The sequence below is a fragment of the Microlunatus endophyticus genome, from assembly GCF_014646195.1.
Taxonomy (GTDB): Bacteria; Actinomycetota; Actinomycetes; order Propionibacteriales; family Propionibacteriaceae; genus Microlunatus; species Microlunatus endophyticus.
In genome coordinates this window covers 1-56952 of record NZ_BMMZ01000007.1, presented here as the reverse complement: position 1 = coordinate 56952, position 56952 = coordinate 1, and the positions used below count along the sequence as shown (strand labels likewise).

Below are 56952 nucleotides of genomic sequence, written 5' to 3'. Positions count from 1 at the left end.
GTGGGCAGGGTCGTGTCGGTCGACGGCCGGCGTGTGCGAGTCGCGGTCGACAAGCTCAAGAACGGCTCGCACCTCCTGTACCGCGGAGGCCTTGTGCGGAACGTCGCCGTCGCGAGCTACGTCAAGATCGTCAAGGGCTTCGTTGAGCTGATCGCCAAGGTTGATGGGGAGGTTGTCGAAGAGGATCGCGGGGCGAGCTCCGGGTACCGCCGCGGCGTGGACCCCTTGTCCCGACAGCTCGACGTCAGCCTTGTCGGTTACATCGAGGGCGGACGCTTCGAGCGCGGAGTGCGTGAGATGCCGCTCCTCGACAACGAGTGCTTCATCCTCACGGAGGATGAATTCGGACTCATCCACACGTTCGTCTCGGCGGACGATGAGCCGCTCGAGATCGGCGCGCTGGCGATGGAGCCAACTCAGCCGGTATCGGTTGGTGTTAATGCAATCTTCGCGAGCCACGTAGGGATCTTCGGCAACACGGGCAGCGGGAAGTCGTACACGCTCGCCAAGCTGTATCACGAACTGTTCAAGAGGTACGGGGCGATCGAGACGTTCCGCCAACGATCTCAGTTCGTGTTGATCGACTTCAACGGCGAGTACGTCAACCGTGCGGACGGATCGGAGGAGTACGCGACCGCAGTCATTGCCGGGGACGATGTGAAGCAGGTTTACGACCTGTCGACACACGACGACGGTGGAGATCGGCTGCCACTTCCAAGGTCCGCCGTTCATGATCCAGTCTTTTGGACCGTTCTGCTCGACGCGACTGAAAAGACGCAGGCTCCCTTCATTTCTCGCGTGCTCAAGAGCGACTACTGGGACGCCCTACTTCCAGACTCCGCAGCACTCCTCGATGTCATCGGAGACCTCGTCGCGCGCGCGACGAAGAGCAATGACGCGACGATCGACAGGCAGCTCCCAATCAACTTCCTCGAAGAGATCGAAGAGTGCCTCGGCGATGATGTGGATCGCCAGGGGCTGCTGTCGTTGATTCAGGAGATGCGGGACAAACTCCAGTACTTCAGCCGTGACCATAACTTCTATTGGGGTCCACGCTGGAGTGCGGAAGAGAAATGGGCAACCGCGGACGATTGGAGCGACTTCATCAAGGGCAAGGTTACGGCCGTTCAGCAGGACTTCTCCTCAGTCGGCGACGTAGATCTGGTTCGCTTCAAGCTCGTCCTCCAGTACTACCGGGACGTGATCAGTGGCTTCGCGAACCGCGAGTACCTCGGCCCAATGATGAAACGAATGGTCGAGCGCGTGCCCAGTATCAAGCGCCTCGTTCGAGTGTCGGACGATGCGTTTACCAAGGTGCCGCTAACGGTGGTTTCCCTACGGAACGTCAACCTTGCGATGCGCAAGGTCATCCCCATGATCGTCTGCAAGCATTTGTATGACGACAAGAAGCGGTCAGACCCGCACGGCCAGAGGTACCTGAACCTCATCATCGACGAAGCACACAACATCTTGTCGTCGGAGTCTGCGCGGGAAAGCGAGGCATGGCGCGACTATCGCCTGGAGACGTTCGAGGAGATCGTCAAGGAGGGCCGAAAGTTTGGGGTGTTCCTGACGATCGCGAGCCAACGTCCCCATGACATCTCCGAAACCATCGTCTCGCAGCTACACAACTACTTTCTCCACCGGCTTGTGAACAACCTGGACGTTCACGCCATCGAGAAGGCGGTCGCCTACCTCGATCGCGTGTCGTTCGAGTCCCTGCCGATTCTGCCCACGGGCACTTGCATCTTGTCCGGTGTCTCGGCTCAGGTGCCCGTCGTCGTGCGGATCGGACAGCTGCCGCCGGAGTCCGCGCCGAACAGCCGAACCATGTCGGTGACAACGGAGTGGCTGACCCCGCTCATAGAGGACTCTGATGGCGACGAGCCGCCCGACGAGCCGGACCTGAGCGATGCGGACTGGCCGTCCGGCCCACAGTTCTAATCACATGCGGCAGACAACCCAAGAGGCGGGTTCCTTGCCATGGCTTGCAGGCTTGAGAAAGCCAGCGATTGGACTCGTCCCTCCGGATCGTGATCGGCAACGGCGCACTTAACTGCGCTGCGCTCCAGTTCATCTTCGAGCGAGAAGGTCGGTCCCGATCTCTTCGAGGCTTGGTTCCGTGTCGCCCAGACGGAAGACAAACCTGACTGCGCGTACAGCCCCGGATGGGTCTTGTGGAGCGGCATGCTGCCGCAGTAAGGGGTACGTGTCACTCGGTATCGCCATTGGATATCGGTAGTTGCAATCTGAGCCGGTTCAGCGGGGACGTTAGACCGCCGGCCAGGCCGCTCTCCAGGTCAGGGTCCGCTCGTTGATAGCCGAGGTGATCCGGTCCAAGACCGAAACTGACTCCGGATGTGCGTCTCGTTGGTTCCACTTTCGCTGCAGCGCGAACGCAACGAGGTCGGCCAGTTGCACACCGGGGCTCGCATGCGAACTGACGAAGTGCATCGAGTCGATGACGGTCTTGAGTTTGGCACCCGGCACCTGCCCGCCACGCCACTCCTGCATGTCGGCGACCATCTTCACCGCGCGCAACTGATGCTCCTTTTGCTCATCCGCAATGAGGATCTTGTTCGACTGTGGATAGTAGCTGTCAAGCTTCTCCAACAGGAACTGGAGCGCGAGTAAGTAGGCATTGCCGTCTGCCCAGCCATTATATCGATCGTGCAGGCGCTGCTTGTGGATGGTGGCATGCGAGACGTCGACGTTGAAGGTTCCCAAAGCGGCGATTGCATCCTCGTAAACGGCAATGAGCTCACCAGGAGACTTGGTGGACCACTGGTTGGACCCGCCCCAAATCTCGTTACCGTGCAGTTCAAAGTCGTTCGGCAAGTGACCTAGGTGCCGTCTAGCAAGATTGCGGAACTCCTCGGCAAGAGGTTGGACTTGGCCCTCTTCGACGATCACGGCCACGAGCGTCAGCAGGGGCTGCATGCTCGCGCCCTTCCCAACTGAACCTGTTTCATCGATATAGACCAGCTGCGCCACGTGGCAATTAAACCGCAGACGGACACTCTATGTGGGTGAACCACAAAGTTAGCTCGAAGATGGAGTGATCATCCCGATGGTGTCCGGAGGAGCGGATATATCCGGCGATCGACGCAGCCCAGACAGCGACCCCTACCAGTAGGCCTCGAGACCTGGGTCATCATGTGACGTCTCCGCCTGATCCTCTTCCACCGTGAACGCGTCGCCGTTGCGGGACACGAAGTAGACAATAAGCCCGAGACGCTGACGCGCCAGCTCCGGCAGCCGCCGTACGAGCCCGCGGTATTGCCGATGGTCAGGAAGAGCCAGTCCGTACGTCGCCCCGGATCACCCATGCGTTGGAGCAGTTCTCCGAGCGCCCCAAGGAAGTAGTTGACCTGCTGGGGCCGGCGGTAGAGACCTGTACTTTGGCCTCAATCACGAGCCGGTGATCGCCGCGTCGGGGCCTCGATGTCAATCCCACGCGCGCGTCCCCACGCGACCTCGACGTGATAGTCGCGTGCTTCGAGGTGGGCGACCATCGCGCTCTTGACCTCGTCTTCCTTGATCGCGTCGCACGCCGCTGAAGGCGTCGGATCCGCGCGTTCGCTCGGGTGTCTGTCGGAAGTGAACTATCGATCACGGCGTTGACGATCTTGCCGTCCCGCCCGGCGTACCTTCGCGGCTTGACCTGGGAACAACCCGGAGGCGGGTCAGCACGTCGTCATCAAGAGGTCCGAACAACTCCAAGGCTCTAAGGATCTCGTCCGCGATTGTCGCCACAACGCTGAGGCTAGGACCTCACTGAGCGGCCGGCATAGCCTTGGCCAGCCAGTCGTAGATCCGACCGACCGCGTACCGCTGGGCACCGGACTGGCAGTGTGCTTCGCCGCCGTCCTCCGCGGTGAAGGCCAGCAACTCCTTCGGGCAGGTCAGTGCGGCGTACAGCTTCTCCGGCTGGCCGGCGAAGAAACCGTCCTCCTGGCCCGCGCACACCAGCGTGGGGCAGGTGATCAGCTCAGCGACACCGTCGCGCAGGTTGTAGTCGAGGTAGGCGGCAGCGAAGGCCCGCGGGGTCGGGGCGCCGAGCGCGTACATGCCGTGTTCCATCGACCAGCGGATCATCGGCGAACTGGCCATCGCGGCCGCAAGGCCCGCGTCGAGCTCCGGGTCATCGGGAGACCGCAGCCGGCGTTCAGCCTCCTCGCGAGGCATCGGCAGCGGTGACGTACTGATGTCGCCGAGGTCGTACACCCCGTCGAGCGCGATCAGGGCCGCGATCCGGTGGTCGTAGGCAGCGGCTCGCGGCGCCAGGTAGCCGCCCATGCTGACGCCGAGCAACGCGATTCGATCATGGTCGATCTCCGGAATCTCCACGGCGTAGTCAATCACTGGCGTGACCACCTTCTCCCAGTCCGGCCGGAACGTCAGTCCCTGCTTGTGCAGCGTTCCGGGCTGGCCCGGGCCGTCGAAGACGAGCACGGTGTAGCCGCGCTCCGCGGCGGCGGCCGCGCCGAAGAAGTGCATCTCCTCGGCCGTACCGTCGAATCCGTTGTGCATGACGATCGTCGGCCGCGGGACACCATCGGTGGCCGGCCGGTAGAGGTAGCCGGGCAGGGTCGTGCCCTCGTACGGGATCTCGATCGGCTCGATCGCCGGCGTGGACAGCGCCGCGAACTCCCGGAAGCACTGGACGGACAGCTCGTACGCGTGCTGGATCCGCGGGTCACCGGCGCTGCTGTGCAGGAAGAACTCGGCCGACCGGTAGTAGTTGGAGGCCCGCAGGTACGCGTCCCGGGCGCTGACCCCGGACGTCGTCCGCGCGTAGCCCGCGACCCGGTCGGCGGTGGCGAGCCATTCGTCGTGCCAGCTGTCGTAGTCGCCGGCGGTGATGCGCTGGCTGGTGTACGCGACCTCCCCGAAGTCGCCACCGCCATAGGTGATGTGCCCGAGCGTGCGCAGGGTCTCGTACCAGAACTGGGAATCGTCGGGAAAGAACATCGGCTTCATGTCTGCTCCTAATGCAGTTGTGAGCGGCTTTAAGAAGACCATAGAGCAGGCCTGACCAAAACGCAACTGACAACTGCGTTAAGGTGAGGACATGAGCACAGAGGAGCCGAAGCGACGCCCGGGCGGGCGCAGCTCACGCGTCCAGGCCGCCGTCTTCCAGGCCGTCCGGCAACTCACGGCCGAACGCGGCTACGGCGCATTCACCGTCGGGGAGGTCGCCGAGCGGGCCGGCGTTGCCGACACCACCATCTACCGGCGCTGGGGCACGCTCGAGGCGCTGCTGATGGAGGCGGTGGTCAACCAACTGACAGTCGACTCGCCCCTGCCGTCGACCGGCAGTCTCGAGACCGACCTGCGTACGTACGCCGCCAAGGTGGCCGCCGACATCCACGGCCCGGACGGGCTTGCGGTCCTGCGTACGGTCACGGCCGCGCTGTCAGCCGGCCCGGACGGCGAGACGGCCCGCGATCAATATCTGGCCGTCCGCGCCGACCAGATCGACCAGATGCTGGCCCCGGCCCGGGACCGTGGCGAGAAGACGCCTACGACACTCGACGTGCTGGATGTCCTGCTGGCGCCGATGTACATCCGAGTCCTCTTCGGTGCGGGACCCCTCACTCCGGACTACGTCAACAGCCTGGTCGACCGACTGCTGTCCCTGTAGCGCTGCCGCTCAGGGTTGCGGACGAGCCGGCACTGCCCGGATCGGGGGCGTCGCACGAGTGTCGAACTGCGTACTGGCGAGGGACCGCTCGGACAGCGTCACGAGATCGAGAACCTCGCGGGCGATGTAGGCCTTCGCCCCTCGCTCGATCGACCTCGTGACGAGGACCCCGGCCTGCTTCAGCTCGTCAAGCGCAGAGCTGGCAGCCGGATACGAGACGCCGAGGATCCTGGCGAGCGTTGTTGCTGTGACCACAGGCGCTTCGGGAAGCAGGTGCAACAGCCTGGCCGTAGCGGAATCCGTACGAGGTACCGGCCGCAGACCAGCCGCAGTTCGGTGGGCAGTGACACGTTCTGCCCATGTGTCGCGCAGTTCCTCGATGCTGCTGCCAAGGTTTCCAGACTGCTCCGCCGCGATCGCTGCGGCATCCACGAAGGTCCGAAGCCAATCGTTGATTGCCGCATTCGCCTCCGCACTGCCGGATGCCGCCGCGTGGCGGAACGCCGTCAGACCTGTGACGTACCGGTCCCGCAGTGTGGCGAGGACAAGGCTGATCGGGAGTACCGCATTGTCCATGATGCCCCGGCGCGCCAGGACCGTATGGATGAGGGCGCGGCCGACCCGGCCGTTCCCGTCCGTGAAGGGGTGAATGGTCTCGAACTGGGCGTGGATCACGGCCGCCTGGATGAGCGGAGCGTGCGCGGCGCCATTGAGATAGTCGACAAGGTCTGTCATCAGCGTCGGGACTCGCTCCGGGGCCGGCGGAACGAACGCCGCCCCGATGGGCGACCAGCTCGAGGAGCCGATCCAGTTCTGCACGGTCCGTAAGCCGTGATGCTGTGGCTCGTCCGGAAGCAGCGATCGCTGGAGCTCAACGATGTGATCGACCGTCAACGAGTCAGCCGCAACCAGGTCGGTAGTTGCGCGTCGCACGATCGTCATGTTGTTGGCGACAAGTTGCGCCTGCTCACTGATGCCCCGGACGGTCTCGGACTGCCCGAGCTCAGCCAGCGCCACCTGCTGCGCCGATGGGGCGATTCCCTCGATACGAGAGCTTGCGATCGCCTCGGAGCGCAACAGGAATCTCGCGATCCCGGCGAGGCCCTCGGCTCCTGACCCGTTGAGCGCCCGGATGCGCCTCTCGACCTGGTTGGCCCGCCTGGACACTTCGCCATCGACGGCCAGCCCGAGGCCGTCAATCGAATCGGGAACGTACCGATGATAGGTACCGGAGCGTCGGTCGACCTTCGGGACACCGGAGTCGAGGCTGGACTGCCAGTGAGCTTCCTCCCACGTAGCCATCAGTAGTTACCTTTCATCGAACGCATCCCGATGAAAGGATAAGCCCATAACCTTTAATTGCCGACCGATCAACTCAAGGATACGAACCTGCCCCCTTCTGGTCCCGCATGGCCCTTGACGGTCCTGGCTAATCCAATTAGCTTTTAGCTAACAACAATAGCCAGGAGGTTTTGAGATGACTGAGTTCCTGAAGGTCGAGGGCGGCACGATCGCCTACGAGGTAGCCGGTTCCGGGCCGCTGATGGTGCTGGTCCACGGGATCGGCCAGAGCCGTGACGCGTACCGGTTCGTGGCGCCGGAGCTGGTTGCGGCCGGCTACCGGGTCGCGACGGTCGACCTGCGCGGCAGCGGCGAGTCGAGCGCGACCTGGCCGTCATACACCCGCACGGACATCGCTAGCGACCTGATCGCCCTGATCGAGCACCTGGGCGGCCCGGCGGTGCTGGTCGGCCATTCGATCTCGGGCGGTGCCGCGACGATCGTGGCGGCCACCGCGCCCTCGCTGGTGACCGCCGTTGTCGAGCTGGCGCCGTTCACCCGCAAGGTGCAGTACTCGCTGCGTGATCTTGGTGTGTCCCGTTACCGCAAGGGCGGGTTGGCCATCGCCGGCGTCGCGATGTTCGGCAGCCACAAGCAGTGGCGGAAGTATCTGGAGGTCGCCACGCCCGAGCCGCGGCCGGCCGACTGGGCGGCGAGCCTCGAACGCACCGATGCGATGCTGCGCGAGCCTGGCCGGATGAAGGCACTGCAGAAGCAGATGAACAGCGCCGCCGACGCGGGAGCCCAACTTCCCAATGTGCACTGCCCGACGTTGGTGATCATGGGCACGCTCGACCCCGACTGGGGTGACCCGAAGGCCGAGGGCGAGGCCATCGTGGCCGCGATGCCGACCGGTGTCGGACGACTCGAGATGATCACCGGGGCGGGTCACTACCCGCAGGTGCAGTTCCCGGACAAGGTGGTCGGTCTCATCCAATCGTTCGTGGAGTCCGTCAATGCCTAGGGCCGGGCTCGGCCTGACCGCGGTCATCGCCGCTGGGGCGGACCTCGCTGACGAGGTCGGCCTGCAGGGCGTCACCATGGGCGTGCTGGCCGAGCGGCTGGGCGTACGCACCCCCTCGCTCTACAAGCACGTCGAGTCGCTGGACGCGGTCCAGCGCGGCATCGGCCTGCAAGCCACTCGCGATCTTGGAGTGGCACTGGCCCGGGCGGCCGTCGGACGGTCCGGTGTGGATGCGGTCCGCGCGATCGCGGACGCGTATCGGAAGTGGGTCCTCGCCCATCCCGGCCGGTACGCCGCCACCGTCCGGGCGCCCGGTGCCGACGACGAGGACTACGTGGCCGTGGGCGACGAAGCCGTGGCGATCTTGTACGACGCCGTCGCCGGATTCGAGTTGAGCGGTGAGCGGGCGGTCGATGCGGTCCGTGCGCTGCGCAGCATCGTCCACGGCTTCGTCAGTCTGGAGATCGGCGGCGCCTTCCAGTTGGAGCGCGATGCCGGCGATAGCTACCGATTCCTTGTCGACACACTGATCGCAGGCCTGCAGGCCGAGGCCGCCGACGCATCCAAGATCACGTCGCCGCGGTCCTCCCGGGCGAAGAAGAGATCATGACCCAGGCGACCTACTCACCGAACCGGTCTGGCTGTTGCGCCAGGGGCGCACAGCTCAGACCATAATCAACGGACCCAGTTAATTATGGGTAAGTACCCGCTCTGAGCCTCGTCATAACTAACCACGAGCGGGCTCACGATCCGCACCCACGCTCCTGGATGCTCATCAACGCTCGTCGACCGCCGGTGAAGTCGCCACCCACCGGTAGTAGAAGCCGCGGCCACGGCCGGTCGGGTTCGAGGGCACAAGCACACCGTCGTTGGACAGTGCCTTGAGAATTGAACCGACATTGGTGCCCGTCGCGCCGACCAGGGATCCGAGCTCCGTGCTGCTAATACGGCCGCGCGCCTCAGCATAGGATCGAGCGATCGCCGAGCGACTCGGCAGCTCACGATGGTGACCGGCTACCCGGTCCTTGGCGAGGAGATCGTCGAGCGCCCCCGGACCGAGGCGCCATGCACTCGGCGTTCCCGCGGGAACGCCGTCGACCTGCTGAAGAAGCGGTGAGCCGTTCACCCGGGCGTGCGTGAGCTTCAGAATCGCGCCCCGCGTCTCCTCGACCGGGAGCTGGATGATCGGGACTGCAGCCTCCTCGTCGACCCACCCGGTCGTGACCAGATGACGCAGCAGCAACAGCGACGACACGTCCGACGAATCCTCCGCAGGCACAATGCCGCTGAGCCAGGCCATCCAACCTTCGTCCAGCGCATCCCCCACCAACGACGTCCGCACAAACGGACCGCTGATCTCGCGGATCGCGGGAGGCTGGTGTCCCACCCGGATCATCTCCCGGACCATGCGGTCCACGCCAATGCCTTCACGTTCGGCGACCCTCAGGTCAGCGAGCAACTGAGTGAGCGCGGGGTTTCTCGACTGCGACGGATGGGTGATGATGTTGGATTCATTGACACCCCCGTAGAAGCCACCCGGGCTCGTGACGCGGAGCGTACGACCAACGTGCTCGACGACTGTCGGCGACGGAAGTCCCCACTCGCGATGAGCCACCCCATTGACGACCGCCTCGCGAGCCGCAAGAACGGGAATGTCGCGAACCTGGCGCACGATCAGACCCGATTGCACGTGTCGGATCGTGTTGTGGGCATCCATAGTCAGGAAGACCTCGGACAGCTCCTCAAGTAGCGAGCGGTCGGGGCGCCGTACCCGTGCCGTGCTGTCCCCTCCCGCGTACTCCCTGTGGATGTAGTCCAAGCTCGGCGTATCGCGCCCGACAAACGCCAGCGCACCACCGTGGGTGAGGAATCCGGCTTCGGTGACGACGTTGAGCCGTCGCAGGAGCTGGGAGTCGCTTGCTTGGGCGAGGTCTTCCGCGCCTGCGTCGCCGCTGGCAAGTAGAAAGTCCCGCGCGACAGCCAGGGCTTGAGGACGTACGGCAGAGCTCGGGATGCTCGATGCGTCACCGGACCAGTCGTACTTGAGTGTCTGCATCCGTCGTGCATGCCAGGTCGCACCATCGACCTCAACGCAGCCGTCATTGACGCGCCAGGTGATCCGATTGTTGATGCGTACAGGCTCGACGGCATAGGGAGAGATGACGACAAGAAGCCGCGTTCCACACACGTCGACTTCCGAGACGTCGACTGTAAGAAGCCGCTGCGTGACCTGATAGATCCGTTGCCGAAGCCACTCGGCATCGAGGTCTGCGCCGATCAGGGTCCCGTCGTCGCCAACACCCACGATCAACGCACCTCCCCCGGGGGTGTTGGCCATGCACGCTGCCTCTGCGGCGAGCTTTTGAGCAGCTTGCTCGTTCTCAGGGTCTCCTGCCTTGATTGCCCCATCTCGCCCGCGTCGCCCTGCCTCTTCCTTGAGGTCGACGCTCTTGCGCTCCTGCATGCTGTCAATGACCTCGCCGGCGCGCATACGCTCGATAAGCGCGTTGACCTCAGCCCGTACGGGATCGAGCCCGAAAGTTATGGTCACACGTCCAGCATGACACATTGTCATAATTAACTGGTGCCGTTAATTATGATCGCTCGTGTTCGGCGGATCGGGAAGACCAACCGCGCGACTACATGTCTCCTGATGTCGCCTGGCGGGCGACGCCCAGGGGTCGCAGCGCCCGCTCCTGCGTGATCTCCACACCGCGTCGACGGATGCCACGACGGCAGCCGTCGGTCACTGTCGCCGTCGCGGAACGTCTGGAACCGAGAGTGCATGAGTGCCTCCGCGGACTCTGGGCACATCTCCATCAGCAGTTCGCCACTCACCCAACTATCGGCGGTCGCCAGTCCAGAGAGTTGGCGATCCGCACCGCGACCGCAGCAACAACCGGATCGTCGAGTCGCCGCGAGAACGCCGGATCCGGCGGGAAACTCGTCGCGGCCGGCGCAAACAGGACCATCATGGGCTGCCCTGTCACTGTCGAACGCACGTAGAGACCGTCCAGGTCGGTGGGCCAGGTGTCGGCGACAGCCCGCGCCCAGGCCCGGCAGGTCGGCTTCACAGCTGAGTCCAACGATGCCGAAGCGCCATTGCGCGACGACCACGACGTGTCTGCCGGTGCAACGGGAGGCGTCAGATCGAGCAGCCGGAGCGGACGGGCCCGGCACCCATGCAACCAGTCCCTGGTGTCGCGACAGGACGATGCGGCGCCGGCTGTGGAACACCTCCGCGAACGCCGTCAGCACATCGGCCGCGGCGTAGGAGCCCGAACGATGAGGCGCTGCGCCGGGAGTTTGGGAGCTGCCATGGTGGGGATCCCAGCGCATCTGCGACAACGGGCCTGCCGTACGCAGCTGGCTGTAGTCGGCGTTGCTGTGCAGGCCGTCGAGACTGCTCTGCGGGATCCCATGATCATCGGCGATCAATGCCGCCTGGATCTCCTGCAGGTGTGACGGCTGCTCGATCAACCCGGTCGGATTCGTCGGCGCCGTCGGCGCTGTGACACCGGAGAGCGGATCGTCGTCGCGCGGGGTGGTCAGGGTCAGCGCTGCACCGACATCCGGCGCCGCAGCATCGCGCTTGGTGAGCGGATCCAGACCGAACCGCCGTTCCAGCGTCGCCAGCACCGACGTGTGATCGAGCGGCGTCGACCCCTCCGGCACCCGGAAACACTTCCGGCCGGGATCAGCGGGCTGACCAAGATCGTCGGCACCCGCGGCCCGAAGCGGGTGAAGTCGAAGCCGTACTCACCTGCCGTGGCATCGGGCGGCGTCGCACCCCACTGTGCTGGAACATGATCAAAACAGCCGCCGTGCTCGTCGTAGGTGATGATCAACAACGTGCTGTCCCAGTAGGGTCCGTCGTGCAGCGCACGGTAGGTGTCCAGCAGCATCTGCTCGCCCAGAGTCACGTTGTAGTTGGGAGTTTCCGTCGGAGGACCACGACGGCTCCAGGAAGGTGTACGACGCCAGCTTGCCCGCCTTGGCATCGGCCTGGAAGTCGTCGAAGTGTCCGAAGTTCGCATCGGGCGCACTGCTGGTGTCCGGGAAGTCCGACTTGGTCAACGGAGCGGCGTTGTAGCCGTAGATCTTCCACGACACGTTTGCCTTGGTCATCGAGCCGAAGATCGACGGGCAGGTGAATTTCTTGGTCTTGTCGTCCATGTGGCCCTGGCTGGTGCCGGCACAGAGGAACGCCCGGTTCGGCATCGTCATGGTCGGCGCGGAGCCGAACCAGTGATCACACACCGCGTAGCCCTTGGCGAGCGCAGACAGCACCGGCAGCGTTTCCGGTGTGTAGCAGCCCATCATCCAGCTCTCGTCGGTGCCGTCGAAGACGTACCAACCCTTCGACTTGTTGTCCTTGATCGCCTGCGCGTAGTCGGTCACGAATCCCGACATCGGCGGCACGATGCCGTTGGCCGGAGCGTCGCTCGAACCCCAGAGTTGGTTGTTCGTCGCCGCCCAGCCCTCGCCCGGATCGGCGCCCGGATAGAAGTACAGATCTTTCGTCTGGGGCGTCAGCCGGAACACCTGCACCGGCTTCCCGTCGCTGCCCTGGGCCGTCTCCGTCCCGGACAATCCCTCGTACGCATCCCCGTTCGGCGACTTGTTGCCCGCGTCGGTGTACAGGAAGCCGAGCATGTGGTCGAAGGAGCGGTTCTCCATCATCAACACCACGACGTGCTCGACCGAATCCAGCCCTGCCATTGCGACCCACCCGTCTGCCGGCGTCAGTTCAGTGATCGATACGACCCTGACCTAGCCGCGTGAACGGCACGTGTCCCGCGGCTGAGGAACCGCTCAACCCCGGCCGGCTGTCAGACCATCCGTCGTCCTGCGTGAACTGGCCTCCCGATCCGCCATCCTTGTGCTTGATCATCACGCGAGAAAGCGCGAGTGGCGGCCGAAGAGAAAGCGCAGACATGATGCTCATGGTGGAGTGGAGCCGATGACCAGCCAGCACCGCAGATGGCTCCAGCTTGCGTCGAACCGACTCTTCTGGAAGGTAGGAGAGCCCTATCTCTACCCCTTTTATGTCGATGTCAGCGTCGAACCCGCACCAGCCGAGGTGGCCATCGGTGAAGGCGTTACGTTCAGCGCGGTGGGGACGACCACCAGCGTCGCAGAAGCGCTCAGCGACAAGTGGGTCGAACATTTCGACCATGCCGAGGCCGGCTGGCTGCGCCCGTACCTGCAGCGGATCCTCGACGGCGGGACCGTCACGGAAGATGAATTGATAGCTCACTTCGTCCGCCTGCACGGGCGCGAACCGGAGGTCGCGGTGGACCGCCAGGCCTGAACACCCGCGAAGACGTCCGCACCAGCAGCGCCCGCACTGCCACGCGGTGCGCGAGTGCTCGATCATGAGGTTGACCAGCTCGGAGCGATACCGGATCGTCCCCGTGCTCGGTCGGCGTCCCGTCCAGGGTCGCCGCGCGCCGGATCTCCCGCTGCAGCTTTCGTCATCCAGGCCGCTCCCAGTCCGCGATCGGACCGGGCACGACCTCGAAGATCGGATGCGCTTCGGGTGCTGCTTCCCGCCAGCGTATCCAGACGTCCGGGCTGCGCTGCTCGAGCTTGGCGATCAGGTGCCCCCACTCGTACGCGACCTGTCCGTCGGTCACCTGAAGGATCGGCTCGGCGGTCCCCGGCGTGATGATCCGCGTCCGGTCGAAGTGGTAGCCGCGATGATCGGCCTCGTCAGCCAGGCCGGTCAGGTAGGCGCCGACCGCCGAGCCGGGACTCGGCAGGGTGCGGAACCGGGTGAGCTGCGGATGCGCCGTGTAGCCCTTCGTCCGGCCGGCGAGCACCGCCTGGGCCAGCAGGGTTTCGCGCCAGCAGGCGATCAGCGCCTGGCGGTCGAGGTGCTGCGGGTGGATCGACCAGATCCTCATCGCCCGATCCGGGTTAGGCAGCCGCCGGCAACGTCGTCGGGTGCGAGACAAACCATCGCGCCATCGTAGGGCGCGGCATCTGCCTGACAGGGGCATACTGCCGGTATGGCCAACGTCGCATCGCAGGGCCCGCGCGCCGAACGCACCGGCCCCCGTGTCACCCCGCGGCAAGTGATCGCGGGCGTCCTCATCGTGCTGGCCGTGATCTTCATCATCGAGAACCGCGAACGGGTGGAGATCCGGCTCATCGTCCCGTTGGTCTCGATGCCGCTCTGGGCGGTCATGACGGTCCTGTTCGTCATGGGTGGTGTGGCCGGTTGGCTGTTGGCCCGCCGGAGCGCAGCACGTCGCGATCGGCGCTGAATCCGGCAGAATCGTCACCGACCAATACAGGAAGCCTGCAAGGGAAACGGCTCACAGCAGGTGCGCCACCAGCTCGAGGACGACGGCGAAGGCACCGATCGCCATCAACGTCGCCACCAGAGCTGCTCGTTGCCACAGCGGCAGGGGCACCCGGCGCAGGGCGATCAGAGCAATCACCCCGAGGGTGACCATGATCACGATCTGGGAGATCGTCAACGCCCGGGCCAGCCGGATCACGCCGAGACCCGAGAGCCCGATCAAGATCATCGGCACGACCACGGACAGCAGCGCCCCACCGGCAACCCGGATCATCTGCCCGACCTCCCGCCGATCGGGAACGGCCGCATGGGCGACGGTGTAGGCGATCAGATCCGCTCCCAGCCCGGCGAGCAGGATGCCCAGCACCGTGATGAAGAGCGTCAGAGCGGCCATTCCGGGGGCGGTCTGCTCGGCGTGGATCGACAACGCGAGCAGCACAGCGAGGACTGTGAACCCCACGTACACACGCTCACGCAGCCGCTCGCTGAAACGCTCGGATTCCTCGTGATCGATGGCGTCAGGTACCGACATTGCTCGTCACACCTCTCGCAGGTAGTACCAACGGCCGCCCTCGCGGACGAACTCCGATCGCTCCTGCATGATCTCGACCCCGCCGCGGTCGACGAGATACGTCGCACGGAATTCGACGATCCCCCGATCATCGTCCGGACCACCGGCCACGGTGTCGAGGATCTGCAGCCCGCGCCACCGCGGATTGTCGCTGAGGTCGAGCGTCCTCGGTCGCGTCGACCGGTGCCAGGACGCCAGCAGCCACGCTGCGTCGCCGTCTCGGAACGCCTCGAACCGGCTCCGCATCAGCACTTCGGCGGTCTGAGGCCAAGGGCGTTCGTCCGGACTCGTCACGCCACCAGTGTGCCGTGAGCCTCGATCGGCGATACTCACGGCATGGCTTCGCTCTGGCACCGGACGCTGCGTACCGTCGGCAAGGCATTCGGCCGCAAGCCGACCCCGATCCCGGCTGTCGATCGCGGCGTTGATCACACCGCCGGTCCGACTGTCGACCACACGGTCGGGTACGACGCCGAACGACTCGGCCTGCCGCCGCTGCGGTATGCACCCCATCCGGATGATCTTCCCGATCCCGGCGAAGTGGTGTGGACCTGGGTGCCCTACGAGGACGATCCGCAGCAGGGTAAGGACCGGCCGGTGCTGGTGCTGGCCCGGATCGGCGACTCCGCGGTGGTCATCCAGATGACCTCCAAGGATCATGATCGCGACGCGGCGCAGGAGGCGCATTGGGGCCGGCACTGGATGGACATCGGCTCGGGTGACTGGGATTCCCGACACCGGGCCTCGGAGGTCCGCCTCGATCGTCTGCTCCAGGTGCCGCTGAAGGCCGTACGACGAACCGGCGGCGCTCTCGACGAGGAGCGCTACAACTCGGTGATCGCCGAGCTCAGGAGATACCACGCCTGACGGCGGCACCGCCCACAGCGTCGCAGCTGTCGATCGGGAGAGACCCGCCGTCGACTGCCGCCATGACGTCCACGAGAATGATCTTGTGAGTAACAACGAGGTAGCTCCGACCGACACGATCTGGCCGGATCCCGTACCGCCAAAAGATGATCAAGCCGAATTGGCGCGGGTCGACGAGGTGATCGCCGCCGGCCCGTTCGCCGCGACCTGGGAGTCGCTGGCCGACTATCAGGTCCCCGACTGGTTCCGCGACGCCAAATTCGGCGTCTTCCTGCACTGGGGCGCATACACCGTTCCCGCCTTCGGCAATGAGTGGTATCCGCGGAACATGTATCTGGAAGGCTCGCCGGAATTCGCCCACCACCGCGAAACCTACGGCGATCATGCCGAATTCGGCTACAAGGACTTCCTGCCGAGCTTCACCGCCGAACGCTGGGACCCGCAGGCCTGGGTGAGCCTGTTCAAGAAGGCCGGGGCGCAGTTCGTCGTGCCGGTCGCCGAGCACCACGACGGCCTCGCCATGTATGCCACCGAACGCTCCCGCTGGAACACCACCACGATCGGCCCGCATCGCGACATCGTCGGTGATCTTGGTCAGGCCGTCCGCGATCAGTGGCTGGTGCTGGGCGTCTCCTCGCACCGGGCCGAGCACTGGTTCTTCCTGAACGGCGGTAGCCGCTTCGACTCCGACGTGCGCGATCCGGCCTTCGCCGACTTCTACGGCCCGGCCCAGCGCGAGGAGCTGGCTCCCAACGACGCCTACGTGATCGACTGGTTCCTGCGAACCATCGAGTTGATCGACAAGTACCAGCCGCAGGTGCTCTGGTTCGACTGGTGGATCGAGCAGCCGGCCTTCGAGCCGTGGCTGCGCAAGCTGGCGGCGTACTACTACAACGTCGCGGCCGGATGGGGCCGGGGCGTGGTGATCCAGTACAAGTGGAAGGCCTTCGCGCCGGGCACCGCGGTGCTGGACCTGGAGCGCGGCGCGATGGCCTCGGTCTACCCCGACGTCTGGCAGAACGACACCTCCGTCGGCCGGACGTCCTGGAGCTGGATCCCCGACCAGCAGTACAAGACACTGCCTGAGCTGATCGCCGAACTGGTCGACGTGGTCGCCAAGAACGGCGTGCTGCTGCTCAACATCGGCCCGAAGTCCGACGGCACGATCGCCGAGGAGGAACAGGGCCTGCTGACCGGGATCGGCGACTGGTTGCAGGTCAACGGCCAGGCGATCTACGGCTCCCGGCCCTGGGTGATCGCCGCCGAGGGACCCACCGGCCAGGCCGACGGCTCCTTCATCGACAGTGCCGAACGCCGCTTCACCAGCGCCGACATCCGCTTCACCGTCCAGGAGCGCTACGGCAACCAGCGGCTGTACGCGACCCTGCTCGACTGGCCGACCGACGGCATCGCCCGGATCGAGGCGCTCGGCACGGCGTCCGGACACCTGGATGCCGGCATCGCGTCGGTGGAGCTGCTCGGCCACGACGGTGATCTTGAGTGGACGCGGACCGACGACGCCCTGGTCGTGACTCTTCCTGATCACCGTCCGAGCGTCGTCGGAGCCGTGCTGAGGGTGACGCCGGAGCCGGCCGATCCCGGTGCCCGGATGCCCTTCGGCCACCAGCTCTGAGGTCACTGTGAGGTCAGCTGAGCCTGACGGTTGCAGACTGTGACAGCCCGCCCGCGGCCACCGTCACGGTGACCGAACCACGGCGGACGGCGATCAGCTCACCGGCCTAGACCACGCCGGCCGGGAAGCAGCGCCGAATGGATGTCGGCCATCAATTCGGCCGTGATTCGGACCACAGCGGGCGGCGTGATCTGAATCATGATGGCCGGCGTGATAGCTCTTGAGGTGAATATTGCGGGGGATTTGGGTACGTGGACGTCGGCGGAGACGACGTTCTCTACCCAAGCGACGAACGGATTAGTTAGCCGACCTCTGCATCCACGTGCTAGCTTCCGAGGTCGTCCAGCGGCCGGCTAACAAGGAGGAACTGCCGTGGAGATCGGCTTTCCGGCATTGGAAGGCAGCGTCCTGCGGATCAACGCGGCGCCGATCGACTACGTGCTGGTCGCGATCTATTTCGCGATCATCATCGGGATCGGGCTGATATCCAGACGCGGTGTTTCCAGCAGTCTGGACTTCCTGCTCGCCGGCCGCCGGCTGCCGGCCTGGGTCACCGGGCTGGCCTTCATGTCGGCCAACCTGGGCGCGACCGAGCTGCTCGGCCAGGCAGCCAACGGCGCGCAGTACGGCGAGCAGGCGTTCCACTACTACTGGGTCGGTGCCATCCCGGCGATGGTGTTCCTCGGCTTGGTGATGATGCCGTTCTACTACGGCTCCAAAGTGCGCAGTGTGCCGGAATTCCTGCATCGTCGATTCAACCGGACCACCCAGCGGATCCAGGCCGTGCTCTTCGCCGTGGCGTCGATCCTGCTGGCCGGCGTGAATCTGTACGCGATGGCGATTGTGGTCAACGCGCTCCTTGGCTGGCCGACCTGGGTCGCGATCCTGGTCGCCGCCGTCTTCGTGTTGGCGTACACCTTCCTCGGCGGTCTGTCCGCGGCGATCTACAACGAGGTCCTGCAGTTCTTCGTGATCGTCGCCGCGATGATCCCGGTCACCATCGTCGGCCTGCACCGGGTCGGCGGCTGGAACGGACTGGTCAGCAAGATCTCGGCCCAGCCCGGCGGCCACCAACTGCTGACTCCCTTCCCTGGCTCCCAGCTGACGGGCATTACCAGCAGCGTCGGCTCGATCATCGGCGTCGTCGCCGGCCTGGGCTTCGTGACCTCGTTCGGCTACTGGACCACCAACTTCACCGAGGTGCAGCGGGCCTTCTCCGCCGGTGATGCCGGCGCCGCCCAGCGGACGCCGTTGATCGCTGCCATCCCGAAGGCGCTGGTCGCCCTGGTGATCATCATCCCGGGCATGATCGCGACCGTGCTGATCCCGGCCATCGCCGGACTCAAGAAGGGCGCTGCGGCCGGCGGGGTGACGTACAACGACGTGGTGCCGCTGATGCTGCGCGAACTGCTGCCCAACGGCTTTCTCGGCGTCGCGCTGACCGGCCTGCTGGCCAGCTTCATGGCGGGCATGGCGGCCAATGTGAGCTCGTTCAACACCGTCTTCACCTACGACATCTGGCAGGACTGGATCAAGCCCAACATGCCGGATGCGCACTACCTCAACGTCGGCCGGATCGTCACGGTGCTGGCGACCGCGGCGGCCGTCGGCACGGCCTTCATCGCGGCTGGGTTCAACAACATCATGGATTACATCCAGACGTTGTTCTCCTTCTTCAACGTGCCGTTGTTCGCGGTCTTCATCCTCGGCCTGTTCTGGAAACGGATGACGGGGACGGCCGGCTGGTCGAGTCTGATCACCGGCACCGCAGGTGCCGTGGTGGTCTTCATCCTCAACCAGGTCGGCGTTCTCAATCTGCCCGGCCAGGGCTCCAGCTTCCTCGGCGGCGCGGTCGCCTGTGTGCTGGTGGTGATCGTCGCGGTGATCGTTTCGGCGCGGACCAAGCCCAAGTCCGACGAGGAATTGGTCGGTCTGGTCCGCAGCGTGACGCCTAAGGAAGACATCACGATCGCGGTCAAGGTCTGGTACCAGTCGCCGATCCTGCTCGCCGCGGTGTCGCTGGGCCTGGTCATCGTCTTCTACATCTTCTTCAGCCTGCGTTGATCTCGGAGGAAAGCATGAGTGACATCCAGCAGGGCGCCAGTGACCAGAGCGAGAAGCGCGAACGTCGGCTCGCCGAGCTCTTCGACATCCGCACGGTGATCGGTGCGCTCTTCGCGATCTACGGCATCGTCTGCCTGATCACCGGGATCGCCGATTTCAGCACTGCGGACCAGGCGAAGTCGGGCGGAATCAACATCAATCTGTGGGCAGGCATCGGCATGGTGATCGTCGCGGCACTGTTCATCGTCTGGTCCGTCCTCAAGCCCTTTCGGCCACCTGAAACCCACGACTGAACGTTCGGCGGCGCGAGGACTAGTGTCGAGGCGTGTTCAAAGTCTTCCTCGCCCTGCACATCCTCGCCGCCGTCGGCGCGATCGGCCCGCTGATCCACGCCGCGACCACGGCCGCCCGTGGTCTGCGCCGGTCGAACGCGACCGCAACTGCAGAGGCGTCCCGGGTGCTCCGGGTCTACTCGATCGCCTCGATCGTCGTGGTCATCCTCGGCTTCGGACTGATGTCGATGACCTCGCCCTACACCCACCGGGTGGTGGCCAAATTCACCGACACCTGGATCTGGTTGTCGTTGCTGCTATGGCTGATCGGCGTCGGCATTGCCTGGGGTCTGCTGTCGCGAACCCTCGACCGTGCGACGACCATGATCAACAATGAGGAGTCGATCGTGGCATTGCGCGGCCGGGTGGCCGCATTCGGCGGAATCGTGGCGCTGATCTTCGCGGCGATCATCGTGTTGATGGTCTTCCAGCCCTGACCTCTGCGGCGTATCGTCGCCGCCGTAGGGGGCTGGACCGTTCGTCGTCGAGCAGCAGGCCTACTCCATGGCCGACGGCGATTGCGAGTCCGGACGGATCACCTGGATGCGGGTGCTCTGCTCCGGGTTCCGCGGGCCCCCGGTTGATCAACCGCACTGAAGAGCCATTCGTTAGGGTCGGTGGGTGACCACCGCGACCGTGCCTGTCGTCCTGGACTGCGACACCGGCATCGACGACACCCTCGCCCTGCTCTACCTTCTGCAGCATCCGGCGGCCGAGGTCGTTGCCGTGCTGTCGACCGCCGGCAACGTTCCGGTCGACGTGGTGGCGGCCAACAACCTCGGCTGGCTCGACTACTGCGGGCACGCCGAGATCGAGGTCTTTCCTGGCGCCGAGGGTCCGCTGGTCGCCGACCTGATGACCTGCGAGGACACCCATGGCCCGCACGGCATCGGCTATGCCGAGCTTCCGGCCGCGAACCGGCAGGTCTCGGAGCGTACGGCGTCCGATGCCTGGATCGAACTGACCCGGGACCGTCCGGGCGAACTGGTCGGGCTGGTGATCGGGCCGCTGACCAATCTGGCACTGGCGATCCGCAAGGATCCGGACCTTCCCCAGCGGCTGCACCGGCTGGTGATCATGGGAGGCACCTTCAACTACCCCGGCAACACGACACCGACCTCGGAGTGGAACATCGCGGTCGATCCGGAGGCGGCGCACGAGGTCTTCACCGCATTCGGCATCGACGGGGCCCCGCAGCCGATCATCTGCTCGCTGCCGCTCACCGAACAGGTCGCCTTCACGCCCGACCATCTCGTACGGCTGGCCGAGGCGGCCGGAAGCGTACCGGTCGAACGACCATCGGCGGCGGATGATCATGGTCTGCGATCTGCGACCAGCAACAGCACCGTCAGGTTGTTGACGGATGCATTGCGCTTCTACTTCGAATTCCACCATGATCACGACGAGGGCTATCTGGCCCACGTGCACGACCCGTTCGCGGCCGCCGTCGCGCTCGATCCCGGGATCGTACGGACCCAGCCTGCGGTCGTCGACGTCGAACTTGCCGGAAGCCTGACCCGCGGCACGACCGTCGCCGACACCCGCGGCTTCTGGGGACGTCAGCCCAACGCGTTGATCGCCACCGAGACCGACGTGCCCGCCTTCTTCGACGACCTGCTCAGCCGGCTCGCCGAGCTGGCTCGGCGGATCGGGTAGGCCATCTCCGCTACCCGCGGGCCTCAAGTCGTGACGGCTCGACTTTGGATCCCGGTTCTCGTTCCGAGCCCCGAAACTCGCGTTGTCACGAGTTCGACGCCCGGACGGCGGAGGCTCGGGGTCAGACGTCGACGTTGGCGCCGAGCATCACGACCTGATCGCGCGGCAGCCCGAAGTGATCGCTGGCATCGGCGGTGATGTGGGACGTCGCCAGGAACAGCTGCTTGCGCCAGGCCGCCATCGTCTTGTCCTTGCCGGCGTGCAATTCGATCTTGGACAGGAAGTAGATAGCGTTCTCGAGATCGAGCCGGCCCTCGGTCTGGCTCGGCTTCAACGTCGCCATCGCGGCCGGCACGTCCGGGGTCTCGTCGTAGCCGAATCGCAGACTCACGTGGATGATGCCGTCGTTGCCGTGCGACAGCCGGTCGACCACGGCTCGCTTGCTGAGATCGGTCAGCCGCGGGACCGGGAGCACGTTGACCGAGGCGATCACCACATGACGATGCCGGATGTGGTTGCGCTCGACATTCGCCCGCAGCGCCAGTGGCGTGGTGTTCTTGCCGGGATTGAGGAAGATCGCCGTGCCCTCGACGATCTGGCACTCCGCATTCGGGCCGCTCAACTTCTTCACGAACGGCGCCAACTCCCCCTCCAGCTGTTCCCTCTGGGCCGTGACGAGTCCGCGACCTTTCTGCCAGGTGATCATGATCGTGAAGGAGACCAGTGCGATCGCCAGCGGGAGCCAGGCGCCGTGCAGCAGCTTGGTCATATTGGCCGCGACGAAGGACAGGTCGACCAGGATCAAGATCACGCCGCCACCGACCAGCACCCATCGGGGCGCACGCCACGTGTGATAGGCGATGTAGAAGAACAGGATCGTCGTGACCGTGATCGTGCCGGCGGCCGTCATGCCGTAGGCGAATGCCAGCGAAGCCGAGCTGCGGAATGCCAGCACCAGGGTGAGCACCGCCACCATCAACAGCCAGTTCATGAAGGGCACATAGATCTGCCCGCGGGTCTCGGCCGAGGTGTGCACGATCCGGAGCCTGGGCAGATAGCCGAGCTGGACGGCCTGGGAAGTCACCGAATAGGCACCAGTGATCACCGCCTCGGAGGCGATCACCGTTGCCGCGGTCGCCAGTACGACGGTCGGGATCCGCGCCCACACCGGCACCAGCTGGAAGAACAGCAGCGACGTGTTGTGAGGGTCGTTCAGCAACAGACCACCCTGGCCCATATAGGTCAGCGCCAGGGCCGGAAAGACCAGCACCAGCCAGCCGGCGGCGATCGGGCGGCGGCCGAAGTGGCCCATGTCGGCGTACAACGCCTCCGCACCGGTGATCGCGAGGATGACCGCAGCAAGTGCGAAGAAGGCCGCCGGCGGATGCTCGGCGACGAATTCGACCGCGTACGTCGGCGAGATGGCCCGCAGGATCGACGGGCTCCGGACGATCCCCGAGATCCCGCCGACGCCGACGACGGTGAACCAGAGGATCATCACCGGACCGAAGAACTTGCCCATCGTCCCGGTCCCGAACCGCTGCACCAGGAACAGCACGGCGATGATCACGACCGTCACCGGGATGACGAGTTCCTTGAAGGACGGTCGGACGATCTCCATGCCTTCCACCGCCGAGAGCACCGAGATCGCCGGCGTGATCATCCCATCGCCCAGGAACAGCGATGCGCCGAGGATTCCCAACCCGGCAAGGAAGACCGTGACCTTGGTCCGGTTCTTACGGGCCCGCTGCCGCATCAGGCCGAGCAGTGCCATGATGCCGCCCTCGCCGTCGTTGCTGATCCGCAGCGCGAGCATCACATAGGAGACGGTGACGATCAGCGTGACCGACCAGAGGATCAGCGAGACCACCCCCAGGACGTTGAATTCGCTGGCGGCGATCGGGTGCGGATCGTCGGGGCTGAAGAGCGTCTGCAGGGTGTAGATCGGGCTGGTGCCGATGTCACCGAACACCACGCCCAGCGCGCCGACGACCGCGGCCAACCGCAGCCGGTCTGTGCCGTTGTGCCCGGCCGACACCTGGCTCCGCACTTCCTGACTCATGGCAGGACTCTAGGGGCATCCGGTGCCGATTCCGTACGTCCCCCATACCGGGCCAGCGCGTCGGTTCAGCGCGTCGGCTGCTCCGCACGGGTCAGGATCTCGCCCAACTGGGTGGCCATCAGCACCGCCGCCTGCCGCTGCTCCCTGGTCGGCCGGCTCCACCGGCTGGCCGCCGTGACCGCCAGGTAACCGTACGCGTGACCGCCGCCGGCCACCGGGATCGCGATGATCCGGTCGGTCGGCAGTCCGCTCCGGCCGATATCGGTCCGGTGGCCCGCAACCTGCAGCGAGCCGTCAGCGGCCAGCACTGCCCCGGTCTGTCCGCCCGGGATCGGCCCGGTCCGGTAGCGACAGCCGTCCACGCCGAGGATGTCGACGATCCGCTGCTCGACCAGCCGTACCTGCGCCAACGGATCGGCCCCGGGATCGAAGGTCGCCACCACGTCGACCGCGCCCGCGACATAACTGCGGCTGCGGACGAACTGCTGCCGGGCGTGCTGGCCCAGCCAGGCCAGCTCGCTGACCGCCGCACCGACGATGACCAGCAGGACGGCGGTCTGGATCAGGTCGGGATTGTCGATGCTGAAGGTGTAGTACGGCGAGGTCCACAGGTAGTCGAAGGCGAGGCCGGCCATCACCGCAGCGGCCAGCCCCGGCAGCCGCCGTCCCAGCGCCGCAACCGCGACCACCACGACCACCAGGATCAGCGCGACGTTGGTGGCGTCGACCCTGCCGCGCAGCGGCACCAGCGCCAGGGCGACCAGCGACGGCCCGAGAATGGCAGCCGGCCAGGCGATCCGGTCCAGCAACACCGGCCGGTCTTCGGTGTCCATGACTCAAGTCAATCCCCGATCGGCCTGGTGCGGTCCGCAGCGGGCAATCCTTGACGGATCCTTGACGGATCGTTGACGCCTCCCGCCAAGAGATCGTCAGGGACGGGCCGCGCCGCGTATGGAACGCGTTAAGGCCCGCCTCAGCCGGTTCGATCCGACGTTTGATCTTCCTCGGTGCCGTTCGCGGTGCCCGGATCCGTCGTGGATCCGCCGTGGCAGTCAAGTCATGAAGCTGAGGAGTCTGTTGTGCTCGATGTCGTGTACGTGCTGGGCACGATCGCCCTGTTCGTGCTGATCGGGGCCGTCGGCAAGGCGGTGGAGAAGCTGTGATCGTCTTCTCGGTCCTGGCCGGCCTGCTGGCGTTGGCGTCGCTGGTCTACCTCGTGTACGCCCTCGTGAAACCGGAGCGGTTCTGATGAGGGGCGGGTTCTGATGGAGTGGTTCTCCGCGGTCGCCAGTCTGGTCGCGCTCGGCGTGATCCTGGCCTTCTGCTACCGGTATCTCGGCGACTACATGGCCTGGACGTACGTGTCCGAGAAGGACTGGCGGGCCGAGCGCGGCTTCTACCGGCTGATCGGCGTCGACTCCAAGGCCGAGCAGACCTGGCAGAGCTACCTGCGAGCGATGCTGATCTTCTCCGTCGTCGGTCTGCTGATCGTCTATCTGCTACAGCGGGTCCAGCACTGGCTGCCGTATTCGCTCGGCATGGCCGGAGTGCCGCAGGCGCTGGCCTTCAACACGGCAGCGTCCTTCACCACCAACACCAACTGGCAGTCCTACTCGCCCGAGCAGACCCTCGGCTACTCCGTGCAGCTGGGTGGGCTGGCGATCCAGAACTTCATGTCGGCAGCCGTCGGCATGGCCGTCGCGATCGCGTTGGTCCGCGCCTTCGCTGGTCGCAAGCAGGCCACCATCGGCAACTTCTGGGTGGACGTCACCCGCAGCACGACCCGCATCCTGCTGCCGATCGCGATCATCGCGGCCGTCGTCCTGATGGCCGGTGGCGTGATCCAGAATTTCCACGCCTTCTCCCACCTCACCACGCTGGCCGGCAACGCCCAGCAGATTCCCGGCGGTCCGGTCGCCTCGCAGGAGGCGATCAAGGAACTCGGCACCAATGGCGGCGGCTTCTTCAACGCCAACTCCGCCCACCCGTACGAGAATCCGTCCGCTTGGACCAGCTTCTTCCAGATCGTGCTGATGTTGTGCATCCCCTTCGCGCTGCCCCGCACCTTCGGCAGGATGGTCGGCGACAACCGGCAGGGGTACGCGATCCTGACCGCGATGGCGATCATCTTCGCCGCCTCGTATCTGACCCTGACCGCGCTGCAACTGGGCGGCCATGGAACCGCGCCGCAGTTGGCAGGCGGAGCGATGGAGGGCATCGAGCAGCGCTTCGGCATCGTCAACTCCAGCCTCTTCACCACCACCAGTACGACCACCTCCACCGGCGCGGTGAATGCGATGCACGACTCCTACACCCCACTCGGCGGCATGATGCCGATGCTCAACATGATGTTGGGCGAGGTCACTCCGGGCGGTGTCGGCACCGGCCTCTACGGCATGCTCGTCGACGCAGTGATCGCGGTCTTCGTCGCCGGTCTGCTGGTCGGCCGTACCCCGGAATACCTGGGCAAGAAGATCGGCCCACGAGAGATCAAGCTGGCCAGCCTCTACATCCTGGTCACTCCGACGCTGGTGCTGGCCGGCACCGCCCTGAGCTTCTCGATCCCCGGTGTCAGAACCAATGTCGCCGACACCTCGATCCTCAATCCGGGTGTGCACGGCATGTCGGAGGTGCTGTACGCCTTCACCTCCGGCGCCAACAACAACGGATCGGCCTTCGGCGGCCTGACCGCCAACACTTACTGGATGAACACCGCGCTCGGCGTGGTGATGATCTTGGGCCGGTTCGTGCCGATCGTGTTGGTGCTGGCCCTGGCCGGCTCGCTGGCCGCGCAGAACAAGGTCCCCGCAACCGCCGGCACGCTGCCCACCCACCGGCCGATGTTCATCGGCCTGCTGATCGGCGTCGTCCTGATCGTCACCGCCCTGACCTACTTCCCTGTCCTCACCCTCGGTCCGCTAGCAGAAGGACTGTGATCGCTGATGTCCACCGCCGTTCAAGATCAATACAGCCAAGATCATCCGACAGCCTCCGAGCCGACCCGCCCGACCCGTACGCCGGCCGGGGCGCTGAGCGGTCAGCAGATCCGGCAGGCGCTGCCGGGCATGTTCCGTAAGCTCGATCCGCGCCAGGAGTGGCACAACCCGGTGATGTTCATCGTCTGGCTCGGCGCGGCGCTGATCACCATCCTGGCGATCGCCGAGCCCTTCCTGGGCGGGCCCGCTGCCTCCGGCGGCTCGCCGGTGCCGGGATCGTTCACCGGGATCATCGCCGGCTGGCTGTGGCTCACCGTGCTCTTCGCCAATCTGGCCGAGTCGGTCGCCGAGGGCCGCGGCAAGGCGCAGGCCGACACCCTGCGCAAGACCCGTACCAGCACGATCGCCCATCGCGTCACCGGATACGACCTGAAGTCCGATCCTGCCGCGGAACGGAACCCCACCGAGGACATCCCGTCCTCGCAGTTGCGTCTGGACGACATCGTCGTGATCGAGGCCGGCGATCTGATCCCCGGTGACGGCGACATCATCGCCGGCATCGCCTCGGTCGACGAGTCCGCGATCACCGGCGAATCGGCGCCGGTGATCCGCGAGTCCGGCGGTGATCGCAGCGCCGTCACCGGCGGCACCCGGGTGCTGTCGGACCGGATCGTTGTCAAGATCACCTCCAAGCCCGGGGAGACCTTCGTCGACCGGATGATCGCGCTGGTCGAGGGAGCCGCCCGGCAGCGTACGCCCAACGAGATCGCGCTGAGCATCCTGCTGGCGTCGCTGACGATCATCTTCGTGGTGGTCGCGCTGACCCTGAATCCGATCGCCTCGTTCGCCGCCAAGCCGGTCAGCATCACCGTCCTGGTCGCCCTGCTGGTCTGCCTGATCCCGACCACCATCGGCGCCTTGCTCTCGGCGATCGGCATCGCCGGCATGGACCGGCTGGTGCAGCGCAACGTGCTGGCGATGTCCGGCCGTGCCGTCGAGGCCGCCGGTGACGTCACCACCCTGCTGCTGGACAAGACCGGGACGATCACCTACGGCAACCGCCGGGCCACCGAGTTCGTACGCCTCACCGACGTCACCCGGGACGAGCTCGTCGAGGCCGCAGCCCTGTCATCGCTGGCCGACCCCACCCCTGAGGGAACCTCGGTGGTCGAGCTGGCCGCCACCCAAGGCTTCTCCGCCGACGGCAGGACGACCGGCGAGATCGTCGAATTCACCGCCCAGACCCGGATGTCCGGGCTCGACCTGCCCGACGGCAGCCGGATCCGCAAGGGCGCCGGCTCGGCGGTGATCGACTGGCTCGAGTCCGAGGGCTCACCGCTGCCCAGCACGACGATCGCGGAGGTCGAGGAGCACGCCAACCGGATCGGGCGCTCCGGCGGCACCCCGCTGGTCGTCGCGACCCTGTCGGCAGCCGGACAAGGGCGGGTGCTGGGCGTCATCCACCTCAAGGACGTGGTCAAGGACGGCCTGCCGGAGCGATTCGGCGAGCTGCGGTCGATGGGCATCCGTACGGTCATGATCACCGGCGACAACCCGCTGACCGCAGCGGCGATCGCCGCCGAGGCCGGAGTCGACGACTTCCTGGCCGAGGCGACCCCGGAGGACAAGCTGGCGTTGATCAAGCGCGAGCAAGAGGGCGGCAACCTGGTCGCGATGACGGGTGACGGGACCAATGACGCGCCGGCGCTCGCCCAGGCCGACGTCGGGGTCGCCATGAACTCCGGCACCTCGGCAGCCAAGGAGGCCGGCAACATGGTCGACCTCGACTCCGACCCGACGAAGCTGATCGACGTGGTGCGGATCGGCAAGCAGTTGTTGATCACCCGCGGCGCGCTGACGACCTTCTCGATCGCCAACGACATCGCGAAATACTTCGCGATCATCCCGGCCATGTTCACCGGCGTCTTCGCCAACCTACAGGCGCTGAACATCATGCGGTTGCACTCACCTGCCTCGGCGGTGCTGTCCGCGGTGATCTTCAACGCGATCATCATCGTGATCCTGATCCCACTGTCGCTGCGTGGCGTCCGCTACCGCCCGGCCAGCGCCTCCACCATCCTGGGCCGAAACCTGCTGATCTACGGCGTCGGCGGGATCATCGCCCCGTTCATCGGGATCAAGATCATCGATCTTCTGGTCTCGCTCCTGCCTGGCTTCTGAGTGCATCGAAGGAATTCTCATGACTACGAATACCCGCAGCATCGGACGGACCGTCGGCGTCGCCGTCCGGTCCATGGTGATCATCACCCTGGTGCTGGGACCGCTCTACTGCCTGGTGATCACCGGTGTGGGGCAGTTGATCTTCCACGGCAACGCCAACGGCTCGATGGTGGAGAACAACCACGGCGCCGTGGTCGGGTCGACCCTGATCGGTCAGTCCTTCTCCGACAGCAAGGGAAATCCGCTGGCGCAATACTTCCAGCCGCGGCCGTCCGCGGCCGGTGACGGGTACGACGGTGCTGGCTCCTCCGGCTCCAACCTAGGCCCGGAAAATCCGGAGCTGATCAAGTCGATCGCCCAACGCCGGCAGCAGGTCGCAACCTTCAACCGCGTCAGCCGGGCGCAGGTGCCACCGGATGCCGTGACTGCGTCCGGCTCCGGCCTCGACCCCGATATCAGCCCGGCCTACGCCAAGATCCAGGAGGACCGGGTGGCCCGAGCTCGGCAGCTCCCGATCAGCACTGTGCAACAGCTGGTTCAGGAGCACACCAGCGGACGCGTGCTCGGCTTCCTGGGCGAGCCGACGGTCAACGTCCTGGAGCTCAACCTGGCATTGGACAAGCTCGACTGAACCGCGCCACCCGATCAGATCGGCGTACCCAGCGGAAGCGAGGGCAGCTTCGCTTTCGCTGTGTATGCAGCCTTCTCCAGGGCATCCCAGCGATGTTTGACCGCTTTGCGCCCCGGATCCCGGTCGCCGAGGGCTTCGAAGGTGACGACCCGGGTGGCGTGGTGCAGTGCATCGGATTCGAGGGTCTGCTCGTAGCGGCGCAGGATCGCCCAGCCGATCGCGTCGCCGGCCTCGGTGCGCTCGGCGTCCAGCAGGTCCAGGGCGTAGCCGACGGTCGAGGTCAACACCGCTCCAAGATCAACACCCGCTCCGCTGCGATTCTGCTCCGCAAGCCGGTTGAGCCGTTCGGGCGCGAGCAGCAACTCGGCGATCAGGTCGGCGCCGGCGGTGATCGCCGCAGTCCCGTCGAAGGCCTCGGCGGTCTGCCGGCCGAACTGGCCCTCCCGCCGACCGGCCCCACCCGACGGCGGGACCAGCAGCGGCCGGATGTGGTCGGGGATCGCCAGGAACTCCGGGCTCAGGAAGGCGATCAGGCCGGCCAATGCGTCGCCCTGGTCCTGCTGCGGCACGGCCGACCAGGAGCCGGTGAATTGATCATGGTCGGTGGTCGCGTACCGGCGGGTGATACCGCCGATCAGCTTGGCCGCCGCGATCGCCTGGTAGCGGTGCAGCAGGTAGACCAGCACGAAGCGACGTTCGATCTCGTTGCTGTCACTGCCCGGCGGGACGACCGCGGGAGAGAAATTCGCCAGCGCGGTGGCCCGGACCGCGGCGACCTCGGCCAGTGCCGGCAGCACCGGACGCGGCATGATCCAGGTAGCCGACGATCCGTCCGCCGCCTCGTCGACGCGGGAGTCGGCGTCGGTGATGAAGATCAACTCATCACCCTCGCCGGTGACCAGCACACCGTCATCGGCGGTGGCGGTGTAGAGCGCCTTGACCTGCCGGAAGTCCCACGGCCCGAGACCGGTCGCGTACGGCTCCGGTGCCCTGACCTGGCCGTCGACCACGTCGTAGACCGGTCCCGGGTAGTCCATCACCGACGGCACCCGGTGGGTCTGGGTGGCGAAGTTGTGGGCGAATCCGATCGCGTGACCGATCTCGTGCGCAGCCAGCTGGCGCAGCCGCGCGGCGACGATCCGGTCGACAAGATCACGGCGGGACTCCGCGCCGTACGGCGCCAGCACCGCCTCCGCCATCGCCCTGACCTGCTCCACCCGCTGCGAGCCGAGGACGACGTTGCCGCGGAGGATCTCGCCGGTCCGCGGATCGCTCTGGCTCATCCCGTAGGACCAGCCGCGATCGGCGCGGTGGGTCCAGTAGACGATGTTGAGCCGTGGATCCTGCAGCTCACGATCGTCGGGCAGCATCTCGACCCGGTAACCGCCGGGGAAACCGGCCGCCTCGAAGGCCTCGGCCCACCAGTTGCCACCCGCCAGCACAGCGTCCTTGATCACCTGTGGCATCGCGGGATCGAGATAGAAGACGATCGGCCGTTCGGCGATCCGGTGCCGGCGCAGATAACGGACCTGGGCGTCGTGCTCGGCGATCTTGTCGAATTCGTGGACGGCTCCGCCCGGCATCGCGCCGATGGTCGGATCGAATCGCACCGGGTCGAAGCCGGTCGGCAGCCGCCTGAGCGTGACCTGCTGGCGGATGCTGACCGTGTCGGCCGGAGCGGGATAGACCAGCGGCTCCCCGAAGCCGACCCGCGGCGAGTGCCCGGTCGCCTCTTTCGGCGTCGGCTGGGCCTTCTCCGGGCGGAAGGTCAGCACCGCCTCCAGCGCCAGGATGTCATCTGGATGATCTTGCGGGTGATCCTGCTTGTAGGTCGTCACGCGCTCGACCCGGCTGAGGTCCCGGTCGAGCACGAAGGTCCGGTCCTTGGCATCGGAGAGCAGCTGCGCGACGCCGCCGAAGTCCACCAGCGCCAGGGCGCTGACGTCGACCAGGTCACCGTCGCGGATCCCGGCCGCGAGTACGGACTCGGCGAAGGACTTCCGGGCCGCGTCCCGTTCGGCGTCGGTGCATCCGGAATAGCCGTACGCGGTGTTGGCCGCAGTGATCAACACCCGCCCGTCGCGGCCGTCACCGGCGTCGGCCCGGCAGACCAGCGATGGCCCGACACTGCCTCGGTCCGCGCCGATCGCGGACATCCCGATGCCGCTGATGATCAAGGAGTGCACCAGGAATTCCGGGTCCCGGACGACATTCCAGACCGGCCCCGGTTGATCCGCTCGCGGTTGATCATGTTGTGGTTGATCTTGGTTGTCCGGCACCTGATCGCTCCTCGGTCGTGTGATCTGCGGCCAACCCTAGAGCGAGCGCCCGGGCCTCAGGCGATCAGCCCCATCGCAACAGCGAGGCGTACCACATCGGCGTGCACCGGGTCATGATCATCGAGCCAGTCGGCGGCCGGCAACGGATCCAGGACAACCACCTCGAGCACCTGCTCGCCATCCGGCGGATTCTCCGGCGGCCCGATCAGCTCGGCGGTCGTGGTGGCGAAGGCCCAGCAGCTCTTGGGATGCGGCTGGTGCGACCGGTAAGGGGCCGGATTCAGGCTGGTCGCGAACTGCGCGCCGAAGATCGTCAACGGCCCCGTGACCTTCGCCCCGGCCTCCTCGAGGAGTTCGCGCGCGGCGGTCTGCTCCAGGGACTCGCCGGGCTCCCGGGTGCCGCCCGGCAAGAAGCGCCAGTCCTCGGTGCGGCAGACGATCACCCGCCCGTCGGGATCTGTGGCAACGCAATGCAGCCGGGTGACCAGCGGCTCGACGACGCCGTCGGTGGCAAAGATCACGTCGGTGTTGGCGTAATCGACGTAGGCGGGCTCGAAGAGCCTCGGGAATCGGGACTCCCAGTCCGGTTTCACGCTGACTCTCCCTCTCCGACTTCGCGTATGGGGACCCTACCGGGTCGGACAGGACGAAGGCCGCCACCCGTGCGGGTGACGGCCTTCGGACGACCGATGGTGCGGGCCGGACACCGGCCCGCGTACGGCTCCGGCTCAGCCCTGCTGGGCGAGCTGGAACTGCACGTCGCCCTCGGCAGTGACCTGAGCGTCCAGGACCTTGTCGTCCAGCACCTCGGAGGCGCTGGGCTCCAGGTAGACCGTGGCATCGCCGCTCTCCACGACGGTGTCGCCGGGCTCGGCTCCTTGCACCGCAGAGATGGCGAAGGCGCCGTCCGTCGGACCACTGATCCGCAGGCCCCGGTCGTCGGACTCGACCTGCTTGTCCACGATGGTCGATACGATGTTGCTGGCGTTCTCGGTAAGCGTGAGCATGGCTCTCCTCTTCCCTAGTGAATAGTTGCCCAGCAAACAGGCACTCTCCACCGTTCCTGCAATCCGCCGCAGATTCAAATACGGTCCGGGTCGTGGGACCGGGTTGACATCGGCCGCGATGTCGGGGACCCTCCGCCGTCACAGTCGCACCAATCCCACCAGCACTATCCCGTCACAGGCTCGCCGACGAAGCGGTTCCGCCCGGCGAGGTAGGCCGCGGCGCCCTGCAGCAGGGTCAGCACGATCAACATCATGATCACCGCGGTCCAGGAGCCGGTCGTCTGGCGCAACCAGCCGGCCGCCACCGGCCCGCCGGCAGCCAGCAGGTAACCGACCCCCTGGGCCATCCCGGACAACCGGGCGGTGTCGGCGGCCAGTCGGGTCCGTAATCCGATCAACGCCAGCGCAACGGTGATCGACCCGCCCGATGTCAGCCCGGCGAGAACCGCCCACACCGACAGCAGCTGCGGAAAGCTGATCATCCCTGCCAGGGCGATCAGGATCGGGATGTTGATCATGGATGCGACCAGTCGCTGGTCGGCGACCCGACCCAGCAGCGTGCTGGCTGCGAGCGCGGCGAGGATCCCGATCGCCTGGTAGAGGAAGAGGTGCAGCCCGGCGGTCGCGGGGCTGACCCCGGCGTCGGCCTCGATGGAGGGAAGCCAGTTGACCATGGTGTAGAAGACCGTCGACTGCAGTCCCATCGTGATCGTCACCTGCCAGGCCAGCGGCGACCGCCACACCGAGTGATCCGACCCGGATCGTGACATCACGGGCACGGTGGCGATCCCCTGGCTGGCCACGCTGTCGACCGTCCGCATCCGGGCGACCCAGAAGACCAGGCCGATCGCCGTCAGCACGACCCAGATGCCGATCGACGTACGCCACCCGTCGTGACCCGGACCACGACCACGATCGACGTCGGCCAGCGGTACGGCGATCCCGGACGCGATCGCGGCGAAGGTGTTCATGATCGCCGTGTACGCCCCGGTCACCGCAGCGATCCGGCCGCCGAAGTCCCGTTTCACCACAGCAGGGACCAGCACGTTGTTGATCGCGATCGCCACCCCGATCAGCAGCGTGCCGATCCACAGCAGCACGCTGCCGCCCGACGACCTGAGCAGGATCCCGATGATCAACAGCCCGAGCGCGGCCAGCACCGTACGGTCCATGCCCAGGCGCAGAGCGAGCCGGTGGGTCAACGGCGATACTCCGGCGAAGGCGAGCAGCGGCAGTGCAGCCAGCAGGCCCTCCGTCCCGCGGCCGAATCCGTGAGCGGCGCCGATCCGGTCCAGTACCGGGCCGACCGAGGTGATCGCGGGCCGCAGGCAGGCGGCGACCAGCAACACGCCGACGACGGTCAACACCGCGCGCCGGGAGGGACCGGATCGCCGCTCGGCGTAGGACTTCACGTCATCACTCCAGATTGTCCGCGCGCCTGCCCGGCGCCCGGAGCAGCCTATTGTGCGGAGGTTTGCGGGTCGATCTGTGCGGTGTCCGGCGGCCCTTCGAGCGTCCTCAACACCCCGTCGAGACTGCTGCCCCCATAAGCCGACCCGGCCTGGGTTGAACCGACCTGAGTTGAACCGGCCTGGGTTGAACCGCCTCGGGCCGCCGCACTGGTCAGCCGGTCGCAGATGGTCCGGATCTTGATGTTGTGATGACTGGACCAGCGGCGCAGCACACCGAAGGCGGTGTCGGCGTCGATCAGATAGCGAGCCATCAGGATGCCCTTGGCCTGCTCGATGATCGGCATCGACTCCAGCCATCGGCGGAGATCGTCCGATCCGTCAGTCCCTCGGCCGGACGCAGCCAGGAGCTGCAGGAACTCCGGCGGGAGCTCGAGCGGCACTCGAATCTCGTCCGCATCGCCGGTGCAATCGGCGGGTACCTCGTCCAGCATCGTCGACGGGCCTTCCGGAGCAGGGCGTGCGCGCACGCCAATTCGCCGGCTGACCTCCCAACCAGGTGCCAGCGTAGTGGTGCTTCAGCTGAACCGCCGACCGTGGTGCCGATCGTGGACTCGGTGGCAGCGGTGACAGTGGCGTGGCGGCGCTACTGAGCTGAGGCGGAGGAGGTTCAGGAGCAGTGACGGGGGTAGCTAGAGCGCAGGTGGTTCCGGGTTTCTAGTGCCTGTCGCCGCTGAGGCCTGGCGGGTTCAGACTGTGCCCGCCGGGCCGGCCTACGGGTCCCGACCCCGAGTCCTGGTGCGGGGCACTCCGCAGACCGTACGTAGCGCCCGGGGGCCGATGAGTGCATCCTGGATTGATGCGATCCCAGGACCCCGGTGACCGGTTTGCCGCGATAGCCCGCGAGTTGCTGGCCCAGCCGTCGACGGAGGCGACCGCCGACCGGATCAGCGAGATGGCCGTCGAGGTGATCCGCGGCTGCGACCACGCCGGCATCAGCCTGGTCGAGCATCGAAGGATTCGTACGATCGCTGCCACCGACGGCGTCGTTGCCGAGGGTGATCACCGTCAGTACACGCTGGACGAGGGGCCGTGTCTGGACAGCATCCGCGACCACGAGACGATTCGGGCTCCGCACCTGGACTCCGACGACCGCTGGCCCAGGTGGGCTCCGTCGGTCAGCTCCGAACTCGGGGTACAGAGCATGTTGTGTCTGCAGCTGTTCACCAGCGATCACTCCTACGGCGGGCTGAATCTCTACTCCGACCGCCCGTCGGCCTTCGACGCGCACGACGAGGCCGTCGGACTGGCGCTGGCGGCGCATGCGGCGGTCGCCCTGGCGGCCAGCCAGACGATCACGACCCTGAATCACGCGGTGAGCAGTCGTACGGCCATCGGCCAGGCGGAGGGCATCCTGATGGAGCGGTTCCGACTCACCTCCGACCAGGCCTTCTCGGTGCTGGTCCGGGTGTCGCAGAACGACAATCGCCGGCTCGCGCTCGTCGCCGAGGAGCTGGTCAAGACCCGGCGAATCCCCGGGCTGCCGACCGACTCGGGGACCGACCAGCCATGATGGTCGCACCATGATGGATCGCGACCAACTGATCAGCTTCCGCCGGGACCTGCACGCCCACGCAGAGCCGGGCTTCCTGGAATACCGCACCGCCGGCCGGATCGAGAGAGCGCTGGCCGGGCTGCCGGTCACGATCCGATCCGGATCACAGGTGCAGGATCTCTCCGGGGTCGTCAACTACCCCGATCCGGCGACCCGGGAACACTGGGCCCAGCTGGCGATAGCCGGCGGCGCAGACCCGGAACGGACGGCCTACTTCGTCCGGCACGGTACGGCGCTGGTCGCCGAGGTCGCCGGCAACCAGCCAGGCCCGGTGTGGGCGATCCGGACCGACATCGACGCGTTGCCGATCCGGGAGGCCGACGACGATCGCCACCGACCGGCCAGGGACGGCTACCACTCGACCACCGGCGCGATGCACGCCTGCGGCCACGACTGCCACGCGACCATCGGGGTCAGCCTGTTGCACCGGTTGTCCGACCACGACTTCCCCGGCGCGGTACGGATCTTCTTCCAACCCGCCGAGGAAGGCGTACGTGGCGCCCAGACCATGATCGACGCCGGTGTGCTGGAGGGCGTGGACCGGATGCTCGGCGTGCACGTCGCCGGTGGCAAGCCGACGTCGACGATCGTCGGCAGCGTGGTCGGCGGGATGGCGACCCGCAAGCTGGCAGTGACCTTCCGCGGGGTCGCCGCCCATGCGTCAGGATCGCCGCAGGACGGCCGCAACGCGCTGCTCGCGGCCGCGAGCGCCAGCTTGTCGATCATGAGCCTGCCGCGCTTCAGCGGCACCGACACCCGGCTCAACGTGGGCACCCTGCATGCGGGCGACAACGTCAACATCGTTCCGGCGCTGGCGGAGATGACCTGCGAGGCGAGGGCGACCGACGACGAGGTGATCGAGGACCTCACGGCGCGTGTGCTGCAGGTGATCGCCGGGACAGCCGACGCCTATCGGGTGGAGCAGCAGGCCGTGATCACCGGTCGTGCGGTGACGATCAGCCCCGACGACCCCTTGGTGGACAAGATCATCGCGGCCGCCGGGCAGCTGGACGGTGTGCCCGAAATCCAGCGGCACAGCCCGCAAGGCGGCAGCGACGACGTCAATCTGATGATCAGGGGCGTCCAGGCCGCCGGTGGTCAGGGCGCCTACATCAACGTCGGCGCCAACAGCCCGGCACCGCACCACAACCCGTACTTCAGTCCGGACGAGGACGTGATCTTCACCGCTGCGGATCTGTTGGAGCGCGTCGTCCGCAACGGCTGAGGGTCAGCCGAGGTAGCCCTCGACCTCCGAGGCCGGCCTGACGGCCGCGTCGGAGCTGTTCCTGCCGGCGTCCCGCAGCGCGCGCCGCTGGCGGAGCAGGTCCCAGCACTGGTCGAGCTCGACCTCGAGCGCGGACAGCCGGGAGCGTTCTTCCGAACCGTCGATCGCATTGGCGGCGCGGTCCTCGCGCAAGGTCTTCTCCTCCTCGACCAACGCCCGGATGCGGTCCAGGATCTGCTGCCCGTCGGCCATGGTCGTGCCTCCCGTGTCTCGGTCAGTGGGTCCAGGTAATTGGTTTCAGGAGATCGGGGTGACCTTGTCGGTGGCCTCGGCCCACAGATCAGCCTCGGCAACCTTGCGGTTGTACTGCCGGACCACGACGGCGATCCCGCCGGCGACGGCCAGGGCGATCAGCAACTTCTTCATCTGCCCAGACTAGACGGCCCCGCCGTCGCGGGGAATCTCCGACTGCAGTCTGATGGGTGTGCGACGGTCTCGGCCTACGCTTGCCCGCGATATGTCCTCGGCACCTTCTTCTGTCGCGCCGGCCCAGCACGGCCCGACGGCCTGGCTCAGCAGCTGGTTCGTCGACCCGCGCTACCGCTTCGACCTGCTCAGCGCCATCGGCATCATGGCGCTCTTCATGGTCACTGCGGTCGGCTGGGGCAACGCCGTCTGGGTGACCGGGTTGATGGGGCTGCCATGGATCCTCCGTCGCCGCTATCCGCTCGCCGCTCTGATCGGCGCGACTTTCGTCGCCCTGCTGCACCTGGCGGTGCTCGACCAGCCGTCGTTCGCCATCGTCGCTGTGCCGATGTACGTCTACACGTTCGCCCGCTGGTCGGATCGGCCGCTGCGGCGCGCAGCGCTGCTGGTCGCGGTGGTCGGCTCGTTCCTCGGTCCGACACGCTGGCTGCTGGTCGGTGGCAGTCCTGGCGGGAACGCGATCCCGGTCGCGGTCATCACCATGCTCGCCTGTACCGGCATGGTCGGGGTCGCGTACGTGATCGGCAGCAGGCGCCGCGAACAGGTCGAACGGGCCGCCCAGTCGGTGGCCGCCCGGATCGAACGGGCTCGTCTGGTCGCCGCCGAGCAGGAACAGCGGGCGCGAGTGGCAGCCGTCGACGAACGCACCCGGATCGCCCGCGAACTGCATGACATCGTGGCGCACTCGCTGTCGGTGATCGTCGTCCAGGCCGAGGGCGGCCGGGCGCTGGCGGCCAAACAGCCCGAGAAAGCTCCCGAAGTGCTCGGCACCATCGCCGACACCAGCCGGGAGGCGCTGGAGGAGATGCGCCAGATGGTCGGCCTGTTGCGCAGCGGCGGTCCGATCGGTGAGCCCGGCAGCGTGCCGGCCGGTGCTCCGGAGAGCTATCTGCCGACGCCCGGCCTGGCGGACCTGGACGAGTTGGTCGGCAAGACCGGAGATCGGGTGACCCTGACCCGCTACGGCACCGAGCCGGTGGTCAGCCAGCCGCTGGCGCTGACCGTCTACCGCATCGTCCAGGAGTCCATCACCAACGTGCTCAAACATGCCGGGCCGGCGGCTCGCGCTGCGGTGGGGATCACCTATGCCGAACACGGGATCGGCATCCGGGTGGTCGACAACGGTCTCGGTGTCACCGACAAGACACCGGGCCACGGGCTGCGCGGAATGCGGGAACGGGTAGGGCTGCACGACGGCAGCCTCGAGGCCGGACCGCTTCCCACCGGCGGCTTCCAGGTGCTGGCCTGGCTGCCCTATCCGGTGTCACCCTCTCCGGTATCGCCCTATCCGGTTTCGCCCTATCCAGAGGCGTCCAATCCCTACCAGAGCAGGAGATCCTGACCATGACCACGGTGTTCCTGGCTGATGATCAAGGACTCGTACGCGGCGGGTTCCGGATGCTGATCGAAGCCGAAGATGATCTTTCCGTGGTCGGCGAAGCGGCCGACGGTGCCGCCGCCGTCAAGCAGTTGACCTCACAGCCGGCCGATGTCGTGTTGATGGACATCCGGATGCCGATCATGGACGGTGTCGAGGCGACCCGCCGGCTGGTGACGGCGGGGATCGCGACCCGGGTGTTGATCCTGACCACCTTCGATCTCGACGAATACGTCTTCGCCGCCTTGAAGGCCGGCGCTTCCGGGTTCCTGCTCAAGGACGCCCGGCCCGAGGAGCTGCTGTCGGCGATCCGCAACGTCGCCCGTGGCGATGCGGTCGTTGCCCCGAGCGCCACCCGGCGGCTGCTCAGCCATGTGGTCCGCAGCCTGCCGGGCACCGACCAGGAGCAGCACCCGGAGAAGGTGGACCTGCTGACAGCCCGCGAGATCGAGGTGCTGCAGCAGATCGCCGCCGGCGCCACCAACTCCGAGATCTCCGCCCGGCTCTACATGGCCGAGGGGACCGTCAAGACCCACATCGGCCGGCTGCTGGCCAAACTCGACTGCCGGGACCGAGTCGGCTTGGTGCTCTTCGCCTTCGAGTCCGGCCTGGCCGATCCGTACGCCCGTTCCTGATCACTTGCTCCAGTACGCCCAGCCTTGCCTCACGCCGGTACTCCGGCCTCCGTTCGACCGGGAGCAAGAGCACCGTCGTGGAGCAACGCCCGATGCGCGCGCGACCGAACTGAAGCAACACCTGAAGAACGCACGTGCTGGGTGATCGGCGCCGGCGACTGGAGGCCAGCCCCGGAGAGCCCGGCGGCGGCCACCCCATTCCCGGTTCGCACAGCCCCGCTTCCCTTCGTACCGTCCTCGCTTCCCCTCCGTGCGCTCGCTTCCGGTGCCCAGGAGGCGAGGGCACCTTCGTGAAGCGGGAGCCAACCTGGCGGCAGTGACGTGAAGCGGGCGAGCCGACGACAGCGAGGTCGTACGTAACTCAGACCGTGGTCTGATCCTCGGTCCTGCGACTGGTCACCGCGATCCGATGCCCGGTCGGGCGCGACTTCCCTAGGTTGAACAACGGCCGCTTGTACGGCCGATGATCAACGACGGAAGGACGCCATGACAGCGCCAACTCTCAACCCGGTCGCGACCGGCTCCAGTGTCGCAGCCGGAGCGGTCCGGCTGACCCGGATCTACGGTGCCGGGGACACGGCCGTACGCGCATTGGATGCTGTCAGCATCGACTTCGCTGCCGGGAGTTTCACCGCGATCATGGGGCCGTCCGGCTCCGGCAAGTCGACCCTGATGCACTGCCTGGCGGGTCTGGACACTCCCACGGACGGCCGGGTCTTCATCGGTGGCACAGAGATCACCGGGCTCAGTGATCGCAAGCTGACCCGGATCCGCCGGGACCGGATCGGATTCGTCTTCCAGTCCTTCAATCTGCTCCCGACCCTGACTGCCCGGCAGAACATCCTGCTGCCTCTTGATCTTGCCGGCCGACGCCCGGACACGAAGCGGCTGGCGACCCTGGTGGAGTCGCTCGGCCTGGCCGATCGCCTTGATCATCGGCCCAGTGAGCTCTCCGGCGGACAACAGCAGCGGGTCGCCATCGCCCGTGCCCTGGTCACCGCACCGGAGGTGGTGTTCGCCGACGAGCCGACCGGTGCACTGGACTCGCGCACCGCCGCATCGCTGCTGGGATTCCTGAAGCAGTCGGTCGCCGACCTCGGGCAGACCATCGTGATGGTCACCCACGACCCGATCGCTGCATCCTACGCCGACCGGGCGCTGCTGCTCAGTGACGGCCGGATCACCGACGTCGTCGATCATCCCAGCACCGACAGCGTGCTGGCCGCCATGACGCAGCTGGAGTCCTGATGAGTGCGATGACCGACCTGGCGGTCAGCCAGGTCCGGCGGCATCCCGGCCGGATCGTCGCCGTGCTTCTCGCGGTCATGATCAGCGTCGGCTACCTGACCGCGACCCTCGGCTTCATGGCGACCGAGCGCCAGGCGGTCGCGGCGTCGGTGACCGCCCGGACCGCGGTTGCCGACGTGGTGGTCAGCTCCGAGGACGGGCTGGCGGCACCGCTGGCCAAGCAGCTCGCCGCGGTCCGCACGGCACCGGGCGTCAAGGACGTCGAGCTCGGCTACCAAGCCGGCGGCAACATCAACCAGACGCCGCTCACGCTCACGTCGATGCCGCAGAGCCCGTCGTTGATGTGGGCCACCCTGGCCTCGGGGCGCTGGCCCACCGATGATCACCAGATCGCGATCGGCCGTACGACCGCCGCCGCGCAGAATCTCTCGGTCGGTGACACCGTCGCCATCGACGCCGGCCACGGTGACAAGCAGCTGACGGTCACGGGGATCACCGACGAGACCAGATCGCTGTTCTCCGGGCAGGCGCAGAACGGTTTCGTCGTGCCCGGCTTCTTCACCTCGGTCACCGATCCGGGCGGCAACCTCCTGGTGGTCGGCGACGGCTCGATCAGTCCCGACCAGTTGGCGGCAAGCCTGCAACACCGGCTGGGCACGAAGCTGACGGCCGTCACCTCCGCCGACTACGGCCAACAGCAGCTCACCGGACTGGCCGACGGTGCCGATGTGCTGCAGAACCTGTTGTTGATCTTCGGGGCGATCGCCCTGCTGGTCGGGATGATCCTGATCGTCAACACCTTCCTGATCCTGCTGGCCCAGCGTCGCCGGCAGATCGGCCTGCTGCGTGCGGTCGGCGCCACCGGTGATCAGGTGCGGCGCAGCCTGCTCGTCGAGGCGCTGATCACCGGCGTGATCGGCTCGATCCTCGGAGTCGGGCTCGGTATCGGCGTGTCCGCCGTCGCTGCCGGCATCAGCGGATCCCTCCGCGCCGGACTGGTGATCCCGCCGACCGTCGCGCTCGCCGGTGGCGTCGGGGTGATCATCACCCTGCTGGCCGCCCTCGGGCCGTCCGGCCGAGCGACCCGGGTCAGCCCGCTGGAGGCTCTCCGGCCGGTCCCCGACACCGCCACCGACCGCCGGATCTCCTTCCTGACAGCGATTCCGTCGCTGCTCGTCGCGTCCGCCGGCGTCGCACTGATCGCGTACGGCCTGCACAGCCGCGCCCAGGCGCTGTTGCTCTGCGTGGCCGGATCGCTGTTGCTCGCGCTCGGAGTGCTGATCGGCGTCAAGCTCTACTTCCCTGCGCTGATCCGGCTCCTCGGCCTGGCGACCCGGCCTCTCGGGCCGATCGGTCGGCTGGCGACCAACAACACCGCCCGCAATCCCGGGCGCGCCGCCGCCACCGGCGCGGCGTTGATGCTGGCGACCGGCCTGATCGTCACCCTGCAGGTCGGCGCCGCCAGCGTCAAACAGTCGACCAGTCTGATGTTCGACCAGCACTATCCCGTCGACGTCACGGTGTCGTCGGACACCCGGCTGCCGGCCGGCGTCGTCGACCAGGTCGCCGCCATCGACGGCATCACCGGCGTCGCTCCGGTGCGGGGCGTGACCGCGAAGGTCACTACCGGCGACCACCAGAGCGCCGAACTCCGGATGATCTCCGGGAACAAGATCAACTCCGTGATCAACCCCGGTGCCGGCAGCCTGCCGACCGACGCGATTCTGATCGACCCGCTGATCGCCCAATCCCTGGGACTCAGCGCCGGAGACACCGTGACCGTCGGCTACCGGTCCTGGCAGCGGCAACTGCGGATCGAGCCGAGCCGGATCGCTGCCGACGACGCTCTGGTGGTGTCCACCGGCCTGATGGCCCAGGCGGCCCCGCAGGCACCGGTCACCGGGGTCTGGGCCAAGGCCGGCCCGGCTGCCGACGTGGTGAAGATCAACTCCGCACTGACCAAGATCACCAAGGATCATCCGGATCTGATTCTCAGCGGATCGCTGACCAGCAAGGCCACCTATGGGACACTGCTGGACACCCTGCTGACGATCGCGACGGTGCTGCTCGGCGTCGCCGTGTTGATCGCGCTGATCGGCGTCGGCAACACCTTGGGACTCTCGGTGATCGAGCGCGGCCGTGAATCGGCACTGCTGCGGGCACTCGGACTGCAGCGCCGTCAACTGCGCCTGATGCTGGGCATCGAGGCCGTCCTGCTGGCGGTCGGCGGCGCGATCGTCGGAGTCGCCGCCGGCGCACTCTTCGGCTGGATCGGCACCGAGGCCGTCGGCACCGAACTCGACTATCCCACCGTGGTCTTCGCGATGTCGGCGCCGCAAACGATCTTGGTCGGCATCGTGGCGGTCATCGCCGGTGTGCTGGCCTCGATCCTGCCCGGCCGGCGGGCCGCCCGGTCCGCGCCGATCGAGGCGCTGGCCGACGCGTGATCCCGACCCGCTCGCGCCGGGCTCGTCCGAGCTGCCGGGTCCGGTCCCGGCAGCTCAGCCGCGGGCGATCCGTACGGTCTGCACCTTCGGTGGATTCTGCGGGGTGAGACTGATCTCGCAACGCAGGGTCCCGGTGCGGCCAGGGATGGTCCAGCTCAGCTGAGCCGGTGTCGTGCTGAGCGGCGCGGAGTCGATCAAGGGCAACGGCTCAGCATCCAGTCCGACCTCGGCCGCCAACCGGGCCCAGCTCGTACGCCTCCGGTCCAGGCTGTCGTCAAGATCGACATTGTCGGCGAACAGCTCGTCGGCGACCTGATCATCCCAGTCCCGGATCAGCCGCTCGACCGTCAGCCGGGCCGCGGCCGTCTCCGGCCACAGCTGCGGCTCGACGTCGGGCACCAGCACCTCGTCCAGGATCGTCCGCAGCGCGGCGGTGACCGGGGCCACGACCCGGGAGTAGGTGCCGTTCTCCAGGCCGATCACCCCGATACCGCTGGCCGCATGCCAGCGCATGTGGGCACCGAAGCCCGGGTAACCGCCGGAGTGACCGGCGATCGTGCCGTGCCGGTCGGACTCCTCTACCACCAGGCCCATGCCGTAGCCACCGCGGATCCCCGGCCCGGACGGGATCGGCTGTTGGATCGATTGCATCAGCCGGCGGCTGAACCGGCCCAACGGCTGACCATGATCATCGGACTCGGTGAATGCGGCCGCCAGCCAGGATGCCCAGCGGACCAGCGCCCGCGGGGTGGCGAAGACGCCGCCGATCGGCGAGAACGCGCCCGGCGCGGAGAACGGCAGCGGAGTCCAGGTGCCGTCGATCCGGCGATGGCCGACCGCGATCCCGTCCGGAGCAGCGACCGAGGTGTCGTAGCCGATGCCGTCCAGCCCGAGCGGGGTGACCAACTCCTCGGTGACGGTCTGCACATAGCCGCGGCCGCCGACCCGCTCGATCACCTGCCCCAGTAGGGCGAATCCGAGATTGGAGTATTCGTAGCGCTCCCCCGGCCGGGCGGTGAATCGGACCCCGGGTGCCAGGGCCGCTGCGAACTGCTCCGCAGTCAGCGACTCCTGCCGGTCGGCCCACGGGTCGTCGGTCGGCAGCCCTGCCGACATCGTCACCAGCTGCCGCAGCGTGGGCGGATCGACCGGAGCGCCGTCCGGGCCGATCAGGGGACCGGTCGGCAGATAGCGGTCGATCGGATCCTCCAGCGAGACCAGGCCACGCTCAACCATGATCAACAACGTCGCCGCGGTGAAGCTCTTGGTGCAGGAGGCGATCCGGTAGGCGGTGTCGACGGTCGGCGTACGACCGGATCCGGCGTCACCGAGACCCTGGGCGAAGCTGATGCCTTCCGGGGTGAAGACCGCATACACGGTCGACGGGGTGATGCCCCGCTTGATCCGGTCGGTGAAGTGGGCGGCGACCGCCGCTTGGGTCAGGACGACGCGTCCGGTGTCATGGCGCACTCTCGTACGCTATCTCGCCGTCCGGGCCGATGCGCCGGGCAGCTCAGCCGTAGGACACCTCGACCGCACCGGCGGCGATCGCGCAAACGATCTTGAAGGTGGTCATCGCCTCGGTCATGGTCGGCGCGTCGTAGCCGACGGTGCGCGGGCCGAGTTGCTCGACGGTCGGAATGATCGCCGTGGCGTCGGCCAGCTGGACGGCGTCGAAGTCGATCTCAATCCGGTGCGCCGCGGTCATCGGCTGCCGGCGACCGAGTTGGGCAGCGGCACGAGTGGCTGCTTCGCGTTGCAGGGCGAAGGTCTGGGCCGGCGGGAGGCAGACGGCGGCGTACCGGCTGATGTAGGTCTTGACCGCGACCAGCTCGGCCTCGGGCGCGTAGCCGCGGGCATCGTCGCAGGTCTTGTCGTCGCCGGTGACCATGATCACCGGAACGCCGTACTCGGCGGCCAGCGCGGCGTTGAGTCGGCCTTCGCTGGCGATCACCCCGTCCAACCGCACCTGGGTGATCGAATTCGCCAGGTAGGTGTGGGCGAGGATGCCCTGCTCGCCGGCGGCGGCGTGGTAGCCGACGAAGGCAACGCCGTCGATGTCTTCGCGGTCGATGCCTTCCATCATGCCGAGACGTTTGTGCCGGCCGGAGAGCATCGGCACCCGGTCGTCCAATTCCTCCAGGACGAGGTTGCGCATGCTGGCATGGGCTTCGTTGACCAGGACGTCGGCCCCGGCGTCGAGCAGGCCCAGCGCGGTCGCGTTGACGTCGGCGGTGAAGAGGTGCCGGAAGCGGAACCATTCATCGTCGCGGGGCCGTACGTCCCCGGGGTGGATCACCCCGGTCGCGCCCTCCATGTCTGCAGAGATCAAAACGACCACGATCAGTTCGCTCCCTGGTGCTCGGCGTTCGCTGCGGGCCCGGTGCCCGGAAGGCCGAGGCTATCGCTGCTGGTCTGCGGCGACGGCGAGGGGTTCGGCGGTCCCGCAGGAGGTGCAGCGCGTGGAAGTGACGGGGGTGCTGATGCCGCAGCCCCGGCACGGACCCTCGATCGACAGCAGGTCGTCGCCGGTGCCGACGATCCGGCCCCGGCTGTCGAGCTCCTGCACGATCCCGTCCGGTCGTACGGCCAGGGTCCAGGACTGCGACGGCGCCCGGTCGTCGGTCTGCACCGCTTCGATCACCTCGACGCGGACCGGTCGGCCCAACATGATCGCGGTGGCCGTGCACTTGGCGATCATGCCGGTCCGCAGCAGGTCGGTGCTCGCAGCCCGGCAGCGGTGCGGCACTCCGTTGATCACCAGCGTGCCCTCCACCGTCTGCTCCGCACCGGTGCCGAGGGTTGCGGTGATCTTCGGCCAGGCGATCACCGGCTGATCAGCGGCGTTCATCACGGCGGTGTTCATCGGACCGTGGTCATCGGATCGCACTCATCGAGATCACAGTCCCCGCGCGACCGCGGCGGCGGCGGCCAGCCAGGCCCGCTGGGTCTCCGGCTTGAGCGCCCCGTAGCGGAGGTGCCCGTCGACCATCGCCGGATCGAACGGGATCGTCACGGTGGCACGGGTCAACGCCTGATATCCCGCCGCGACCCGGGCCAGGTCGGTCGGTTTGGCGACCGGGTCTGCCTGACTGACGATCGCCACCGAGCCGCGGGCCAGCGCGGCCGAGCGCTCGTCGCGCTCGGCCAAGGCCTCCAGCAGCAGTGCTCCGGCCTCGGCATGATCATCACGGGTGGTGGTGGCGACGACGAGCTGATCGGTGTGGTCGATCATCCGTAACCACATCGGATCCGATTCGTCGTTGCCGCTGTCGATGAAGATCAGCCGGTAGTACTTGCCCAGCACCGAATGGATCGAGTCCACATCCGACGGCTGCAGCCGCTGCATATGGGCCAGCACCATCGGCTTGGAGCGCAAGACGTCGAAGCGATCCCGGCTCTGGTGATGGACGTAGTGCGCCAGGTCCGCCGATTGCGCGCCGGTTCCGAGCAGCCGCGGAATCTCCGGCAGCAGGTCCAGCAGCGTCGCATCGTGCTGCCCCTGTTCGGTACGCCAACCCAGTGTCCCGCGGGTCTGGTTGTTGTCCCAGGCCACGACACCGGCGCCGCCGAAGAGCGCGAACACCGCCGACAACAAGATCGTGCTCGGGCTCTTGCCGGCACCGCCCTTGCCATTGACGACCGCGATCGTCCGAGGCCCGGGCCAGTGCTGACTGACCGCCTGGATGTCGGCCCGCTCGGAGCGTTCGGCCTCGTTGGGCGACATCTTGATGCCGACCCGGCCGAGCATTCCCCGGAATCCACGGCTGGCCGGCTCCTCGATCTGCTCCCGAGTCAGGAACGACTGTCGCTGCTGCGGCAACTGCTCAACCGGCTCCGCGCTGCGTTGCGGCACATACTGCTCTGCACTGTGCTGGCCGATCGGCGGTTGGCCCGGCACCGGACGGGCCGGCTGCGGCGGTGCTTGGTGGGCCGGCTGGCCGGCGGGGACGGGCGGCCGACCCAGAGGCTGGCCACCGGGCTGCTGCCAGACCGGCGCCTGCCCCGCTCCGGGCTGCCCAACCGGCGGTTGCCCCGGCTGTGCTGTCGGGGGCTGTCCTGTTGAGGGCTGCACCGGCGGTTGTCCCGTCGAAGGCTGCACCGGGGGCTGGCCGAAGGTCGGCGGCCCGGACGGAGGTTGGCCGAAGGCACGCGACGGCTGCCCGGCACTGTAGCCATCGGATATCGGCTGTGGCGACGGAGCCGACTGCGCCGGAGGTGCCGACGGCGCGGACTGCGGCCCGGATTGTGGCGACGCCGGAGGCAAAGGTTGGGGCGACGGCTGAGGTGATGGCGCGGACTGTGCGGCGACGACCGGAGCAGGCTGCTCCGACTGACCCGGAAGTCCGGACTGGCTGAATCCTGCGGGGTAGACCGGCTGCCCGGAGTCGATCGGTTGTTGCGGCGCCGGTGTTCCGACGGACGCGGCCTGCCCGGGATCGGCCTGCCCAGGATCGGCCTGCCCAGGATCGGCCTGCTCTGCGGCCTGCCCCGGAGCCATCTGCTCCGGTACCGGCGGTTGGGATCCGTACGAGGTCGAATCAGGGTCGGGCGCCGAGAAGGCCGGCTCCTGGTGGGACCCGTCGCCCTGGGCCACGCCCGGCGGCTGCAACTCCGCCTGCGGTGTCGGGGGGCTCGTCGGCGCCGCATCCTGAGCATGCCCGGCAGTTTCCGGCGGGCCGGCCTGCTCGACCGGAGCCGGAGCGGCGACGCCCGGCGGCTCGGTCTCGGTCTCGTCAGCGACGGCTCGCCGGCCGGGGCGCGGCTGATCGTCCTCGTCGGCGAACACCGCACCATTGGGATGGACGATCAGCGGCCAGTAGCCGTCCGGGCCGCTGGTGCTCACCCGCACGGGCCGACCAAGGCTGACCGCGATGTCGGTGACGCTCCGGATGATCGCGACACGGACCTCGTCGAGGTTCGCCGCGACCACCGGCCGCGCGCTGCCGTCCACAATCACCTCGCCGGTGCCGTCCTCGCGGGCGACCGCCTCGATCCGAGGCCAGGTCGGGACGGTATCGGGAGTGCTCATCGATGCTGTCTCCTTCTGCGGGCGGGCGCGGTGTCCGTTGCCAACTCTGACGGTGGGCGGAGCAGGGGCACCGGCCATCGTCACTGGATGGTATAGCTGCTGACGGACCATGGCCGTCCCTTTCCCACCCGCGAGAGCTTGACGATGTAGGTCCCCGGCGGGTCGGGACTGCTGGTCCAGCCGTCCACCCCATGATCCACGGGAACGGGGGTCACCGCGCGCACCGCCGCGGTGTCGCTGGTCGGCGGATCCTCTCCGATACCTCCCGATTCGGTTGTCACGGTGGTCCAGCCACGGTGGCGGGCAAGCACCTCCCAGCGGTTGCCGGGGGCAGCTTCGGGCGTGGCGGACAACAGCTGTGCGCGCAGCTGCGGGGTCGCGTACGGTGCCGCCCTCCGGGCAGCGTCGTTGGGTCGGCGATCCAGCTCCGTGTCCCAGAGCTCGAGGCGTACGACGAATGCCGCGGCCACCGCGTCCGGATCCTCCCGGTCGACCCGTTGCTGGGCGGCGGTCAGCCCTCGGGGCCGCCCGCTGGGAAGATCATCCGGGAACGGATGCGGTGTGTCCGCCCCGACCCGACGCTGCGGACTCGACGGGGCCGGTGCGGGCACGGACGGAGCCACCCGATGCTGCGCAACGCCGGGCAGGGCCGGAAGCGTACAGCCGCCGGCCAGCAGGCCGACTGCCACCAGGAGAACCGCGGCAGCTGTTCGGCTGACCCGTCTTCTCGGCACGTGATCACTTCTCACGGCATGACCACCCGCATCACGATCGGATCGGTGTCGCGGTAGTACGCGACTGTGTAGTCGGCCTTCACGATGTCGTTCTCCGGATTCGGGTGCGGATGCGATGCGTGAAACATCAGGTGGTCGTCGAGGATCAGGCCGACATGATCGGGTTCGGCGGAGCCGTCGATGTGGAAGTAGATGAGGTCGCCTCGCCGGCGGTCCTGCCACGGCACCCGCCGGAGCATCGGGGACTTCACCTGTTCGAAGGTCGTCCGCGGCAGTTGCACCCCTGCGGCCTGCCAGGCGTGCTGGACCAGGCTGGAACAGTCCCAGGCATCTGGGCCGTCGGCGCCAAAAACGTACCGCGCATGGTCCTCGGCCTCGGCGGCGGCGATCGCCGTCTCGACGGCGGTTGAGCCCGCGGCGGTATCGGGGCCGCCGGATCCGGTCACCGAGAAAAGTGCTGCCCTCGCCAGGATGGTGGTGACGTAGGACTGGGTCTCCGGGATCGCCGGCATGCCGCGTGCTCCGAGCACGGTCGCTGGTCCGGCGTTGTAGGCCGCAAGTGCAAGCCGGGTGGGATCTCCGCTGACCTGGTGGGTGTTGATCCAGGATTTGATCATCGAGACCAGCCCGCACATGTAGTCGGCCTGGCTGCCGATGGCATCGTCGGCATCCCATACGTCGGCCCGTCCGTCGTCGCTGTAGTCCTTGCCCCAGGTGGTCCAGGTGGTGGGCATGAACTGGGCGATGCCTTCGGCGCCCGTTGCCGATTCGGTGTCCGGGTCGAAGCCGGACTCCTGCTTCAACTGCGCAGCGATCAGCGCCGCGCTGATCTCCGGACACCGGGTGCCGGCGGCCTCGACAGCCTCCCGATAGGCGGCCGGCACGCTGTCCGCGAGCAGGCCGACGGTGGTTCCGGTGGCGGATCCGGTCGTGGATCCGGTCGTGGATCCGGTCGTGGTCGCCTTGGACATCGCCGCATCCCCGAACACCAGTCCGCAGATCAGCGCGAACACCAGCGTCGGGATGCCGACCACGGCCAGCACGACGAGCTTGATCTTCAGCATGATCAACTCCTCCAGGGCCTGTGGTGTGCTCGCGACGGTGATGATCATGCCGGTCGTACGCGACCGGTTGGGCCCGTTGTCCACAGGGCCGGGTTATCCACAGATTTCTTCTCCGGCGCCGTTCTGCGCCCCAACGACCGTCGCGAAAGTGCTGGGCTGAGCCATGCCAGACCAACCATCGAGAGGAATCACGGCGATGTCCCTGGAGCCCAATCCGTGGGTGTCCCGTCCGGCGCCCGGACCGTCCGAGCCGGCGCGCGGACCGGTAGCCACGCTGCCGCTGCCCACGGGTCCCAGCACCCCGCAACGCGGCGTACCGGCTCCGTCCGTCCATGATCAACTCCCGATCCGGATGCGTACGGACTTCGCCGCGCTCTGGATCGTCGGCACCCACGGCGGCGCCGGCGAGTCGACCATCGCCGCACTGCACCCCGGATGGGTCGCCACCGACCACAGCTGGCCGCAGGGGCGGCCACCCACCGGGGCCCCGGTGCTCCTGGTGGCGCGGTCCAATGTCAGGGGGTTGCGTTCAGCGCAGGCGGCTGCCGGCCAGTGGGCGGCGGGGATGCTGCCCACGGTCCAGGTCGTCGGCCTGGTGGTGGTTGCCGACGCACCCGGTCGCCTGCCTAGAGCCGTTCGTGATCTTGCCCAGGTGGTCGGCGGCGGTGTCCCGCGCTGCTGGCAGCTCCCCTGGATCGAGAGCTGGCGAATGGACGAGCCTCTCGACCCGACCCGATCGTCAGTCCCTCGGCCGGTCCGACGACTGCTCGATGACCTCACCCAATTCGTGCCGGCTCCGTCCGAATCAGCAACACCCGGATCACCAACCCTGGAAAGGAATTCCGATGATCAATCCCGAAATCGTCACAGCATTCGCCCACTGGCTGACGTTGATCCCGCTCGACATCCCCAATCCGCCGGCCAAGATGCCGGCCGGCCTCAATGGATTCACCACGATCATGGGCTGGGCGAAGTGGGTCGCTCTCGCGGTCTGCGTCCTTGGCCTGGTGGCGGCCGGCGGAATGATGGCGATCAACGCACGCCGGGGCGAGGGCGGTGAGCACGTCGGGCGGATCGGCATGGCGCTGGGCGGCGTGATCGTGATCTCGGCCGCCAGCTCGCTGGTCGGCTTTCTCGCCTGACGTCACCCAATCGTCCGAACTCCCTGACAGATAGGTGATGGTGATGGCTGTCGACTCCACGACCCGTGGTCCGAGGACCTACGGTAACTGGCGCCGCCCGACGTCGGCCGGCCTGCTCGGCCTCGGTTCGCTGGGCACCGCGTTGCTGCTCGGTGGGCTGATCGTGATCGTTTTCACTGTCATGATCGCCGGCATCCTCCCGGCGGTGATCATGGCCGCCGCGCTGGCCGGTGTGCTGCTTCTGCTGCTCACCAAGGACAAACACGGCAAGAGTCTGGTCGCTCGCGGCGCGGCCCACCTGGGCTGGTCGGCAACCCGGTCCCGTGGCAGTCATCTCTACCGATCGGGGCCGCTGGGCAGCACGGTCTGGGGCACCTGCCAGCTGCCCGGACTGGCCGCTGCGACCCGGTTGAGCGAGCACACCGACTCCTACGGTCGGCCGTTCGCGCTGCTGCACACCCCGGCGACTGGCAGCTATTCGGTGGTGATCGGGACCGAACCCGACGGTGCCGCGCTCGTCGACCAGGAACAGGTGGACATCTGGGTCGCCGAGTGGGGGCATTGGCTGGCGAATCTGGGCGACGAGACAGGGGTCGAGGCGGCCGCGGTGACGATCGAGACCGCACCCGACTCGGGCAGCAGGCTCCGCCGCGAGGTCGAGCTGCAGACCGATCCGGACACCCCGCCGTTCGCCCGGGCGGTGCTGGCCGAGACCGTCGCGAGTTACCCGGAGGGATCGTCGACGGTGAAGGCGTACGTGTCGGTCACGTTCGCGAGCCTGACCCGAGCCGGCGGCAAGAAGCGCAGCCGTGAGGAGATGGCCCGCGAGCTGGCTTCCCGGATGGCGGGGCTGACGGCAAGTCTGCAGGCGACCGGGGCCGGCGCCGCCCATCCGCTGTCCGCGCAGGAGCTCTGCGAGACGGTACGGATCGCCTATGACCCGGCCGCCGCGATGTTGATCGACGAGGCGCACGCCGCCGGGGACGTACCGCAGATCTTGTGGACCGATGCCGGCCCGACCGCTACCCAGGCTTCGTGGGACGGCTACCGGCACGACGGCGGTTTCTCCTGCACCTGGGCGATGACCCAGGCTCCCCGCGGCCTGGTGCAATCCGGCGTGCTGGCCCGGCTGCTGGCACCGCATCGCGGCATCGCCCGCAAGCGCGTCACCCTGCTCTACCGGCCGATCGATGCAGCCCGTGCCGCCGCCATGGTCGAGGCGGACCTTCGGGCAGCCGAATTCCGCCAGACCTCGAACTCCAAACCGGCGGCCCGGGACGTGCTGGCGGTCCGCGCCGCGGCGGCCACGGCGAGCGAGGAGGCCTCCGGGGCCGGACTGGTGAATTTCGGGATGCTGGTCACCGCGACGGTGGTCGACGCCGGCCAGTTCGCCGATGCCCGGGCGGCCGTGGACAACCTGTCCGCGACGGCCCGGGTCCGGCTGCGCCCGGTCTACGGCAGTCAGGACAGCGCCTTCGCCGCCGCGCTGCCGCTGGGGTTGGTGCTGTCCAAGCACCTGCGGGTGCCCGGCGAACTGAAGGACAAGTTCTGATGGCGATCACGAAGAAGCCCAAGGCTCGTACGGCGACCGCGGTGCGTCCGCTCCGCCCGCCGATGCGGGGTTGGACAGGCCGCGGCCGCGGTGAGTCCACCTACGTCCAGGCGCCCGACGAGTGGCGGGGCACGACAGTCCAGGTCTGCGGCCTGTGGCCGTACGCGATCGGCACCGGGACACCGATGGTCGGGGTCCCGCTGGGTCGGCACATCCACACCGGGGCGACGCTGTGCTGCGACCCGATCTCCTGGTTCCAGCGGGCGAAGTTGATCAGCAACCCGAGCGCCTTCGTGCTGGGGAAGCCGGGACTGGGCAAGTCCACCTGCGTACGACGGATGGCGACCGGGCTTTCCGGTTACGGTGTGATGCCGCTGGTGCTGGGTGATCTCAAGCCCGACTACGTCGACCTGATCGAGGCCCTCGGCGGCCAGGTGATCACGCTGGGCCGGGGCCGCGGACATCTCAACGTCCTGGACCCGGGCGAGGCGACGCAAGCTGCGGAACGGTTGCGGTCGCGCGGCTATCACCGCGAGGCCGGTCAGGTGCTGGCCGATGCCCACGGCCGGCGGCAGACGATGGTCTCGGCGCTGTTGACGATCATGCGCGGTGCCCCGCCGAGTGATCGTGAGGAGACGATCATCGACCGGGCATTGCGGGTGCTGGACGACCGGCACGACGGCGTACCCGTGCTCGGTGATCTTCTCGAGGTGATCAGGCAGGCGCCCGGGGACGTGCGCGAGGCCGCTCTGGATCGTGGCGACGTCCGGCGCTACCAGGAGATCACCGAAGAACTCGAGGCCTCACTGGTCGGACTGACCGGTGGTGGTCGGCTCGGCGCGACGTTCTCCCGTCCGACGACCAACCCGATGCGCCGTGACGCCCCGGTGGTCTACGACGTGTCGGCGATCGACGACTCCGAGATGGACCTGCAGGCCGCAACCCTGCTGGCCTGCTGGTCGGCAGGATTCGGCACCGTCAACGTCGCCAACGCGCTCGCCGATGCCGGACTGGAGCCGCGGCGCCACTACTTCGTGATCTTGGACGAGTTGTGGCGGGCGCTGCGGGCCGGCCGAGGGATGGTCGACCGGGTCGATGCGCTGACCCGGCTGAACCGGCAGCGCGGCGTCGGGATGGCGATGATCAGCCACACCATGAGCGACCTGCTCGCTCTGCCGACCGAGGAGGACCGGATGAAGGCCAAAGGCTTCGTCGAACGGTCCGGCATGGTGATCTGCGGCGGTCTGCCATCGGCGGAGATGGGCCAGCTGACCTCGGCCGTGCCGTTCTCGGTCGCCGAGCAGCAGTTGCTGATCGGCTGGCAGGATCCACCGGCCTGGGATCCGGCCACCGGTCGGGAGACCGAGCCACCGGGCCGCGGCAAGTTTCTGATCAAGGTCGGCGGCCGGCCGGGGATCCCGGTGAGCGTGCAGCTGACTATGACCGAACGCGGCATCCACGACACCAACCGGCTCTGGCACGAGCAGAGCCGGGTCGGTGCCGACCACCGTGATGATCACGATCACGGAGAGCAGCCATGAGCCTGCCGAGCAACCGCCGCCGCCAGCCGAGCGGGCTCTCCACCGAGTTGGTGCTGCTGTGGTCGGGCATCATCCTGGTTGCGCTCGCACTGTTGCTGATCAACGTCGCGGTCCGGCTGGGTGACTTGATCTCCGGGACCGCGATCCGACTGCCGGGCAACCCGTTCGACCTGGTCTTCGGGCTGATCGCCGGCCGGGTCGGCTGGCCGCGCGCGGCGACGCCGCTGATCATCATCCTGGCGTTGGTATTGCTCGTCGGCTCGATCGTCGGCGTCCGGCTGGTGCACCGGCTCCGGCACGGTAGCTCGCGGGTGGACACGGCTGCGACCTATCTGGGTCGCGGTCGCGAGGTGGAGAGCCTGAGCGAACGCAGCGCGGTCAGGACTGCGACCCGTTTGGGCGTCGCCGGCTCACCCGGCGTGCTGATCGGCCGGTCGGTGCAGGGCGATCGGCCGTTGTTCGGCTCGTGGGAGGACATGATCATCGACATCTCCGGCCCGCGCAGCGGCAAGACGACCAGCCGCGCGATCCCGGCCATCCTGGACGCGCCGGCGGCGGTGCTGGTGACCTCCAACAAGCGTGACGTCGTGGACGCGACCCGCGACGTACGGGCCCGGTCGGCTCCGGTCTGGGTCTTCGACCCGCAGGCGATCGCCGGCGAGGATCCGACCTGGTGGTGGGATCCGCTGAGCTATGTCACCGACGATGTCAAGGCGGCTCGGCTGGCCGAGCATTTCGCGGCCGGCACCCGGGATCCCGGCGCCCGGACCGACGCCTTCTTCGACCCCGCCGGCCAGGACCTGCTGGCCGGGCTGCTGCTGGCAGCAGCCCTCGACCAGTTGCCGATCACCAGGGTCTACACCTGGGTCACCCGGCCGACCGACGAAACACCGGTGGACATCCTGCGGAGCCACGGCTTCATCCTGACCGCCGATCAGGTAGCCGGTGTGATCACCGCCCCGGAGCGTCAACGCGGCGGCATCTACGGGACCGCACAGCAGATGGCAGCCTGTCTGACCAACCGGGCGATCGCCCATTGGATCACCCCGCCGACCGACACGTCGGTCTGGCGTCCGCATTTCAGCCCGGCCGAATTCGTCCGCTCCAAGGGAACGCTGTACTCCCTGTCCAAGGAGGGCCGGGGCACGGCCGGCCCGCTGGTCACCGCGCTCACGGTCGCGGTCGTCGAGGCGGCCGAAGAACTCGCGGCGCAGTCACCCGGTGGCAGGCTGGCAGCGCCGATGCTGGGGATCCTGGACGAGGCTGCCAACGTCTGCCGATGGCAGGACCTGCCCGACCTCTACAGCCACTACGGCTCCCGCGGGATCGTGCTGATGACCATCCTGCAGTCCTGGTCCCAAGGGGTCGACGTCTGGAGCGAGTCCGGGATGAAGAAGCTGTGGAGTGCCGCCAACATCAAGATCTACGGCGGCGGCGTCTCCGAAGCGCAGTTCCTGGAGGATCTGTCCCGCCTGGTCGGCGACTACGACCGGCTGTCGTCCTCCACCTCCAGCACCAAAGGTCAGACCACCGTCTCCCAGCAACTGCAGCGGGAGCGGATCCTCGACGTCGCTGACCTGGCTGCTATGCCGAAGGGCCGCGCGCTGGTGCTCGCGTCCGGATCGCGCCCGACCCTGATCAGGACCCTGCCCTGGATGTCGCGGCCGGATGCCGACCAGGTGCGCGCCTCGATCGCCCACCACGACCCACGCTCCCGGCCCGTCGAGAGCGTACCGACCTCGATGTCCACGCTGACCGCCGCGGATCTGATGCAGGAGACCCGACGATGACAGGCCCGACGATGACAGACCCGACGATGACAGACCATCCCCGATTCGGCGCGGGCTACGACCTGGATGACTTCGAGGACGCTGCCCAGGCGCCGTGCTATGGAAGCGTCGACGCATTCGTCCGCGAGTATCTGCGCCACATGTACAAGCGACGGATTGACGGCCGGACCAGGGTCTGGGCGGCGCGCTGGTGGTCCTACGGTGAGGCGATCTCCCGGCTCGACGCCCTGTGGCGGTCCTGGGAATCGCTGCGCCAGGACCCTTCGACCGGAATGAGTGTGTGGTGGCGCGACCATGCCGACTACCACATGCCCGTACTGTTGGACCCTGACGGCGTCTTCTTCGACTCCGCCGACGACCCGGCCAATACGAATCGCCGGGGCGATCCGTTGCCGTACGAACCACCGCCGGACGGGATGTTTCCCGATCTCCGGTGACTAGTTCGAAAATGACCTGACGTGGGCACTGGGTCAGGCGGCGGGTTGGAGCGTGACGTGGTAGCCGAGGGCTTCGAGTTGGCGGATGTGGTTCAGTTTCTTGGCGTTGGCGTTGATGTGTCGGTCGTAGTGATCAGCACCGAGATCGCGGAAGTGCATGTCGGGGTTGGCGAGCAGGTGCCAGATCGCCACCAGTAGTGATCGGCCGACCGCGACGATGGCTTTCTTCTTCCCGCGTCGGCGGGCGATCCGTCGGTAGCGGGCGCCGAGGAAGGTGTCGGAGCGGCCCACGAGCACGGCGACCTCGCCAAGGATCCGGGCCAGGTAACGGTCGCCGTGTCCGGTCGACCCGTTGCCCTTGGCTTTACCGGCCGAGGACTTGATCCCGGGTGCGAATTTGGCCCACGCGGCCAGATGGCCGGCGGTCGGGAATCGGGTCATGTCGACACCGATCTCGGCGATGATGATCGCGGCCGCGACCGGGCCGATGCCGGGGATCTCGTCCAGCCGGGCGGCCGCGTCAGCGAAAGGGGCCAGATGGGCCTCGATCTGAGCGTCGACGGCGGCGATATCGGTATCGAGTTGATCGATCCGGGCCAGCATCCGCGTCAGCAGGAACCGGTGATGATCATCAAACGATCCGGTCGGCAGGCCGGCGAAGGCTTCTAGTTCGAAAATGACCTGACGGTGGGCACTGGGTCAGGCGGCGGGTTGGAGCGTGACGTGGTAGCCGAGG

Annotated in this window: 54 protein-coding genes and 1 pseudogene (1 of these 55 only partly in view); 29 read left to right on the top strand and 26 right to left on the bottom strand. The window is 67.3% G+C overall.

The window, feature by feature from the left end; genetic code table 11:
- Positions 1–1944 carry the 3' portion of an ATP-binding protein gene (locus IEY07_RS14650; protein ID WP_188896137.1) on the top strand. 42 nt of this gene lie to the left of the window's left edge, so the window shows 1944 of its 1986 coding nt (coding positions 43–1986); the start codon falls outside the window, past its left edge; the stop codon is at positions 1942–1944.
- Positions 1945–2271: 327 nt separating this feature from the next.
- Here the strand turns inward: IEY07_RS14650 and IEY07_RS14645 are convergent, their stop codons facing one another.
- Together IEY07_RS14645 and IEY07_RS14640 are read right to left on the bottom strand one after the other, a co-directional pair.
- A complete protein-coding gene (locus IEY07_RS14645; RefSeq protein ID WP_188896136.1) occupies positions 2272–2994 on the bottom strand; it encodes a DUF3800 domain-containing protein in 723 nt (240 codons plus the stop codon).
- A 780-nt stretch (positions 2995–3774) separates the two neighbouring features.
- Positions 3775–4983 (bottom strand): alpha/beta hydrolase family protein, encoded by a 1209-nt coding sequence (locus tag IEY07_RS14640; RefSeq protein WP_188896135.1) that lies wholly within the window; start codon positions 4981–4983, stop codon positions 3775–3777.
- A gap of 91 nt (positions 4984–5074) precedes the next feature.
- Here IEY07_RS14640 and IEY07_RS14635 point away from each other — a divergent pair, with 91 nt between their 5' ends.
- A complete protein-coding gene (locus tag IEY07_RS14635) occupies positions 5075–5647 on the top strand; it encodes a TetR/AcrR family transcriptional regulator (RefSeq protein WP_188896134.1) in 573 nt (190 codons plus the stop codon).
- 9 nt (positions 5648–5656) lie between these two features.
- Here the strand turns inward: IEY07_RS14635 and IEY07_RS14630 are convergent, their stop codons facing one another.
- On the bottom strand, positions 5657–6949 hold the full coding sequence (locus IEY07_RS14630) for a Fic family protein (RefSeq protein WP_188896133.1): 1293 nt from the start codon (positions 6947–6949) through the stop codon (positions 5657–5659).
- A 175-nt stretch (positions 6950–7124) separates the two neighbouring features.
- Here IEY07_RS14630 and IEY07_RS14625 point away from each other — a divergent pair, with 175 nt between their 5' ends.
- Both IEY07_RS14625 and IEY07_RS14620 read left to right on the top strand, forming a co-directional pair.
- On the top strand, positions 7125–7952 hold the full coding sequence (locus IEY07_RS14625) for an alpha/beta fold hydrolase (protein WP_188896132.1): 828 nt from the start codon (positions 7125–7127) through the stop codon (positions 7950–7952).
- Positions 7945–8562, top strand: a complete 618-nt coding sequence (locus IEY07_RS14620; protein WP_188896131.1) for a TetR/AcrR family transcriptional regulator — start codon at positions 7945–7947, stop codon at positions 8560–8562. The genes IEY07_RS14625 and IEY07_RS14620 overlap by 8 nt, the downstream gene beginning before the upstream one ends.
- A gap of 165 nt (positions 8563–8727) precedes the next feature.
- Here the strand turns inward: IEY07_RS14620 and IEY07_RS14615 are convergent, their stop codons facing one another.
- The 4 genes from IEY07_RS14615 to IEY07_RS14610 are packed head-to-tail and all read right to left on the bottom strand — an operon-like array spanning position 8728 to position 12674.
- Positions 8728–10503: an RNA/DNA-binding domain-containing protein gene (locus IEY07_RS14615; protein WP_188896130.1), complete on the bottom strand. Its 1776-nt coding sequence runs from the start codon at positions 10501–10503 to the stop codon at positions 8728–8730.
- Positions 10504–10529: 26 nt separating this feature from the next.
- Positions 10530–11591, bottom strand: coding sequence for a hypothetical protein (locus IEY07_RS24210; RefSeq protein ID WP_373288857.1), 1062 nt, complete (start codon positions 11589–11591; stop codon positions 10530–10532).
- The gene (locus IEY07_RS24785; protein ID WP_373288856.1) at positions 11507–11857 is read right to left on the bottom strand and encodes an alkaline phosphatase family protein; all 351 of its coding nucleotides are present in this window, start codon (positions 11855–11857) and stop codon (positions 11507–11509) included. The genes IEY07_RS24210 and IEY07_RS24785 overlap by 85 nt, the downstream gene beginning before the upstream one ends.
- Positions 11763–12674: an alkaline phosphatase family protein gene (locus tag IEY07_RS14610; protein ID WP_229670133.1), complete on the bottom strand. Its 912-nt coding sequence runs from the start codon at positions 12672–12674 to the stop codon at positions 11763–11765. Before IEY07_RS14610 ends, IEY07_RS24785 begins: the two co-directional genes overlap by 95 nt.
- Positions 12675–12915: 241 nt before the next feature.
- Here IEY07_RS14610 and IEY07_RS14605 point away from each other — a divergent pair, with 241 nt between their 5' ends.
- On the top strand, positions 12916–13266 hold the full coding sequence (locus IEY07_RS14605) for a hypothetical protein (protein ID WP_188896129.1): 351 nt from the start codon (positions 12916–12918) through the stop codon (positions 13264–13266).
- A gap of 163 nt (positions 13267–13429) precedes the next feature.
- Here IEY07_RS14605 and IEY07_RS14600 read toward each other — a convergent pair whose 3' ends face one another.
- Positions 13430–13861, bottom strand: coding sequence for a pyrimidine dimer DNA glycosylase/endonuclease V (locus IEY07_RS14600; protein WP_188896128.1), 432 nt, complete (start codon positions 13859–13861; stop codon positions 13430–13432).
- A 105-nt stretch (positions 13862–13966) separates the two neighbouring features.
- Here IEY07_RS14600 and IEY07_RS14595 point away from each other — a divergent pair, with 105 nt between their 5' ends.
- Positions 13967–14224 (top strand): LapA family protein, encoded by a 258-nt coding sequence (locus tag IEY07_RS14595; protein WP_188896127.1) that lies wholly within the window; start codon positions 13967–13969, stop codon positions 14222–14224.
- Positions 14225–14275: 51 nt separating this feature from the next.
- Here the strand turns inward: IEY07_RS14595 and IEY07_RS14590 are convergent, their stop codons facing one another.
- Together IEY07_RS14590 and IEY07_RS14585 are read right to left on the bottom strand one after the other, a co-directional pair.
- Positions 14276–14794, bottom strand: a complete 519-nt coding sequence (locus IEY07_RS14590) for a hypothetical protein (protein WP_188896126.1) — start codon at positions 14792–14794, stop codon at positions 14276–14278.
- A 6-nt stretch (positions 14795–14800) separates the two neighbouring features.
- Positions 14801–15127: a YchJ family protein gene (locus tag IEY07_RS14585; protein WP_229670132.1), complete on the bottom strand. Its 327-nt coding sequence runs from the start codon at positions 15125–15127 to the stop codon at positions 14801–14803.
- A 42-nt stretch (positions 15128–15169) separates the two neighbouring features.
- On the opposite strand from IEY07_RS14585, the gene IEY07_RS14580 reads away from it, so the two are divergent.
- The 6 genes from IEY07_RS14580 to IEY07_RS14555 all read left to right on the top strand — a co-directional run bounded on the left by IEY07_RS14580 (position 15170) and on the right by IEY07_RS14555 (position 21385).
- Complete coding sequence (locus IEY07_RS14580; protein ID WP_188896125.1) at positions 15170–15700, top strand: type II toxin-antitoxin system PemK/MazF family toxin; 531 nt, start codon at positions 15170–15172, stop codon at positions 15698–15700.
- Positions 15701–15785: 85 nt separating this feature from the next.
- A complete protein-coding gene (locus IEY07_RS14575; RefSeq protein ID WP_229670131.1) occupies positions 15786–17333 on the top strand; it encodes an alpha-L-fucosidase in 1548 nt (515 codons plus the stop codon).
- Positions 17334–17705: 372 nt separating this feature from the next.
- Complete coding sequence (locus IEY07_RS14570; protein WP_229670130.1) at positions 17706–19397, top strand: sodium:solute symporter family protein; 1692 nt, start codon at positions 17706–17708, stop codon at positions 19395–19397.
- A 14-nt stretch (positions 19398–19411) separates the two neighbouring features.
- Entirely contained in the window at positions 19412–19690 is a 279-nt protein-coding gene (locus IEY07_RS14565; protein ID WP_188896124.1) for a hypothetical protein, read from the top strand.
- 32 nt (positions 19691–19722) lie between these two features.
- On the top strand, positions 19723–20166 hold the full coding sequence (locus IEY07_RS14560) for a DUF2269 family protein (RefSeq protein WP_188896123.1): 444 nt from the start codon (positions 19723–19725) through the stop codon (positions 20164–20166).
- Between the two features lie 184 nt (positions 20167–20350).
- Positions 20351–21385, top strand: coding sequence for a nucleoside hydrolase (locus IEY07_RS14555; protein ID WP_229670129.1), 1035 nt, complete (start codon positions 20351–20353; stop codon positions 21383–21385).
- A gap of 121 nt (positions 21386–21506) precedes the next feature.
- Here the strand turns inward: IEY07_RS14555 and IEY07_RS14550 are convergent, their stop codons facing one another.
- Positions 21507–23447 (bottom strand): potassium transporter Kup, encoded by a 1941-nt coding sequence (locus IEY07_RS14550; RefSeq protein WP_188896122.1) that lies wholly within the window; start codon positions 23445–23447, stop codon positions 21507–21509.
- A gap of 65 nt (positions 23448–23512) precedes the next feature.
- On the bottom strand, positions 23513–24280 hold the full coding sequence (locus IEY07_RS14545; RefSeq protein WP_188896121.1) for a DUF4118 domain-containing protein: 768 nt from the start codon (positions 24278–24280) through the stop codon (positions 23513–23515).
- A 174-nt stretch (positions 24281–24454) separates the two neighbouring features.
- On the opposite strand from IEY07_RS14545, the gene IEY07_RS14540 reads away from it, so the two are divergent.
- The 5 genes from IEY07_RS14540 (at position 24455) to kdpC (ending at position 29195) form a co-directional block, all read left to right on the top strand.
- The gene (locus tag IEY07_RS14540) at positions 24455–24610 is read left to right on the top strand and encodes a hypothetical protein (protein WP_188896296.1); all 156 of its coding nucleotides are present in this window, start codon (positions 24455–24457) and stop codon (positions 24608–24610) included.
- A complete protein-coding gene (locus IEY07_RS14535; protein ID WP_188896120.1) occupies positions 24607–24696 on the top strand; it encodes a potassium-transporting ATPase subunit F in 90 nt (29 codons plus the stop codon). The genes IEY07_RS14540 and IEY07_RS14535 overlap by 4 nt, the downstream gene beginning before the upstream one ends.
- A gap of 16 nt (positions 24697–24712) precedes the next feature.
- Positions 24713–26383: a potassium-transporting ATPase subunit KdpA gene (gene kdpA, locus IEY07_RS14530; RefSeq protein ID WP_188896119.1), complete on the top strand. Its 1671-nt coding sequence runs from the start codon at positions 24713–24715 to the stop codon at positions 26381–26383.
- A 129-nt stretch (positions 26384–26512) separates the two neighbouring features.
- Positions 26513–28564 (top strand): potassium-transporting ATPase subunit KdpB, encoded by a 2052-nt coding sequence (gene kdpB, locus IEY07_RS14525; RefSeq protein WP_229670156.1) that lies wholly within the window; start codon positions 26513–26515, stop codon positions 28562–28564.
- A 19-nt stretch (positions 28565–28583) separates the two neighbouring features.
- The gene (kdpC, locus tag IEY07_RS14520) at positions 28584–29195 is read left to right on the top strand and encodes a potassium-transporting ATPase subunit KdpC (RefSeq protein WP_188896117.1); all 612 of its coding nucleotides are present in this window, start codon (positions 28584–28586) and stop codon (positions 29193–29195) included.
- Positions 29196–29209: 14 nt separating this feature from the next.
- Here the strand turns inward: kdpC and IEY07_RS14515 are convergent, their stop codons facing one another.
- The 5 genes from IEY07_RS14515 to IEY07_RS14495 all read right to left on the bottom strand — a co-directional run bounded on the left by IEY07_RS14515 (position 29210) and on the right by IEY07_RS14495 (position 34384).
- Positions 29210–31474: a zinc-dependent metalloprotease gene (locus IEY07_RS14515; protein WP_188896116.1), complete on the bottom strand. Its 2265-nt coding sequence runs from the start codon at positions 31472–31474 to the stop codon at positions 29210–29212.
- 56 nt (positions 31475–31530) lie between these two features.
- Positions 31531–32067: an NUDIX hydrolase gene (locus IEY07_RS14510; RefSeq protein ID WP_188896115.1), complete on the bottom strand. Its 537-nt coding sequence runs from the start codon at positions 32065–32067 to the stop codon at positions 31531–31533.
- Between the two features lie 135 nt (positions 32068–32202).
- Positions 32203–32481, bottom strand: coding sequence for a Fe-S cluster assembly protein HesB (locus tag IEY07_RS14505; RefSeq protein WP_188896114.1), 279 nt, complete (start codon positions 32479–32481; stop codon positions 32203–32205).
- Positions 32482–32645: 164 nt separating this feature from the next.
- Complete coding sequence (locus IEY07_RS14500) at positions 32646–33893, bottom strand: MFS transporter (RefSeq protein ID WP_188896113.1); 1248 nt, start codon at positions 33891–33893, stop codon at positions 32646–32648.
- Between the two features lie 47 nt (positions 33894–33940).
- Entirely contained in the window at positions 33941–34384 is a 444-nt protein-coding gene (locus IEY07_RS14495; RefSeq protein ID WP_188896112.1) for an ANTAR domain-containing protein, read from the bottom strand.
- 365 nt (positions 34385–34749) lie between these two features.
- Here IEY07_RS14495 and IEY07_RS14490 point away from each other — a divergent pair, with 365 nt between their 5' ends.
- Positions 34750–35463, top strand: a complete 714-nt coding sequence (locus IEY07_RS14490) for a GAF and ANTAR domain-containing protein (RefSeq protein WP_188896111.1) — start codon at positions 34750–34752, stop codon at positions 35461–35463.
- 10 nt (positions 35464–35473) lie between these two features.
- Positions 35474–36730, top strand: a complete 1257-nt coding sequence (locus IEY07_RS14485) for an amidohydrolase (protein WP_229670128.1) — start codon at positions 35474–35476, stop codon at positions 36728–36730.
- Positions 36731–36733: 3 nt separating this feature from the next.
- Here the strand turns inward: IEY07_RS14485 and IEY07_RS14480 are convergent, their stop codons facing one another.
- Together IEY07_RS14480 and IEY07_RS24205 are read right to left on the bottom strand one after the other, a co-directional pair.
- Positions 36734–36982 carry a DUF2630 family protein gene (locus IEY07_RS14480; protein WP_188896110.1) on the bottom strand — a complete coding sequence of 83 codons (249 nt, stop codon included), beginning with the start codon at positions 36980–36982 and terminating at the stop codon, positions 36734–36736.
- Between the two features lie 45 nt (positions 36983–37027).
- On the bottom strand, positions 37028–37156 hold the full coding sequence (locus IEY07_RS24205; RefSeq protein WP_229670127.1) for a DLW-39 family protein: 129 nt from the start codon (positions 37154–37156) through the stop codon (positions 37028–37030).
- Positions 37157–37247: 91 nt separating this feature from the next.
- Here IEY07_RS24205 and IEY07_RS14475 point away from each other — a divergent pair, with 91 nt between their 5' ends.
- The 4 genes from IEY07_RS14475 to IEY07_RS14460 all read left to right on the top strand — a co-directional run bounded on the left by IEY07_RS14475 (position 37248) and on the right by IEY07_RS14460 (position 42924).
- Positions 37248–38558 (top strand): sensor histidine kinase, encoded by a 1311-nt coding sequence (locus IEY07_RS14475; RefSeq protein ID WP_188896109.1) that lies wholly within the window; start codon positions 37248–37250, stop codon positions 38556–38558.
- Between the two features lie 2 nt (positions 38559–38560).
- Positions 38561–39229: a response regulator gene (locus IEY07_RS14470; protein ID WP_188896108.1), complete on the top strand. Its 669-nt coding sequence runs from the start codon at positions 38561–38563 to the stop codon at positions 39227–39229.
- Between the two features lie 486 nt (positions 39230–39715).
- Positions 39716–40477, top strand: coding sequence for an ABC transporter ATP-binding protein (locus IEY07_RS14465; protein WP_188896107.1), 762 nt, complete (start codon positions 39716–39718; stop codon positions 40475–40477).
- The gene (locus IEY07_RS14460; RefSeq protein ID WP_188896106.1) at positions 40477–42924 is read left to right on the top strand and encodes an ABC transporter permease; all 2448 of its coding nucleotides are present in this window, start codon (positions 40477–40479) and stop codon (positions 42922–42924) included. The genes IEY07_RS14465 and IEY07_RS14460 overlap by 1 nt, the downstream gene beginning before the upstream one ends.
- A 54-nt stretch (positions 42925–42978) precedes the next feature.
- Here IEY07_RS14460 and IEY07_RS14455 read toward each other — a convergent pair whose 3' ends face one another.
- The 6 genes from IEY07_RS14455 to IEY07_RS14430 all read right to left on the bottom strand — a co-directional run bounded on the left by IEY07_RS14455 (position 42979) and on the right by IEY07_RS14430 (position 49838).
- The gene (locus tag IEY07_RS14455; RefSeq protein WP_188896105.1) at positions 42979–44394 is read right to left on the bottom strand and encodes a serine hydrolase domain-containing protein; all 1416 of its coding nucleotides are present in this window, start codon (positions 44392–44394) and stop codon (positions 42979–42981) included.
- A 43-nt stretch (positions 44395–44437) separates the two neighbouring features.
- The gene (locus IEY07_RS14450) at positions 44438–45256 is read right to left on the bottom strand and encodes a M55 family metallopeptidase (RefSeq protein WP_229670126.1); all 819 of its coding nucleotides are present in this window, start codon (positions 45254–45256) and stop codon (positions 44438–44440) included.
- A gap of 69 nt (positions 45257–45325) precedes the next feature.
- Positions 45326–45790 carry a hypothetical protein gene (locus IEY07_RS14445; RefSeq protein ID WP_188896103.1) on the bottom strand — a complete coding sequence of 155 codons (465 nt, stop codon included), beginning with the start codon at positions 45788–45790 and terminating at the stop codon, positions 45326–45328.
- Positions 45791–45823: 33 nt separating this feature from the next.
- The gene (locus IEY07_RS24200; RefSeq protein ID WP_229670125.1) at positions 45824–47956 is read right to left on the bottom strand and encodes a hypothetical protein; all 2133 of its coding nucleotides are present in this window, start codon (positions 47954–47956) and stop codon (positions 45824–45826) included.
- 80 nt (positions 47957–48036) lie between these two features.
- Positions 48037–48645 (bottom strand): hypothetical protein, encoded by a 609-nt coding sequence (locus IEY07_RS14435; protein WP_188896102.1) that lies wholly within the window; start codon positions 48643–48645, stop codon positions 48037–48039.
- Between the two features lie 56 nt (positions 48646–48701).
- Positions 48702–49838 carry a C40 family peptidase gene (locus tag IEY07_RS14430; protein ID WP_188896101.1) on the bottom strand — a complete coding sequence of 379 codons (1137 nt, stop codon included), beginning with the start codon at positions 49836–49838 and terminating at the stop codon, positions 48702–48704.
- Positions 49839–49917: 79 nt separating this feature from the next.
- On the opposite strand from IEY07_RS14430, the pseudogene IEY07_RS24780 reads away from it, so the two are divergent.
- The 6 genes and pseudogenes from IEY07_RS24780 to IEY07_RS14400 form a co-directional block, all read left to right on the top strand.
- Positions 49918–50409 (top strand): annotated as a pseudogene (locus IEY07_RS24780) (DUF6668 family protein); the annotation flags it as partial.
- Between the two features lie 190 nt (positions 50410–50599).
- Entirely contained in the window at positions 50600–50896 is a 297-nt protein-coding gene (locus tag IEY07_RS14420; protein ID WP_188896099.1) for a hypothetical protein, read from the top strand.
- 43 nt (positions 50897–50939) lie between these two features.
- Complete coding sequence (locus tag IEY07_RS14415; protein WP_188896098.1) at positions 50940–52448, top strand: SCO6880 family protein; 1509 nt, start codon at positions 50940–50942, stop codon at positions 52446–52448.
- Positions 52448–53989 carry a putative type IV secretion/conjugal transfer ATPase gene (locus IEY07_RS14410; protein WP_229670124.1) on the top strand — a complete coding sequence of 514 codons (1542 nt, stop codon included), beginning with the start codon at positions 52448–52450 and terminating at the stop codon, positions 53987–53989. Before IEY07_RS14415 ends, IEY07_RS14410 begins: the two co-directional genes overlap by 1 nt.
- On the top strand, positions 53986–55779 hold the full coding sequence (locus tag IEY07_RS14405; RefSeq protein WP_188896097.1) for a type IV secretory system conjugative DNA transfer family protein: 1794 nt from the start codon (positions 53986–53988) through the stop codon (positions 55777–55779). The genes IEY07_RS14410 and IEY07_RS14405 overlap by 4 nt, the downstream gene beginning before the upstream one ends.
- A complete protein-coding gene (locus IEY07_RS14400) occupies positions 55776–56216 on the top strand; it encodes a DUF4913 domain-containing protein (protein ID WP_188896096.1) in 441 nt (146 codons plus the stop codon). Before IEY07_RS14405 ends, IEY07_RS14400 begins: the two co-directional genes overlap by 4 nt.
- A 33-nt stretch (positions 56217–56249) precedes the next feature.
- Here IEY07_RS14400 and IEY07_RS14395 read toward each other — a convergent pair whose 3' ends face one another.
- On the bottom strand, positions 56250–56819 hold the full coding sequence (locus tag IEY07_RS14395; RefSeq protein WP_229670123.1) for a transposase: 570 nt from the start codon (positions 56817–56819) through the stop codon (positions 56250–56252).
- Positions 56820–56952: the final 133 nt, after the last annotated feature.

What these genes read in the sequence shown, in the direction of transcription:
- IEY07_RS14470 (WP_188896108.1), top strand. Translation starts at nt 38,561, where the DNA reads ATGACCACGGTGTTCCTGGCTGATGATCAAGGACTCGTACGCGGCGGG.
- IEY07_RS14630 (WP_188896133.1), bottom strand. Translation starts at nt 6,949, where the DNA reads ATGGCTACGTGGGAGGAAGCTCACTGGCAGTCCAGCCTCGACTCCGGT.
- IEY07_RS14625 (WP_188896132.1), top strand. Translation starts at nt 7,125, where the DNA reads ATGACTGAGTTCCTGAAGGTCGAGGGCGGCACGATCGCCTACGAGGTA.
- IEY07_RS24785 (WP_373288856.1), bottom strand. Translation starts at nt 11,857, where the DNA reads ATGCTGCTGGACACCTACCGTGCGCTGCACGACGGACCCTACTGGGAC.
- IEY07_RS14490 (WP_188896111.1), top strand. Translation starts at nt 34,750, where the DNA reads ATGCGATCCCAGGACCCCGGTGACCGGTTTGCCGCGATAGCCCGCGAG.
- kdpA (WP_188896119.1), top strand. Translation starts at nt 24,713, where the DNA reads ATGGAGTGGTTCTCCGCGGTCGCCAGTCTGGTCGCGCTCGGCGTGATC.
- IEY07_RS24205 (WP_229670127.1), bottom strand. Translation starts at nt 37,156, where the DNA reads ATGAAGAAGTTGCTGATCGCCCTGGCCGTCGCCGGCGGGATCGCCGTC.
- IEY07_RS14580 (WP_188896125.1), top strand. Translation starts at nt 15,170, where the DNA reads ATGGCTTCGCTCTGGCACCGGACGCTGCGTACCGTCGGCAAGGCATTC.
- IEY07_RS14620 (WP_188896131.1), top strand. Translation starts at nt 7,945, where the DNA reads ATGCCTAGGGCCGGGCTCGGCCTGACCGCGGTCATCGCCGCTGGGGCG.
- kdpC (WP_188896117.1), top strand. Translation starts at nt 28,584, where the DNA reads ATGACTACGAATACCCGCAGCATCGGACGGACCGTCGGCGTCGCCGTC.
- IEY07_RS14405 (WP_188896097.1), top strand. Translation starts at nt 53,986, where the DNA reads ATGAGCCTGCCGAGCAACCGCCGCCGCCAGCCGAGCGGGCTCTCCACC.
- IEY07_RS24200 (WP_229670125.1), bottom strand. Translation starts at nt 47,956, where the DNA reads ATGAGCACTCCCGATACCGTCCCGACCTGGCCTCGGATCGAGGCGGTC.
- IEY07_RS14460 (WP_188896106.1), top strand. Translation starts at nt 40,477, where the DNA reads ATGAGTGCGATGACCGACCTGGCGGTCAGCCAGGTCCGGCGGCATCCC.
- kdpB (WP_229670156.1), top strand. Translation starts at nt 26,513, where the DNA reads ATGTTCCGTAAGCTCGATCCGCGCCAGGAGTGGCACAACCCGGTGATG.
- IEY07_RS14505 (WP_188896114.1), bottom strand. Translation starts at nt 32,481, where the DNA reads ATGCTCACGCTTACCGAGAACGCCAGCAACATCGTATCGACCATCGTG.
- IEY07_RS14415 (WP_188896098.1), top strand. Translation starts at nt 50,940, where the DNA reads ATGGCTGTCGACTCCACGACCCGTGGTCCGAGGACCTACGGTAACTGG.
- IEY07_RS14400 (WP_188896096.1), top strand. Translation starts at nt 55,776, where the DNA reads ATGACAGGCCCGACGATGACAGACCCGACGATGACAGACCATCCCCGA.
- IEY07_RS14610 (WP_229670133.1), bottom strand. Translation starts at nt 12,674, where the DNA reads ATGGCAGGGCTGGATTCGGTCGAGCACGTCGTGGTGTTGATGATGGAG.
- IEY07_RS14635 (WP_188896134.1), top strand. Translation starts at nt 5,075, where the DNA reads ATGAGCACAGAGGAGCCGAAGCGACGCCCGGGCGGGCGCAGCTCACGC.
- IEY07_RS14445 (WP_188896103.1), bottom strand. Translation starts at nt 45,790, where the DNA reads ATGAACACCGCCGTGATGAACGCCGCTGATCAGCCGGTGATCGCCTGG.
- IEY07_RS14640 (WP_188896135.1), bottom strand. Translation starts at nt 4,983, where the DNA reads ATGAAGCCGATGTTCTTTCCCGACGATTCCCAGTTCTGGTACGAGACC.
- IEY07_RS14600 (WP_188896128.1), bottom strand. Translation starts at nt 13,861, where the DNA reads ATGAGGATCTGGTCGATCCACCCGCAGCACCTCGACCGCCAGGCGCTG.
- IEY07_RS14395 (WP_229670123.1), bottom strand. Translation starts at nt 56,819, where the DNA reads ATGCTGGCCCGGATCGATCAACTCGATACCGATATCGCCGCCGTCGAC.
- IEY07_RS14595 (WP_188896127.1), top strand. Translation starts at nt 13,967, where the DNA reads ATGGCCAACGTCGCATCGCAGGGCCCGCGCGCCGAACGCACCGGCCCC.
- IEY07_RS14475 (WP_188896109.1), top strand. Translation starts at nt 37,248, where the DNA reads ATGTCCTCGGCACCTTCTTCTGTCGCGCCGGCCCAGCACGGCCCGACG.
- IEY07_RS14410 (WP_229670124.1), top strand. Translation starts at nt 52,448, where the DNA reads ATGGCGATCACGAAGAAGCCCAAGGCTCGTACGGCGACCGCGGTGCGT.
- IEY07_RS14465 (WP_188896107.1), top strand. Translation starts at nt 39,716, where the DNA reads ATGACAGCGCCAACTCTCAACCCGGTCGCGACCGGCTCCAGTGTCGCA.
- IEY07_RS14420 (WP_188896099.1), top strand. Translation starts at nt 50,600, where the DNA reads ATGATCAATCCCGAAATCGTCACAGCATTCGCCCACTGGCTGACGTTG.
- IEY07_RS14550 (WP_188896122.1), bottom strand. Translation starts at nt 23,447, where the DNA reads ATGAGTCAGGAAGTGCGGAGCCAGGTGTCGGCCGGGCACAACGGCACA.
- IEY07_RS14605 (WP_188896129.1), top strand. Translation starts at nt 12,916, where the DNA reads ATGACCAGCCAGCACCGCAGATGGCTCCAGCTTGCGTCGAACCGACTC.
- IEY07_RS14565 (WP_188896124.1), top strand. Translation starts at nt 19,412, where the DNA reads ATGAGTGACATCCAGCAGGGCGCCAGTGACCAGAGCGAGAAGCGCGAA.
- IEY07_RS14545 (WP_188896121.1), bottom strand. Translation starts at nt 24,280, where the DNA reads ATGGACACCGAAGACCGGCCGGTGTTGCTGGACCGGATCGCCTGGCCG.
- IEY07_RS14480 (WP_188896110.1), bottom strand. Translation starts at nt 36,982, where the DNA reads ATGGCCGACGGGCAGCAGATCCTGGACCGCATCCGGGCGTTGGTCGAG.
- IEY07_RS14485 (WP_229670128.1), top strand. Translation starts at nt 35,474, where the DNA reads ATGATGGATCGCGACCAACTGATCAGCTTCCGCCGGGACCTGCACGCC.
- IEY07_RS14590 (WP_188896126.1), bottom strand. Translation starts at nt 14,794, where the DNA reads ATGTCGGTACCTGACGCCATCGATCACGAGGAATCCGAGCGTTTCAGC.
- IEY07_RS14495 (WP_188896112.1), bottom strand. Translation starts at nt 34,384, where the DNA reads ATGCTGGACGAGGTACCCGCCGATTGCACCGGCGATGCGGACGAGATT.